Below are 56,716 nucleotides of genomic sequence, written 5' to 3' on the forward strand. Positions count from 1 at the left end.
TTCTTTTACAGTTAAATACTGCTGCATATTAAAGGATAAGATGCTTGCAAAAAATTTTAAACGTTGAAAATACATTTATTATTAGTTCCAAAAATATAACGATTGCGTAACAGAACTGTCCTGTTGCATCCTGCCTAAATATAATTATCAAAAATATTGAGATAAAAAAATCATATCAGCAAAAAAGGGAGAAACAAAATATATTAAACAAATAAAAGAAGCTAAAAAATTGAATTTAATGAGATTTGAAAACCAATAGGTAAGAAAATACATCCCGAAAGAAACGAATTTAACAAAATGTCTCTCAAAATATAAAAATTGAATATTCGAAAAGTAGTAATCAATTGAAATTTTTAAAATACTAATTCGTTAATTAGTATAATGGCGAAATCATTTTTTGAATTAAAAAACCTACACCAGTCAAAATTTAAAGCAAATAAAATTATTTAAAAAAACATAAAAAAAATATTTTTTTGTATCTTTTAAAGGTAAATTCTTGTTAATAGCTTCATGCAAATATAAATTCCGGAACAAATATCCTAAGAAGAAAAACAGCTCTTTTATAATTTATGCTACCAGTTATTCGATACTTTAAACCCCGACAGTCAACTAATTACAAAACACTGCGGAATCTGAACAATTTAAAAAGAGTTTGCTAAAATGTCTTTTAAAACACTTTTAGCAAACTCTTTTTAATTAAACTCTATTGTCAAAACAGTATATAAACTTATTTTAAATTTATTTTTACAATTTTTTCACTGTCTTTCCGAAAAAAAAAAGGCTAAAACACTTGTCTCCAGCCAACCTGAAGAAATTTTTACTTTTATACTCTTTTTCCAATGAATAATCTGCATTGTTGAATCTCCGATTAAATAAATTGTATCACCTTAGATTTAAAACTAATAGCGCGAAAAAAGCAATTGTCATTATTTTATAATTTAGGATTCCAACCATTCAACACTTTATCCAAATCATATTTTTTAAGATCGGATTTTTTCAATTGATGTGACCATGAAGCTCTTTTGGATATATCTTTTGCACCATCACCTTTACTACCATATTCCGCATAAAAAACAGTTTTTTCTTTATCCGGGAAATTTTTATCCCCTTTCCATGGATTCCATCCTTCGGAAACAATATGCGAACCTAATTCTGTATTAATGAAAACTGTTTGTGCATAAGGTCGCCATGGACGTCCCAGAAAAACTTTATCTACCGTATTGTCTTTCGTCGTTAGCTTACAATCGACAAATACAAACCCACACTTATCTTGTTGTGTAGTAGATGCAGCCGTCACATAAGAATTACTAAGGCTTTCGACAGTACAATTGTAAAAATAAGCAGTAGCCGCTCCGAAAATAAAATCTGTTGTACCATTAATATAACAGTTTTCGAAATAATTTCTGGTTCCTCCTTTGGCTAAGTACAAAGTGTCCTGATTTCCTAAAATTGAACAATTTTTAACAGCTACCCTGTCTCCTTCTGTATGCAACGCCACTGCCTGGCCGACTTTACCGGCTGTGTTTTCTACAGTCAAATTTTCTAAAGAGCAATCGTTTCCCTGAACCAATAAAGTATAAGAAGTATACGTACTGAATTTTGTATCTCCCGTAACATCAATCCCTCTGAAAGGTTTTCCCGAATAGTCATTATATGAAATAATCGTTTTCTCCTTGTCAATTCCTTTTAAAGTAATATTTCTTTTAAAAGCAGGAATCACTACTTTTTCGTTATAAATGCCAGACTTAATTGTAATGACAACTCGCTTTTCGGCATGATCTCTCACTTTATTGATGGCTTCCTGAATGGTTTTAAAATCGCCGGAGCCATCCTGAGCCACTGTCAGTTCAAATCGGTTATCGGTTGTTTGGGCAGATATTATTATAGAACTAAAAGTCAGAAATAAAGTTATAATGTATTTCATAAGTTATAGATGTAGTTAGATTATAAATTTTAGTTTTTCAGGATATTTATTTCCATCAGCCATTGCTCACAAAGATTTGTCCATAAATTTGTTGATCCGGGATTATTTCTTAGTGCAATGGCATGACCGCCCTCATTAAATATATGCAGGCTCGAAGGAATTTTATTTGACAGCAAAGCATCATAAAAAAGCAGACTGTTTTTTGGAGATACCGTTTTATCATTAAAAGCGTGTGCAATAAAAGTTGGCGGTGTATAATCACTTACCTGAAACTGCAAAGAATATTTTTTAATTAATTCTGCAGATGGATTTGGTCCAAGCAAATTTTCTAAACTTCCTTTATGTGTTTCTTTACCCATATCGATTACCGGAGAGATCAAAATCATGAAATTGGGTTTAAAAGAATAACCGTCATATTCATCGCCAATTATAGAAAAATCATCTTTGATTGTCCCCAGGCTTCCCGCTAAATGACCTCCGGCAGAACAGCCCATTACACCAATTTTATTGCTGTCAATTTTCCAATTGACAGCATTTTTACGAATAATCCTCATGGCTCTTTCCGCATCTTGCAAAGGTGCCTTTTCCCGTTCTTTGAGGTCCGGCGAAATCGGTAATCGATGTATTAATACAAAAGCATTAATTCCCATTGTATTGAACCATTTTGCCAATTGAAAACCACTAATATTATACGACAAATGATGGTAACCTCCACCCGGAATTATCAAAACAGCTGCTCCTTTGTTCTCTTGAATTGAAGTAAAAAAAGCGTGAATACCCGGCATTCCTACCTGCATTACACGCTCATTATTGATACTGTCTTTTACTATTAATCCTTTGGAATTTGGCATTTTGCCTTTTGTCCACAATGGTATAAAATCCTGTGCCTGACTCTTAATAATTGTCATAAGCAAGAGGATCATTATTATTTTTCTCATTTTAAAGTTAGATTTATAAAGTGAAGATTTAGTGCGACAGCCAAACAGACATTTCGCCTTTACCGTTATTTCCCCACGCAAAATAAGGAATTAATTTTACAGTAACTTCTTTATTATCTTTTGCAGAAATAGGTTTGTACAATTTTTTATCCCAGGAATTATCCGGAGTAATGGACGAACTGGCAGTTATACTCAACAATTCCCTGTTGTCTATTTTGATAAAATCAGTAGTGAATTTAGAATTCAAATCCAAAACAACATCATTTACTTTCACATTTGCAGGAAGTTCATTAGATTCCAGACAATATACAATCGGCCCTCTTTTTACAGCCACCTGATTTTTTACCTCTTCTACTAATGGATTGGCCTGCATCAATTCCACCGGCATTGGAATATTCAATTCGATGACATCTCCTTTTTTCCACTTTTGTGCTATTTTTTGGTACGATCCTGAAACAATTGCATCATTTATATTTTTACCATTAACTGAAATTGTTGTCCCCTGACTCCAACCCGGAATTCTCAATAAAAAAGCATATGCCTCTTTTGGAACTTTTACGATTTTTAAGGTTATTTTTCCATCCCAAGGATAGTTGGTTTGCTGTTCTATTTCAATTTTTTCTCCCGCAAGTGTTTTTGAATTCAGATTATTGCTTCCGTATAAATTCACATACAAACCTTCTTTGGAAAAATTATACGCGTAATTGCTTACCTCAGCAATGGTTCTGGTTACATTTGGCGCACAACAGTTCGACAGGGCAATATAACCTTCACGTTCTTTGCTCCATCTTTGTTTGAAAGGCAAATCTTTAGAAACATTCAGCGGATTATTATAGAAGAATTCCTTTCCTTCCAGACTGATTCCAGACAAAACACTATTGTACAAAGCAAGTTCTACAATATCAGCATATTTGGCATCTCCGGTAATCTGAAGCATTCTCCAGTTCCATAACACATTTCCAATATTCGCACAGGTTTCGGTATGGGCAGTTGCATTTGGCAATTGAAAAGGTCTTCCGTACGCCTGATGAATTTTTTGTACATCGGTTGGATTATAAGAAGTTCCATCAGGCGAAACACCATCGTACAAAGAACCACACGCCCCTGTAATGTACATTTTTCGGTACGTCACATCATCCCAGATAGATTCCAGATTATCGAGTAATTTCTTTTCTCCAGTTTCAGCATATAAGTCGGCAACTCCTGCATAAAGGTAATTGGCTCTTACAGCGTGACCCATTGCGGTGGTTTGTTGCCTAAACGGAATTCGATCCTGATTATCATCGGTTCCGTCATTGGTCGTTCCTCTGATATCAATTAGATTATTCGCCAATTCCAGGTATTTTGGATTTTTCGTTGTACGATACATTTCGACAATTCCCATATAATGTGAAGGACAAATGGCATTTCTTGCTAATTCTGGAGATGCTTTTTTATAGAAGTCATATAGAAAATCTGCTACGCCTTTCCCAATTTCCAGAAAATTGGTTTTTCCGGTTGCACGATAATGAATACAGGCAGCCGTCATCAAATGCCCCATATTGTATTTCTCGAAACCCAATTGTTTTTTTACCTCTTCAGGGCCTAAGGTTCCCCAACGTTCGTCTATCAAAACCGGAGTATGTAAGTAGCCATCTTTACGCTGTGCTTTCGCAAACAACGCAATCGCTTTATCCATTTCGGCATCCAGTTTCTTGTCTTTAGTTACCGCATAAGTCGCTGCCATTCCTTCAAAAATCTTATAAAAATCTCCATCATGAAATGAAGGTCCTTTAAAAGTTCCTTTGCTTTCTCCCGCAGCAATCTCAAAGTTTTTATAAGCGTGTGAAACTTCATCGTTATGATACAAATCCCACATATACGGCAGCGTATTTTTGGTTTCTACATCAAATTGTTCTTTCCAGAAACCGTTTGTCCATTTCACATCCTGCAATCCTACACTCTGCAATTTTGAATAAGGACTTTCAGAATTCGCTACCAAACCCTTATTTTGAGCAATTATCACTGTTGAAAAAAGTATAGCTGATAATAAAATGATATTCTTTTTCATTTTGATTTTTATTTAATTTTTAGAATCTGCTCAATCTGCAAAATCTACGTGAAAAATAATTAGCACGCAGATTTTGCAGATTCGGCAGATTTTTTTCTTTGCCACGAATTTTTATTATTTTTTTAATGAAATAGTGAAAAAATAATTCGTGAAAATTCGTGTAATTCGTGGCGAGCTTTTTTATTTAACAAAGAAATTTATCTGGCGGCTCATTGAATCTCCATCTTCATCTTTAACTGTAATTACAACAGAAGCAAATCCACTTTCTATAGCAGTAAACTGAATATCTTTTCCTTTCAAAATTATTTTACCGTTTTTAAGATCAGAGAAAGTATAAACTGGTTTTTTCTCATATCCTTTAAAGTAGTCAGCTGCCGAAAATTCTTTCTTTTCACCTGAATTTATGAAAAAATGAGGCTGTGCCATCCAGTCTAAATACTCATCCAATTGTGTAAAACCATTTTGATCTGTATCCAAATTCGTATCGGCAAAATCTCCCGCTTTAGAATTCTCATTTAATCCTCTTGCTGTTTCCCACCAATTTGGCAATCCATCATGATCGGTATCCCAATCTGCAGGACGTGTTTCGCTGGCATAATCGCCTAAGTCACCCAAATCTTTCTCAGAATCAATCATTCCACCTAATCCGCTTTTACTTCCTTTATAGGTAAAAGTACCTTTCAAAGTTTCATCAATGATTCGGTTATCATGCTTGTCAAAAAATGGCTCGCTTGCTCCAACATCCGAAAGTACATTTTTATAAGCTGCCTGAGCACTTTCTGTTTTCACATAAGATTCGAAGAATGGTTTATCAACAAAAGTTTCATATTCAACAATTTCTTTATTTGAAATCGTCATTTTTCTTCCTTTCTCCTGAGATTTCTCATCAAAATAGCCCGGCATTATATTTCCATTGAAATAATAACGCTGCATTCCTTTTCCAACTCCCTCATGCTGTGCATTTAATGCAACAAAAATATCTGTAGAAGCTCCCGGTTTATAATAATTGTTTACAAAATTTACTTCATTAGCGCCTCCGTCAGTCGTTCTTTTTCCCCAGTTGTAAACCACATTATTGGTAATATCTACTCTCCCCGTGTAATATCCATCTCCACTTAAACCTCCGCCAATACTCCAGTTTCTTCCGTAGTTATGTGCCAATAAATTATGATGAAAACTACCCACATCTCCGCCAATAGTAGCAGCAAATCCATGCATTTTACCCACTTCATATTTGTCATGTCCCGCAACATTCAACGCTTCAGAAATTAACGTGCGTTGCAAAGTAATGTTGTGTGCTCCACGCGAACTGAAAGATTCATCGATTGTCCAGCTGATTGAACAGTGGTCAATAATACTATGATTGGCTCCGGTTAAACCCATTCCGTCATACGTTTTCCCGCTTCCAATTCTCACTTTCAAAAATCGGATTATACCATCATTACCAGTCAATCCAACCGGAGCTTTGCTAATCGTAATTCCTTCTCCCGGAGCTGTTTGTCCGGCAATGGTGATATATGGATTATTTACTACTAAACGATCTTCTAATTTTATATTTCCCGAAACATTGAATACAATCGTTTTAGGACCAGTTCCTTCGTTTACGGCAGCTCTTAAACTTCCCGGACCGCTGTCATTTAAATTCATAACCTCAACGACTCTTCCTCCTCTTCCACCTACGGCAAAACGCCCGTATCCTTCAGCTCCCGGAAAAGCCAATTGTGCAGGTTTGAATGACCAAACAGTTCCTAAAGTTGTATTTCCTTTGGCATCAACTTCGTCAACACGCCAGTAGTATGTAGTCATACTGTACAAATCAGAAACTGCAAATTTAGTATCTGTTTGTTTTCCCTTAAACTCTGCTGATTTTTCGGTTGCAGCTGTAACTGCTTTTTTATCTGTTCCAAAGTATAATTTGTGCGCCACAGCATCTTTCGAAGCTTCCCAATTCAGCATAAATTTATCTTCTAAAACTACATGCTCATCTCCGTTTTCAGGTTTTGAAGTATGTGCTTGTTTCTTAAGATTTGGTGTATCAATTTCAAATCCGTTGATTACCATTTGCTGAATTGAATTGGCATCTTTCGAATCTGTTTCAAAACGAATAACCGTATTTTTTCCCTTTTGAGCATTAAATTCAATGTAAGCCGTTGCAGCTTCAATAGTCGAAGTTGCTCTGTTGCTCGAAGCTACCGTTTCAACCAATTTATTGTTTATATATATTTTTATCGGCGCAAAAGATTTTCCTTCAATCTTATCAAAAGTATTGTGAAAAGTAAGCAATGAATGTTGGCCTGCTTTTAATCCGTTTATCGTAAGTTCCAAACTTTTATCGGTTACTAAACCATCACTTGCTAATCGGCTGTAAAATGGTGCACTCATTCCGACTTTAAACCATTTCGACGAAAAATTTCCTTTTAATTTGAAAGTTACATTATTAAAAGATTTTTCTGCTTCGGTTTGTTCCGTTATTGGCCATGAATTATAATGAGGATCACTTACTTCTTCTACTCTTCGTCCCGAAAAATCGAAATCGACTTTCACAATTTGTTTTTCAGTTGTTTTCCCAACTGATTGTGCCTGCCCGTTTGCAGACAAAAGCATTGCCAAAATAGCAACACTTAAAAATTTCTTTATCATTTTGATTGGTAATAGTTAGTTTAATTTTTTCTTTTCTTCTATTGAAATCCCTAACAGATTTATAATGTCTTTTTCTCTTTCCTGAGGAATCACTTTAATGATTTTCGTGATTCCGTTTTCAAGTTCAGCTTCTATGATGGTATTTTGAGACGCATGCAATTTGAAATGCACATTCCAGTCTTTTGGCCAAGCCGGAAAAAGATATATTTTTCCGTTAGATTCCTGCAAAAGCATTTCCTGCATGCCAATCATTCCCGCTCCTCCCCAGTTGTGATCTGGAACCCAGTCATATCCCGGACCCCAAAATGCCGGAAATCTTCTTTCTGAATTGGCCATTTTCAACAGATTGTATTTTTTTGCTTCTTCTGTTAAACCTAATCGAGCAGAAAAAATATTATCTTGTTTCCATCCAATATGACTTCTGAATTTAATTGCATCGGTATCATATTTCCAAGTATTCAATGCCGTTTCCAAATCTGGTTTTCCAACACCATAAATTCTCCAAGGATAAACCGGATATAATTGTGGTACTTCAGAATTGTTAATGCGTTCCCACGATTTGGCAGGAGCCAATAATTTATGATTCTCTATTTCGTTAAAATTCAAAGGAGGAATACGCTTTTGAAAGGCTTTCAAATAGTCTTGCTCTTCTTTTGATAATTCTTTCCCCGAAAGGTTTAATAGATTTTCTGTAATTACTGTCAAGGCCGAAATTGTACTGTTAGCGTTATAGGTCATTTTGTACGTTTCTGTCGCTGAACCTGGAAAAAGAATCAAATGACCATTTCCGTCCAAAGCTTTCCTGCCTCTTTGTTTTGCCAGATATTGATAATGTTCATCAAAAAATCGCAAACAACTTATGATAAACGAATTGTATTTCTGAATATCTTCGCCTGCGTATTCTTTTTGCTGTAACATCATCTGGCAAAACTCAAAAACCGTGTCCCATTCGTATTCCAACCAAGCATTATATTCCATTCCTGCATCATAATCTGAGGGACGTTTCCACTCATATTCGGTAGGATTTGGCAAACCAAAGTTTTCCAGTTGTTCTGTAAATGAAGCACCGTTATGGTTCCAATATACCTTGCTCCTTAACTCGGCATTTTTCTGCAGGGTCAAATAATAATCCAATTGCGATTTCATCATATCAAAATCACCACTTTTTACCATCGGATGATAAACCAATCGCTGATTTTGCGCTGCCATTGTTCCTCCTCCCCAATTTCTGAAATCAGGTGTGAAATTCAAATCGGGGTTGGTAAAAACGGGGTCAACAGTAAAAAGTCCGCCGTTAAATTTTGTTGGATATTTTCCATATGCGTTACATCCAAGCATATAACGAAACAATTGATAATTCTGTCCGATTTGATAAACCGAATCCTTTTCAATCGATTGATTTTTCTGTGTATAAATAAAACTGCGGTTCCAGAAATTATTCCACCATTTTATTGTGCTTTTTTCAGCCTGTTTTGCTGTGTTTTTATTTGAAGTAATCAAACTTTTCAATCCGTTATTCCAAACAGAAAAATCAGATTGATTGGTGTTTAAATAAATTTCTAAAGACTGTTTTTTTGAAGGTTTTACGCTAGTTAAATTAAAACCTTTAAAATCAGTATCCTGATATTTTCCAAGATACGTTCCGTCAGATTTCAAATTATCACCGGTCATAAATCCTCCGAAAGTCAAATTTGCCAAGGGATTCAGCATTTGCTCTTTTACCGATTCCATTTTTTGCTGTTTTACGGTAACATCAAAAACTGTTTGTTCGCGATTTCTGTGATAAAACTGAACTCCATTGTTTTCAAATGAGATTGAATCCTTGAAGGTTACGATTTCACCTTGAGGCGCCCATTTATAAGAATTAGCATTATTGGCTTTTCCTTTTGAATCACGATTTTTATAACGCCAGCTTTCATAAGAAGCTGTCACTTTAAACGGATTTTTACTTTCTAAATCCACATGAATAATTGGCTTGAAAACATCAACCCAAAGTTTGATTTTCGTATCGTTTTGACCTACCAAAACATAACCGTCTTTCAGTTTTAGTTCCTGATGAAAACCTTCCTTTCCTGCAAAAGGATTTGGCGCTAAACTTACTTTTACACGACCTAATTTCAGTAACGTATTGTGTTCATCAAAAGTACCGCTTCGAGAAAAATAGAAATACAAATCTCCTTTCTCTACCCAGACATTCATACCAATATCTCCGCCTCCCAAAGGCATGGATTCCGATGCATTTGCGCTTTGCGTGGTCCAAACCTGATTGTAAGTATCGAGTACAGGAATTTGCGCCTTAATACAAAGCGTGGTGAAGAGAAGTATGTATTTTATATATTTCATTTTTATCTTTCTCTGCAAGGTTTTGGAAACCTTGCAAGTATTTAATTTTTATTTTTCTCATTTGTCATTGCAGACGAACTCCTAACTTATAATTCACAATTATAAATTACCATTCATCTGTCCTGAATGACGAAACTGGCAATCCTCCCGCACTAAACAATTCCGCTTTTGCAAAATCTTTCCATAAATAACGGACAGCAACTGGTTTTGCAACTTTATCGGAAGTCAAAACCACTGATTTTCTCCTAACTACCGTTTTGGCTGGATAGAAAACTTTGTCTTCTCCCGCCAATTCAAAGCCGGTAACTTCTTTGTCATAAGATGTTATTCCGTTTTCAACATTATCAAAAGAAACGGTAACTGAGCTATCTTTTATTTCCATTGATTTGTATTTCGGACTTTCAAATTCGAAGCCTTCGATTCCGTATGTTTTTGCCAAAGCCTGAAAAGCCAATCGGTTTCCGCCTTTTTCCTTGTCCATTGGGTGTATGTTATTTTCTTCCCCAACGTCCATTAAAACTGCCATTCCCGAATTTGGAATTTCCTTTGAAGCTTTGAACTGCGCCTCTCTCAAATAGGCAGAATTATATTTCTCCAAATAATCTTTTGGATGAAATGACGCATAATTAAACGGAGCGATCTGAGCGAAATAGAAAGGAAAATCTCCCTGATTCCACAAGCCTCTCCAACTACTTACCATTTTTTTCATCAGAGCGGTATACTCATTTGCTCTTTCGTAATTCGATTCTCCCTGATACCAAATACAGCCTTTAATTCCGTAACCAATCACAGGCGAAAGCATTCCGTTAAACAAAGTCGTCGGAACACGATTCGGGTCTTTTACTAATTCTTCTTTTGTAGTTGGAATTTTGGCACTTGCAAAATCTTTCAGCATTTCCTGATTCATCCAGGCTTCTATACTCGAACCGCCGTATGAAACATGAATCAATCCAACAGGAACCTGTAAAACTTCCTGCAAAAGCGATCCAAAATACCAAGCCGTTGCGCTAAAATTCGAAGTTGATTTTGGAGAAGCTTCTTCCCATTTTCCTTCAAAATCATCTTTTGGTTCTAAAACTGTCGCTCTTGGAATCGTTATCAAACGGATGTTTTTATTGGTTGATCTTACGATAATTTCATTTCCGTTTCTAACAGGCTGTCCTTGAAACCCTTTTAATGGCATTTCCATATTGGATTGTCCAGAACAAAGCCAAACTTCACCAATTAAAATGTTTTTGATGATTACTTTTTCAGTTCCTTCTGTTACTTCAATTGTAAAAGGTCCGCCTGCTGTTGGTGTTTGTAATGCTGTTTTCCATTTACCGGAAACATCGGCTTTTATTTTGTAGATTTTAGAATTCCACGATGTTTTGATGGTAACATTTGCATTTTTTTCTGCCCAGCCCCAAATCGGCACATTCGATTTTTGCTGAAGCATCATATTGTCCGAAAACAATGCTGGCAGTTTGATTTTCGCATTGATTTGGAAACTTGCTAAAAACACAAAAAGTGCAATAATTATTTTTTTCATTTCTTATTATTTTTCTTTTACAATCGTAATCGGCCCTAATAATCCGGCTTTCAACAATATTCCTTCCTGCAGTCTGAATGGCGCTGTTGTCCAGGTTAGCCTTTCTTCTTTTGGTAATTTTTCATCGCCAATCAATCGGTTTGTCCAAGTATTGGTTATTTTAATTTCTATAGTGTTTTTCCCTTTTTTCAAGGCTTCCGAAATATCTATTTTGTATGGAAAAGTCCAAAGCGTTCCACAATCTTTTCCGTTGATTGAAACTTCTGCGATATTGGCTATTTCACCTAAATCCAACCAGAATTTATCTTTAGATTTTCCTTTCCAATTGAATTCTTTTTTATAAACTGCTGTTCCGGAATAGTATTTTATCTGTTCATTTTCAGAAGTGCTCCAATCGAAAAGTTTGTTTGTTTTTACCACTTCTTTCGGCCCTTTAAATGCTGGATCAAACTGAAGTTCCCAATTTTCATCTAAAACCTGAACTTTTTCAAATTCAGCTATTTTTCCTTTAGCTAAAAAATCTTTGGTTTCTTCTTTGAAAATTACAAAACCAGATTCGTTAGCCTCTAAAGTCAATGAAACAATTGTTCTTCCATTTTCAATTTTCCAATTGACTAATGCCGAAGTTTTATCAGTAACCGGATTGTACCATTGTGGCACTTTTCCAGCTATTCTGAAAGAAGCATCAAAGGTTCTTTTTTGCTCTTTTTGATTCGAAAGAAAATATACTTCTTCGTTATCTGATTTTCTGTGCGCCCACGCAATTGTTTCTGAATCGGCTCTGTTTAAATTTGGAAAATAAACATCTTGTGTAATTCCGATGGAAGCAAAATCATTTCCTAGATAAGGTAATTTGACAACCGTTCCTTTTCCGATTTTCCATGAAGGGGAATTAGCATTATTCCAAATTTCATCAATTACTTTCTGCCATTTTTTTAATTCTTCATCTGAATGCAATCCAGGAAGCATATCGGGTTTTTCATCAACAAAAACAGTTCCACCTTGTTGAATTAACTGCAGTATTTTTTCGGCGGAAGCCAAAGAGAGTATTTTATTCGGCGCCATTTTGTGACTTCCCGGAAACAATAAAGCTCCATATTCAATTCCGCCCTCAAAAGTTACTTTTCCGTTTTGAACTTTGGCACGATTGATCAAAACATCTGCATTGAATGAATCGTATTGATAACCATTTAGCGGATTAATCCATTGTGATAAATCCGTAATATTTTTAGAATAAGTCACTTCTTTTGGCATTTTTGCAGTTGGCTGACCTTCATTTTCTAAACGGATTTTCTCGCTTTCCAATCTTTCTTTTCCAAACACATTCGGAATAAAAGGCACTAATCGATCTGGAACAAAAGAACGGGAAGGAAAATCTTCGCCGATGAAAACGGCTAAATCAATGACCGGTTTTCCTTTTTGTAATTGAAACTGTACTCTTTGACAATAATCAAACCAAGCTTTTCCAGGTTTCCACCACGTTTGGTCTCTTTGGAAAAACGTTCCGATATCATCTAAAGTCATTCCCGGTTTTCTATCCGTCCAAGGATTATGTACAAAAACGTGGTAGAATAAACGGTTGATTCCTAGAGCATAATTGCGGTCGGCAGTTGTTTTTAAATTTCCAGGATGTTCGTCCCAATCCATTCGCAAAGCCGTGAAAGATTCTGCCTGAATAATATCTTTCCCGTAAATATGTCCGCCCGAAATGGCATCAACCATATCAAACGGTTTGTCGTGTGTTGGACTTTTTAGCCAAAATTCACCGCCTGGATAATCCACATATTTATAATGCAACAAAGCATCACTCATCATCGTTGGTGCGACATTTTCTGAACTTAATTTAACGTTGTGTTCTTTGGCAATCTGAGCGACAGTTCCGTAGAAATTATCAGCCACTAAATCGGCAATTGTTTTTCTGACATCATATAAAACTTTCTCTGAAAAATCGGCGCTTTCTACTGGAATTCCAGCCATGACAGGCAGATATTCTACAATATCATAACCTCGTCTCTTTTTAAATTCCGTCTGAAAAACCGAAGACCAGTTTTGGCTTCCACATTCCCAACTGTCAAAATGCAGGATTTCCAACACTTTTGAAGTCAATTCAGGTCCGGCAGAACGAATCGCTTCTCCAAACCAATGATCGAGTTGAAAACGAATCAATTCAGGATTGAATTTATCGACTTCCAAACCTTTTCCGGCTCCGCCCGTGGCATTTTCATGTCCGGTAGAAGTATGTCCCATTCGGATAATTTTCCATTTTCCTTTTGGTGCTTTCCAATTCAGATTTCCTTCAGCATCAACAAATTTCGATATATTGATGACTTCAGATTTTTTGAATGCTTCAGAAATTGGAATTTGTTTTTCAGTTGTTTCTGGAGTCAAACGCCAGATCGCACCTGATTTCCCTTCGTAATTATTTATTAATGACTGATTCGAAAGTGTAATTTTACTGACTTTCAAATTTTGTTTCCATTTGGCGAAATCCAAATCTTCAGCACCTGGCTCTGTTCCAACAGGATCGTAAACAAATCTGAAATATTTTGCCGTAACAGGCGTAATGGTATGTGTGTTTGGAAAATCCATGTCCTGCCAGCCGTGACGAGGGGCAATCATTCTTTCGTGGAATTCAAAATGAACTCCGTCATTGCTTACCTCAACAATTAAACGCTGTGCCTGAAAATCCCTTCCTTTGGTTTCAATGACAATGGATTTGCAGGTAAACGGTTTTTCAAATTCATATTGAATCCATCCTTTTTCGGCAAACTTGAAATTTTCGTCTTTTTTACGATCAGCCAAAAACGAGGCATCTGTATTATTGGATGTTGTAACTTTTGGCAACTGAATTTGAGAACTGGTTTGAAATTCTTTTATTGGAATAGCAAAAGTCGCAATATCTTTATAATAGTCTTTGTAATGTTCGGGAACTGGCAATTTGGCAACAATTGTTTTGCCTCCGGCAATTTCCGTTGTTGACCAAACTACTTTTTGCATCGACTTCTCGGGTGTAATCCATGGACCTCCTGCAACAGCAAAACCGTCTGCTCCGTGAAAAGCCAGTTTCAAACCTAAACGATCTGCTTCTTTAAAAGCCCAATGAATCATGTCCCAAAATTCCGGCGTCAACTGCAAAACCGGCGGATCTATCAATGGCGGATTTGCCGGACCTTTAATTGTCATTAAATACGCACCTGCAATTCCGGCTTGTTTCATCGCTTCTAAATCGGCTGAGATTCCGGGTTTGGAATAGGCTGATTTCATCCAATACCAGTATACCCATGGTTTTGAGGATTCGATGGTGGGCTGAAACTCCGTTATTTCTTTTTTATGGACTTCTTGTGCGGAAACGAATCCCACAATGAGTAGTATAAAAAAGAGGTGTTTTTTTTGAAACATTATTATTGTTATTATCCGTTTGCTTTGTCATTCCGAAGGAATCTCACGTTAGTTGTTCCAGTTACAGAGATTCTTACGGAATGACAAACTGTACTTTTAAAAATCTAATACTTAAACCTTTTCAAGTTGCTTTCCAATTCATTTTTTGAACCCGAAAAAGGAACCAAATTAAAACTATATTGATAATCTCCCGACTTAATTTGATATTGTTCCAAAGGCTGTGCAACCAATGTCCAGCTGTCGTTTCCTCCCACTCCCATTTGGACTAAATCAATGTTAACTGTCAAAAATTCAGGATCTTTTAGGTCGTACGTATGTGAAGCACCGCTTAAATTTTCCTGTGTATACGGCCACGCACTCATACTTAAAACTTTATCATCATTTACAATTAAAAAACCTTTGTTTTTATGTGGTGTTGATAATGCCATCCATCTTACATCACATCTGTTTCCGTTTTCCTGAGGTTTTGGGTAATGTTCGATAAAGTCATTAATTGGAAGCGAATATTTACCAACAAACGAGCCAAAACTTCTGTCGTTGTAGTTTTCTAATTCTCCTTTTCCGTACCACGAAATTTGGTCGAATTTTCTTTGAACACCCATCTGCATTCCGATTTTTGGAATGTTTGGCAGTTTGTTCGACGCTTTTAAACTATAGTCTACTTTTATCACTCCATCAGGGCTAATGTTGTACACTACATTTACGCTCGCACTGTCTTTTATAATTTCGTAATCGCTTGTGATTTTGATTTCAGAAGCTGATTTGTCGATTTTCACGTTAACCAATTTTGGTTTTGCTTTATACCATTGTTTCAGCAACTTTTGCGATTTCCATCCGCGTTTGTCGTTGTCTGTAAGTGGTCTTGCGAAATTAGGAAGCAATGGCGCAAAAACTTGTTCTTCTCCATTGAAAATATAGGAACTCAAAGCTCCGTTTGCTTTATTAATTTTTATATCGAAAGCTTTTCCTTTGATGTTGAAATCAGAATCGGATTCAGAAACGTTTAAAGCTCCTTTTTTAGATTCTAAAACGACTTCTTTCTTTTTCAACAGAAATTGATCTTCTGCAACAGTGTAGCCTTTTGAAGCCCAAAGTTCATCTTTCGAAAGTTGAAATTCAATATTCAAAATGTATTCGGCATCTGCTTTCATTTTTGGAAGATACTGGCTCACATTTAATGTTGTCGATTGTCCTGCTTCTAAATTGAAAGGCTTTAACATTTGGGTTTTAATGACATTTCCGTTTTCCAATATTTTCAAAACCGGAATGTATTCGGCCAAAGATTTTACAGCACTGCGATTTTTTATTTCTAATATATTACCGTCTTTCAACGTTGAAGTCGCTGGCTGATACACCCATTTATTTTCAAATAGAGAACCTTTTGGTTTTCCGTTAGAATCAACTATTCCTTTGGTATTGAAATTTCCATCGTGGTATTTTTCGCCAAAATCCCCACCGTGAGCAAAATAATTTTGCCCCGTTCTTGAATCAAATTTCACCAATCCCTGATCTTTGAATTCCCAAATACAGCCTCCGATAACTCTTGGAAGCGAACGGAATTCATCCCACAATTCTTTTAAATTTCCAACTGAATTTCCCATGGCATGAGAATATTCAACAAAAATAATCGGACGAGTATCTTTCTTTTGATCTACTAAAAATTTAGGTGTGAAAACGCCTGGATAAAAACGGCTGACCATATCAACATACGAATCGTCTTGCGGGTTCTCGAATCGGTATGCGTGATCAATTGTTTTTGGATATCTTGGATCAAGCGGATCGATATAACCGTCTAATTTTGCATTTCCCTGCGCAGGCTCATAATGCACCGGACGCGTAATATCGAAATCGTGAACCCAACCCGACATTGCGGAATGGTTTGGACCTTTTCCGCCTTCGTTACCTAAACTCCACATTACTACCGATGGATGATTTTTGTCTCTTTCGACCATTCTGGTCATACGCTCCAAATAGGCGTTTGTCCATTTTGGATCATTGGCTAATTTTCCGCCAATACCGTGAGTTTCCTGATTGGCTTCGTCCATCACCATGATTCCGTATTGGTCGCATAATTCATAAAAATACGGATCGTTTGGATAATGGCTGGTGCGAATAAAGTTGAAATTAAACTTTTTAATCGTCGTAATATCTTGTTTGATGTCGTCTCTTGTCAAGGCTTTTCCACGGACAGGATTATGGTCGTGACGGTTCACGCCATACACATAAGTTTCTTTTCCGTTGATGAGCATTTTTCCATTCACTTTCGAAAATTCGATTGAACGGAAACCAACTTTACAGCTTTTGGCTTCGGTAACATTTCCGTTTTTATCTTTTATCGAAATGACCAAAGTGTATAAATTCGGCTCTTCTGAACTCCATTTTTTTGGATTTTTGATGTTTTCCTGAAAGAATCCGAAACGAACATTATCCAAACGAGGGTAACTTTCGTTGATTAAATCAATTACCGGTCTTTGCAGCGGTTCTTTGAACATCGCCACATTATTGGCATCGTACAACTGAACATTCATAGTGTAATCTTTGACTTTTTCTCCCGTAAGATTTTCTACTTTTGGACGTAATTTGAAAATGGCATCTTCGTATTTTTTATCTAATTTCGTCTGAACAAAGAAATCCTGAATGCGCAGTTTTGGCTCAGCCATGATAAAAACTTCACGCTGGATTCCGCTCACTCGCCAGTGATCCTGATCTTCCAAATATGAACCATCTGCCCAGCGAATCACGCGAACTGAAACCACATTTTCTCCTGCTTTTAAATACGGCGAAATATCAAATTCGGATGGCAGAAAACTATCTTCTCCGTATCCTAAAAATTCTCCGTTTAACCACACTTCAAAACCTGAACTTACGGCTCCGAAATGTAGAGTCACGGTCATATCTTTCCAGTTTTCAGGAACGGTAAAACTTCTTTGGTATGAGCCAACTCCGTTATAATCTTTGGGAATATAAGGCGGATTTATGGGTCTAAAAGGATAAACGGCGCTTTTGTAAATTGGATTGTCGTAACCTTTCATTTCCCAGTTGGATGGTACTTCGATTTTGTCCCATCCCGAGACTGTGTTTTTATAGAAATCTTTTGAAGCTTCTTTTAAATTTACGGCATATTTAAAATCCCAGTCGCCATTCAGCATTTTGATTCGGCTTTTGGTTCTGTCTCCTTTTAAAGCATCTTCAACAGTTGTGTACGAATACGCAGTTGCTCTCGACGGTTGTCGATTTATGCTTGTAACCGTTGGGTCTTCCCAAGGAGCGAACTCGTATTTTTTATGCAGTTCTGGAATTCCCGCAGGTTCTCCTGTAACGGATTGTGCATTCCCTAAAAAGGGAAGTATTAAGGCAAAAGTATTAAATAGTAAGACCGATGCACGCAGACGAGCTGAATTTGAAAACACTAATGATTTCCCACATTTTTCCTCAAAAAAACGCTGAACAAAATGAATTATATTTCTTTTACTTAATTTCAAAACTTACTATTTAAATCTTAATACTTGATTCTGTTTACTTAATTCTTCTTAACCTTCTCTGGCGGAGCCACAAAATTCATTTTACTTTTCCCTAAATCCTTCGAAGTTGCTACTGCAATTCCTCTTTGTTCTGCTTTATTCACTGCACAGTAAAAATGATAGACAACGCCGTCGTGTTTTACCACAAATGATTTGTGTGCAAACATATTGTCATAAGGCTCAGAAGATTTAATTAAATCATCGCCCTTCCAGTCGGTCCAGTTTACTAAATCATTTGAAACTGCAAAACGGTTAAACGCACCTTGATTCCAACCCGTCCAAAAAGCTCCAAAATAGAACATCACCCAAGTATCATTAATACGCTGAATATAGGCATCTCCCGAGATTCCTTTATGATGATTGATTAACGGTTTATTGCCATATCGCTTCCATTGTTTCATATCGTTGGATACTGCCATCGCAATACGCTCTGCGCCTTTAGCAGGATTTAAACTATCGCCACGGGCATTATAATACATGATAAAATTGTGCCCTGTTACTTTATCCTTATCACGAATCACACTGTTTTTGTACATCGTACTATTATCCCACCACTTAGCATCTTTATCTTTTGGTGTCAAAACTGGATTTTCCAATCTTTGAAATTCGTGTGGTTTTGTCGGTGCTTCTTTAGTATAAGCCATCCCAATTGATAAAACGCCTGCTTCGTAACCTTTACTATCTCCGCCAAAGTAACTCATCCAGTATTTATCATCGTATTTTTCCCATTCGTAACTTCCGCCCCAAGTCATGTCTTGCAGTGAAATATAGCCCGCTTTTTGGTTGACATCCCAGTGTTTTTCATTCTCTGAAAAAGACATCACTTTTCCTAAATATTTCCAGTCCAGTAAATTATCACTTTCTGCCAGCCAGGTTTCGTAACCTCTTCCGTCATAAATTAAATACGTCATATACCATTTGCCATCTTTTCGAAAAACGCTCGGACAATCCATTTTATAAGAGTTGTCCGTTGGCACCATCACCAAACCATATTTATAAGGCGTTTTGATTTCGTTGTAAATCTCCTGCATTACGGTTTCGTTGATTTCTCTTTTCTTGTATTTGGTTGCACAGCTTATAATTGACAAAGCTGTGATTCCAAGTACGATATATTTAATTGAATTTTTCATTTTGGTTTATAGTTCTCGCAAAGGCGCTAAGGCGCAAAGTTTCTTTTCTCTTTATTCTTTATTCTATTTTCTCAAATCTTATTTTAATTCTTTTAACCTCGATTCCATTACGTCTTTATTCAACTTCACTTTTATCATTCCTGTAGGGTGAAACCTTCTTTTCAAATCAATCGCATTATATACAATCGTGTAAACATCATTTCCTTCGGGAATCAAGCAAAGCGGAGTTCTCATGATATCCCACCATTTATCCACTTTGGTTTCTATTGGCAAATAATGCGCTTCTCCCCAATTAATTCCATCTTTTGAAAGTGTATATCCAATCATATTTGGCAAATGATGTCCCCAGCCTTCTGGGCCTCCATCAAAAACGGCAATATACAAACCGTTTGGCAACTGACTCACAATCGGATTTTCGACAAATTGCGGATGTATCGTTTTTATCGGTTCCAAACCTTTGTTTAATCTTGTCCAAGGTCCTTCTAAACTTTTGGATTCGGCTAAAGCCACAAACCAGCCTTTTCCGGATTTCTTAGGATAATCTGCCCAAGATTCAAATGGGTAAGCTCCGCTGTAAAAACCGAAATATTTATCCCCAACTTTATACGGAAAAAAAGAAGCCACTCCCTGACGGCCTTCCCAAGGCTGAGAATCCAATCCTGGTTCCATAATAATGCCCATATCTTTGTATGGACCGCCAATTCCGTTGATTCCTTCAACAGTCGATTCACAACGCCAGATTCTACCAAAAGAATGATTCGGCTGAATTTCTTTATGAACCGTATATGCTAAATAATAACCGTACCATTTGTTTACTTTTTCGTTAAAAACCGGCATATACGACCAAATAGCACCACGACGATCGTTCATTGGATTATCATCTTCGGTAATCGCATAAGTTCCGCTGGCCTGGTAAATCGTCGATTCTCTTTTCCAGTGAATCGCGTCTTTACTCGTCCAGTGACCAATTTTGGTTTTTACACGATCATAATACATTTCCACTCCTTTTTCTCCTGCTCTTTCGGTTGGAAACATATGATAGGTATCACCAATTTTTACAACTCGTCCACCTTCAAAACCTCCCTGAATACCTTCTGTCCCAGACATTCCTTCATCGATAACAGGTTTGTTTTCTCCTCCGATGATTTCAAAAAGCGGCTTCTCATCTGAAACCCCTTCAATGATATAGGTTGGATTCCAAAGTTTTCCGTCTAATAACTGGGCATTTCTTGTTGTCAGTTGCTGACTGTTTTTTACCACCCCTAAAATGGCAAACAATCCTTTTGCATTTGGCAGAATGGTGTGCGTTCCTTTTGCAAAAGCAATAGCATATACATTTACAGGAGCTAAACCTGTGATTGTTGCTCCATTTTCAATAATCAATTTGCCATTCTCTATCGCATTCGGCTGAAGATATTCCTTGTTATTTGTTTCCTGAAAAACACCAACCAAAACCTGAACCGGTTCCTTAAATTTTAACTGTAAAGGCGTGTTTGTGTCTTTTTTATATTTATCCAAAGGAAGTTCAATACCTGTTAATCCTTGTAATTCCGGAGCCAAACCAACTATATTGTGTTTACTTCCTGAAAAAACGTGAGCGTACTGAATCGCTTTGAAAGTTTTGTAATTGGATTTTACAATTTCAAAAGTTGCTGGCTTCCATGCTGTGTTTTGGGCTTCTGCAAACTGAATGCAGATTGAAAACAACACCAGAAAAGCTGTTTTTAATTTGAAATTGTATTTTGTGTTTTTTGAAAACATTGTTTTTTGTTTTTTTGATTTTTTTGTCATTTCGATCGAAGAGAGAAATAACACTAGGAATTCCTCAACAATAGTCGACAATCTTGTCGTTACGAGTGTGATTTACTTCGTCTGTCGCTATCGCTCGAGTCTCGTTCCCGAAATGACAAACTGGAGGTCACTAACTAAACTAATCGCTAAGAACTAATTACTAGGGACTAATCACTAATAACTCAAATCGCTTTATAACTTACTTTATACTCCACATTCGGTTTTACAATCAATTGGTATTTATTTTTTGCCAATTCCGTAATCACTCCTGAACTCGCTTTTGGTTTGCTTGAACTTTCAAAAACCAATTTTCCTTCGCCTTCAGATGTTTTTACTTTAATCTCAGATTTACTCACATACAAAGCCACTTCTCCGTTCGGCGTTGGCACTTTTCCTTCCATCCATTGTAAACCACCCAAATTTGGTTTGATTTCATATTCTGCATAACCTGGAGCAGTTGGTTTTACACCTAAATAATATTTTCCCAGCAAATAAATTGGGCTGGAACCCCAGGCGTGACAAAGACTTTTTCCATAAGGGCGTCCATACATCGCTAAATGTTCTGTTCCTTTTTTGTTTGGATTGTATTCTTCCCAAAAAGAAGTAGCTCCCTCTTTTAGCATACCGCCCCAATAGTCTTTCATTTCTTTCAGCACATAATCTTGTTCGCCCATAGCGCACAAGGCTTCCAACTCGTAAAAACGCATGTAGGGTGTTGTAATTTTCAGCACTTTATCATTAAGCAACACCTTATTTTTTATACTTTGTTTTTGTTCTTCATTAAAATAATTGAAAAAAATACCGAACATATTAGCATATCTGGTTACAATATCCTGCATTTTACCATCGATACGCTGATGCTTCATCACGTTTTCTTTCTTGTCCCAAAACACATCAAATAATTTTGTTTTTAAATCATCTGATAATTTTTGATACTGTTTTTGATCTTCGTTTTCACCTGCAATTTTAGCACTAACTGCCATGGCTTCTAAACTTCTCGCTAAAAGCATTTGCTCAAAACTCACTTCACCGGTTTTTGGTAATCCATTCGCCCAATCAATAAAAACCCAATCCCCTTCTAATGGTTCCAAAAATCCGTTTTTGTTTCTTCTTTCCAAGCAGAATTCCATCAATGATTTCATTCGTGGATAAAAAGTTTTGATAAATTTCGTGTCGCCTGTGTGCAAATAGTAATCATAAACACCCACAAACCAATAGAGCGAATAGTCCATTATGATATTGACATGAGCCGTCACAGGATCTTTACCACGAAGAGCCAACAGGGTTCGTTCTACAGAAGCCGAATCAAAGAACAAATAATAATTCATTAAATAACTTTGATAAGCGTCGCCCGACCAAACCCAACGGTCGCGTTTGATTCCGTCTATAAAAAATTCGCGGGACGTTAAATGCATCGTGTAAGCAGACACATCCCAAATTTTATTCAATTGCTCGTCAGAAGATTTGAATGCACCACGATAATCTAATGGCAAATATTCATAAAGCATCGAAATAGAATCATATTTTACTCCTGCATCTGTCTGCACCTGAACATAACGGAATGCTTTGGATCCATTATGGGTGTAGATTTCAGGCTGGTTTCCATCAAAAGATAAATGGTCTAATGTTTCGCATTTGGCAGAATCAAGGGCTTCCTCACGAGATTCACCATAATAAAGTGCTACTTTACCTTTTCCTTTTAAACCGTGAATTTTAATGTAACCAAAAGTTTCTTTACCAAAATCGACTAACTGACCTGACCCTATTTTCTCTGTTTTTTTCGCACTCAAAGGTTTGGTTGTCAGTTTAAATCCGGAAGGTTTATTCTCAGGTGAATTAAAATTCCAAGAACCAACAGGCACCCATGGTGTACCAGATTGTTGTGCTTTTCCATTTTCATCAATCCAAAGTTTATCTTCATTGGTCACTTTCCAAGATGCATCAGATTTCACATACTTACCAGCAATATAAATAGCCGGCAACACTTCTTGATTGTAAACTTTAAAGGAAATTTTGTGTTTTCCTGCAGGAATTTTTATTGATTTTGGTTGTCCGTAAATTTGGACACCATCTAAAAGTAATTGAAAAGACCCTTCTGAGTAAATTTTTGCCTCGTCTGGTACTGGAATATCTACTTCTGTTTGAAAAGTCACCAAAGCATAAGGACTGTAATATTGCCAAAGCGGTGGAAATACTGCTTCGCGTTCTGTACGTCTTACCTGCATTTTATTACTTAACCAAACTTCAAAATCTCCAGGATAATAAATCCATGTTTGAGCCGAAGCCATTTCGGATAAAAATAATAATGCGATAACACAAGCAGTCGTTTTAAAACGTTGACCTAAAGAAATAAATATGACCATATTAATTGAAATTAAAAATGAGGTATAAACTCAAAATGGTTAGTCCCAATAAAGCAAACAAAATCTTCACTCGTTTACTGGTTTTAGGAACATCGGTTTCACTAACAAAATTAGTTTCCGGATTTTTATCTGCTAATGAAATAATAATCGCCGCAACCAATAAAACAGCAAAAATGTAAAATGATATTAATAAAAAGTGAGGCCAAATTTTATAAACATCCGCAGGGAAAATCCATAAATATAAAACTCCAACGAATAAACTAAAGGCCGAACCCCAAGATAAAATTCCATTCACGGCTTTCTTGGTAGTACGTTTCCAGAAAATACTCAATAAAAACACCACTGATAATGATGGTGCCAAAAATCCTAGTACCGCCTGAAAAATATTAAATAAATTTTGTCCCTTGATATTATCGATAGCCACAGCGATAAGAATGGCAAATACACACCCTGCTGCAACAGTAATACGTCCAATTTTAATTTGTTGCTGGATTGATGCCGTTGGATTGATTTTTTTTACATAAATATCATTGGTGTAAACCGTACTCAAGGCATTCAACGATGATCCAATTGTTGCCACCAATACAGCAATCATCACGCAAATCACTAAACCGTTCATTCCGCTTGGGAATAAATTAGTCACCATTGTCATATAAGCCAAATCTGAATTTTCACCTAACTCTGGATACAAAACAGAACACAGAATTCCCGGCAAAATAAACAATGGCAATGCCATCACTTTTAGCCATCCTATAAAATTAACCCCCAATTGTCCCTGTTCCAAATTTTTTGCTCCCAAAACACTTTGCACCATCGATTGATCGGTGCAAAAGAAAGCTACTGCAGACACAGGATATCCCAATAAAATAGCAGGCCAAGGATAATGTGCATCATCTGCCGGCTGTACTAAATTCCAGAAATTAGAAGGCGTTTTTGCAATCAAAGCTTCGATTCCGCCTACTTTCTGTAAACCTAAATAAGAAAGTGTAAGTGAAACGACAATTAACAAAATCATCTGAAAAACATTCACTTTGGCAATGGCTTTCAAGCCTCCGGCAAAAGTAAAAATCCCTGAAAAAATCACCAAAACAGTCACACTCTGCCACATTGGAATCCCTAAAATCTGGCGTACCAAAATACCCCCACTAAACAATCCCAACGACAACCAGCTTACTAAAATTTTCACCATAGCGTACCAAGCCAAAATGGTCTGAGTACTGTCGCCATAGCGTTTCCCCATATATTCGGGCATAGTGCTGACTTTACTGGCAATATATTTAGGTGCAAAAACAATGGCTAGCAATAATAAAAACACAAAAGCGTACCATTCGAAATTTCCTGCTACAATTCCGGTTGCGTAACCAATACTGGCAAAAGCCAATAATGATGAAGGACCAACGTTTGTTCCCCACATATTGAAGCCGATGTTGTACCAGTTCAGCGAATTTCCCGCCATAAAAAGCGTTTCATTCTTCTTGCTTTGCTTCACGCTCACCACATAACCAATGACCAATAAGATCACCAAATAAACAGCAACTATTATAAAATCTAAGGCCGTTAACTTATCGTAGATGCTGTTCATAATCCGTATTTAATTTTTAAATTAATTTTTAAGAATCTTTCTTAAAAAGTAAAGAACCATTCTCAATACAAATATTAAATTTACTTTATATCAAGAGTGCTTTTTCCCAACATTCTTTTATTATTTCTTTATACAAAAGAGCTTGCTGCCAACGATCACCTTCTTCTTGTTGTCCTTTGTTTTCTGTCTTAATGGTTCTGGCATAAAAAATATCAGATTTTAATAATTCGACGGTAAAACAAATATAATCCCCTGGTTGAGCGGTTTTTAAAAAACCAACAAAACATTTAGTCCACATTTCTTTAAAATGTTCGACATAACTTGAGTTTTCTTCGTCATTAATATCAACCTGAATACTTCCTGGATTTCCAATTCGTCCGTGAATAAATCGAACTCTATCAAAAACTGGGGCTATAAACTCCCATTTATTTTCGATACCTCCATAAACCATTTCTTGTCCCGTGTACCAATGCGAAAAATCTCCATTGAATCGAATTTCAGGAAATCGTTTCACCATTTCGACGGTTCGAAACATGTCTTGGGTTATTGTTGCGCGATGCGTTTCGATATAAATAGGTAAATCATATTCAAGAGAACTCTCCTGAATATAATTCACCAAATCGTCCATTTCTTCGTCTGATTCCATTCCCCAGCCCAAATGTACCGTAGCACAATTGTAATTCAAACTTTTCCAAACAGGCAATAAATCTTTTAAATCCCCCACTTTATTCACACGAGCGTGAGCTGTCATTTGAAGATTGAATTCTTTACACAATTCAGGATTTCCATCTTGAATTCCTCCAAAACCGGCTTTGGCAATAGCTTCGTGTTTTTCTCTATCATCTCCTTTTGGACCAATAGAAAAATCCGGAAGCTCTTCACAGGTTCCGTAATTTATATCAATTCGCAATGACGGCAAATTTGTACTCCCGTCATTTGTGTTTTTTACAATCATATTTTATTATTTCTAACCTGAGTTCGATTATTAATTTTTAGGAGCAGAAACATTTGGTATATCATCAACAGTTGTCCCGCTATCCGTTACAAACTTATATGCCGAACACCGGCATATAAGGTTTTTCACTTCTATCGGGGCTAAGAGACAAACTTTTCTGCCTTTTTGCTATTATCCCAAAAAAGCAAACCGATAATAATCGAACTCCCGTTTCTAATGTTTACTATTTTCAAAACAAAAGAATTAAACCGTATAAGCACTCACATTTTCACCACCTTCAACAAACGGTTCAGCCCAATACAATGGCGCGCCATCTTTCTTCAAAATAGGCTCTGCAGAATATTGCAATAGTAAAACTCTTCTGGATTTATCCGTTTTATTAGAACCGCTTCTGTGGAAACAAGTACTTGAAAACACAGCTACATCACCTGCCTCTAAAACTGCTGGAATTCCTGGATTATCTCCAAAATAACCAATTTTATCATTCGTTCCTTCTTGTAATACGTGGTCAATTCTATCTTGAGTTCCAGCGTCTTTGTATGGCAAAAGATAAACCGTTCCATTTTCTTCAGTAACAGCATCTAATGGACACCAAATAGACAAATAAGGTTTGTGTTTGAAATCCAAATAACCGGAATCTTGATGCCAAGAGAATGTCATCCCTTTATCAGCCGCTTTTACAACAAATTGTTCCAAAAATAAATACACGTTTTCACCCAATATTTTTCTGGTAATTTCTTCCATTTCTTTACCAAAAATAAGATCCTGCATCGTCTTGCTGTCTTTGTAACGCAAGGCGATAAAATATCTTTTTCCCTTGTGGTTGATTTCATCCACCTCTACTCCTTTGCGATCCATTTCATCATCTTTCTCTTTGATAAATCGCTGACATTCGTCTTTTAATCTTTCAATAAGTTCTTTTGGAATTACATTTTTTACAATACAAAATCCTTCTTCTTGAAATTGGTTCATTTGTTGGTCGGTCAAAACTGCGTTCATTTTTTTAAGTTTTTAAATTATTATTTTTTTTACTTTTTTATATAAAATTCAAATGCTTCCAAATTCCTTTGAAATTAGCATCTATTGTAATCGATATTGTTTTCTGTAAATCCATTTCATCCGTACAATTTACCGCTTCTGGATACATTGGAATTAAAGCTCCTTTTTTAACCCAAACTGGCATTTCTTCCATAACCGCTTCAAAATTATTTAACCAGCAACCTCCTTGTATTATTTCTCCTGTAAAGAAATTAACCCAAATTCCTTCGGGTAAATAAACATCTCTGGTGTTTTCAGAATTCATAATAGGTGCAACCAAGAAATCATCACCAAAATAATATTGATCGTCAATATGCCAACACATTTTATCTGCTGGATGATGCAGCAGCAACGCTCTCAAAACAGGATAACCTGTAGTGGTTGTTAATTCACTTTGCTCTAAAATATAAGGCAATAAGGCATAGCGAAGTTTCCACCATTTTCTAACGATATCTGAGATATTTGGGTAATGATAAGGCTCTCGTTTTGAAGTTCCGTGGTACCTAATGTGCGAAGTAAATACTCCAAACTGTGTCCAACGAACATACAAATCATCTGGTACAACAGAGTTCATAAAATTAGGCACTCCGTGAAAACCGGGTACATCGTGACTCCAAAAACCAAATCCAGACAAACCCAAATGCAGTCCACCTTTCAACGAACCAGCCATTCCGTCCCAAGAAGCAGCCGCATCCCCGCCCCAATGAATCGGGTAACGCTGACATCCAGCCCAACCGGCTCTTGCCCAAACCACACCATCGCCAGCAACTTCTTTGGTTACTTCAAAAGCGGCCTTTTGATACAACAGCGCATATAAATTATTCAATAATTCAGGAGCCATATTGTGGTATTTGGCGTCCAAATGAATTTCTTCGCCAAAATCGGTTTTAATACAAACCACTCCCATTTCTAAAAGTTCCCGCAATAAATTTTTATACCATTCTACCGCTTTTGGATACGTAAAATCGATAGTTCCAGCATAATCCAAATTACTGAAGTTAGAACCTCCCTGTTCTTTTTTTGAATCAAGGATACTCATGTATTTATTAGCTTTAGCCTCCTCAAATTGTTCTGCATCGGCAGCGATATAAGGCATTTGCCAAAGACTTACCCTATATCCATTATCTTTTAAACGAGAAACAAATCGTTTTGGATCTGGGAATCGCTCTGGATTAAATTTCCATTCACAAAGCCAATCCGTTTTAAACCAGCCTGTATCCAAATGAATGACATCGCAGGGAAAATCTTCGGCACGCATTCTATCACAAATTTCGTTTACCTCGTCTTCTGAAAAATAAGTCATGCGACTCATCCAGACTCCATAACTCCAAAGCGGAGGAACAGTTGGAAAACCAGTAAGCTGTTTGTAACGAAACATTATTTTTTCTGGATTTTCTTCTCCAATTAAAAAGATATCCAAAATCGGTTCTTCAACTAATAATTGAACCGAACGGGTTGAAAAATCGGCCATTGAAAACTTGCAATATGCCGAGGTATGCAAGAACATTCCATACATTTCACTCGAAAGATAAAACGGAATATTTTTATAGGTTCTCTTATTATTTACCCCTTGTCCGTCTTGGTTTTTTAGCTGAAAAGTATGTCCCGCCAAATCCATTTTACAAAAACGTTCCCCTGTTCCCACAAATTTCTCATCAGGTTTAGCGTGAAAAGAGATAGAAACTTTGGCTGGTTCATTATATCTTTCGATAAATGAAAGACACATCGCATCCATCCTATTTGGAAAAAACTGATCGTATGCACTTACCTTAATTTCCTTTTTTCCGTCAGGAAGAAAAATAGCCTGCATTGATTCTTCTGGTGCGGTTAACAAATCACTCCAATGGTCAATTTCGGGATTGGATAAATCGAAAATAGCACGAATAATTCCCTTTTCATCTTTAACTTCCCATTGTTCTTCTTTTATTTCAAAACTTAATTTTATTTCTTGAAGCTCGGCAGCAATTTCTAACATTGGCGAAACTTCCATAATTTCTTTTTCAAAACCAATGCTTACTCTTAGTATTTTATCTCCAAAAGCACGTAAATACAATTGAAAATCTTTTCGTAAAATAGATTTATCGGGAGCAAATTCATTTGATAAAAGCTGGCATTGAAATGGTACAGTCAAGACTACCCCCAGTCCATTTTGGGCAATGGCGGTAGGTTTGCAGGCTTTCCATACTCTAGAAACTCCTTCTTCTAAAGATAAATCGGTATTAAAATCTAAAAAGTCAAAAAATTGATGATTGGTTTGCTTCATAGAGCGGTTAAATATATGGTTTCAAAAAAGTTATTGGTTAATTCAATTTATTCATAAATATCCAAGTTTCGCCCGGTTTTGTCCCTTCGATTCCAGTTTGATATTTTTTCATCAGATTATTCCAATCATCGACACGGGGATTATTTTCGGTTGTTTTTGGATTCAGTTTATCCAAATTTTCTCCTTTCGGAATACTGATAATCAGCATTAATTGTCTTCCGTTTTTGAAAACCTGCAATTGCTGAAAATCGGCATTACAGAAACCTTTTGCAATTTCCGGCCACTTTTCGAATTGGGTAGTGTGGTAATCAACGTATTCTTTTTGCAGTTTTTCATCTTGCACCAAATTCGCAGTCAGAACAATATTTTCCCATTCGGATGCAACTTTAACATCTTTGCATCTTTCGAAATTTTGAAAATCATAAACTGGGTTTTCGTAGATTTTAATTTCCAATGCTGGAAAAGCCAAAGCCAATTTTCTTTTCGTTCTTTCCGGCTGATTCATCAAACCGTAAATTACCAAATGGTTTTCCCATTGGTACAATTCTTCGCCTACGATTCGAAAGCCTTTTATCGTCGATCTGATTTTTTCCACATCCAAATCCTTCCCGATTAATTCAATGGCAACAGCTTTTGGCATTTCTTGCAGTCCCCAAGCTTCATCAACAACAACTTCTTTTGTTAAATCACCATATGGAGCTCGAATACCTGCTTTTTCCTTGATTTTAGGATTTACAAAAGCATAATTGTCCTGCCAAACATTTCCGGCTGGACCGTTGTGGTTTTTCAATGTTTTTTGAATCGGAATCCAGTTGTTTTTTATGGTAAAGCCCTGCGTGCCTTCATCGGTGTACAAATACAACCACAAAAACGGATCGTGCGCATACGGACTATTGTAAACTTTATCAATATAGTTCTCTTCTATCCTGCTGTCAGGTTGCGATGAAAGTGTGTAAATACCAGCCACATCATGTAAATGCTTTGCATAATGATGAATTTTGTTGCCAATTATTTTGTTGTTTCGCATCACGTTTTCGGTGTGTGTCCAACCCCATCCCATTGAAATTCCGCTGTAGGCCACATCCGAAATTTCATTGTGTTCGATAGTAAGATTCTTTATAAAACCAGCAGCAATTCCCAAACATCCCCAATCTTCGTTGGCAACATTGGTAATTAAATTATCCGCAATCAATTCGTCCGAACAAACTATTCTTTCGTCTTTTACCGTATAAGGCAAATGTGCCTCGAAAGATTCTTCAGAGAAAACACCTAGATTGATTCCGTTGCCACCAATATCTTTAAATAAATTTCCTTTGACAGTATTATGATTCGTTCCTCTATGAAAATCCAATCCTGTAGAAGATAAATGCTCAAAACTGCAACCTTCGAATTGGGTATTGTTGGCATAATTTACCTCAACGGCTGCTCTCGGTCTGCCAACCCAACCTTGATTTTCCAAACTCGCCTGATTAGGAGTTCCGGGAGTTTTTAATTTATAGGCATCCAATAAATACATTCCCGCCTGTAATGGAACGTGTCCTTGCTGCGAAGGACGAAGCCAGTTGCTGTACTGAAACGAAATTCCCTTAAATTTAAAATAACTAACCGGTGAATCTATTGTTCCTTTTATCTCTACCAAATTTTCTAAAACAGGTGCTATGACTTTGGCTGAATTCATATCCTCACCCTTTCTTGGAATGTAATAGATTTTGGCATTTTTTCTATCCAAATACCATTCTCCTGCCTCATTTAACATTGACATTCCGTTGTTTAAATAGAATGCAGAATTTCCGTTATTTTTAGAAATCCATGGAGCTGGCCACGGATGTTCGCTTTGAATACGGCTTTCTGGTTGTTCAAACGAAAGTCTGGCACTGTCTTTTTGAATTTCGATATTTTTGATTCTCAGATTGGCAATAGCCCACCATTGTACAATGAACATTTCCATACCAGGCTCGAACTTAACCGATTTATCCTTTAAAGGAATCCAACAGGTTTCCGTAGCAGCATCCCAAGACAAAATTCTGTCCATCTGATTTCCAGCTGTGCTTTTGGCTCTAACAGCTTTTTTTCCGTTAACCCACAATTGTCGGTAATTGATAATTTCACCAGCTTGTTGAGGAGCATCGGCTTCCCAAACGATTCCTTTTTTTCCGTTTATGGCAATTACAGATTTTTTCCAATTTTTAATTTCGATTCCACCGCTTAATATTGGTTTAGCGTTGGCAGCCGCTTCAATAGTTGTTGGACTGTCTGCCGTTCCGGAATCTTCAGGTCTTACAAACAAAGGTTCGTTTAAATAATAGGTTCCGTTCATTATGATAATACGGATTCCGTCTTTTATGGAGACATCTTTCAAACGGCGTAATTCTCTGGCTTTTCTAACCGCCATTTGTACAGTCGCCAAAGGACTTTCTTTAGTCCCTGGATTAGCATCACTGCCCTGGGGTGAAACCCATATTTCGGCAGCACTGCCTGAAAAGAGAGTGAACATCATCAGAAAAACTACAAGTAATTTTTTAAAAGTATATAAACGCATTATTTTATTTTTAACTTTTTCGATCATTAAAAATTATCAGGGATTCAGCATAAAGTACTAAAAATTTTACATCCTGAATAATTTTAACATTTCTATTAAATATTATGGCACAAATTAATGTAACTGCAAAATAAAAGTGTCCTGTACCCTCCTGTATTCCTATTATCACCTTAGGTTTTGAACTACTGCCCTTTAATAGAGTTTTAAAAGAATTTATAAGTAAAAATGATTATAAAATGACAGATTGAGTTTCGACCTTTAAATATTTTGGGAAATATTTTTAATAAATTTGTGCAATCGATTACATTATTGTATTTTCGTTTAAAAAGGGACTTATTTCCAAATCAATAAAAAACAACAACCAATATAAACATTCTCTCATTATTTTGGTATTTGAAAAATTCAATTTTAATAAAATTCAATAGAATGAAAACTATCACAACTAACCTTTTTCGTATTCTTTTGGCAGTTTTAATAACGTGCTGTTCAGAAAATATGGCCGCTCAAAAATCTAAATCCAATGAAACTTACCAAAACATTGAATTTAAAATGGACAAGGTCAAAGAGCCATTAATTCCAAAAAATACTGTAAACATAAAAGATTTTGGTGCTGTCAATGGAGGATATGTTTTAAATACCAAAGCTTTTGCAGATGCAATTGATGCAGTTTCAAAAAAAGGGGGCGGAAAAGTGGTTATTCCTCCGGGGATTTGGCTTACTGGTCCAATCATTTTAAAAAGTAATCTTGAACTACATGCGGAAACAGGAGCATTAATCAAATTTTCTACTGATAAAAGTTTATACCCACTTGTCGAAACCAGTTTTGAGGGTTTAAATACCTGGCGTTGTATTTCTCCTATTTATGGTAAAAACTTAGAAAACATTGCCTTCACCGGAAAAGGTGTCTGGGATGGTTCCGGTGAAGTATGGAGACAGGTTAAAAAAAGCAAACTAACGGAAAGCCAATGGAAAAAATTTGTTGCTTCAGGCGGAGTTCTTAATGAAAAGAAAGAAAGCTGGTATCCATCAGAAACATTTATGAAAGCCTCAGTAGGTGCGGATCAGAATGTACGTTTGGATTTAAAAACCAAAGAAGAATTTGAAGCTATTCATGATTTTCTTCGTCCAGTATTGGTCAGTATTCAAAACAGCAAAAGAGTGATGTTTGACGGACCTGTATTTCAAAATTCTCCTGCCTGGAATATTCATCCTTTAATGATAGAAGATTTAATTGTTCGTAATGTAACGGTTCGTAACCCTTGGTTTTCTCAAAATGGTGATGGTCTTGATGTGGAATCCTGTAAAAATGTTATCGTTGAAAATTCCAGTTTTGATGTAGGTGACGATGCTATCTGTATTAAATCCGGAAAAGACAAAGACGGTCGTGATCGCGGTATTCCTTGTGAAAACATTATTGTAAAAAACAATATCGTTTATCATGGGCATGGCGGTGTAACTGTAGGAAGCGAAATGTCGGGCGGTGTAAAGAATTTGCACGTCTCTAATTGTTCTTTTATGGGAACTGATGTCGGATTGCGTTTCAAAAGTAACCGTGGACGCGGAGGTGTTGTCGAAAATATCTTTATCTCGGATATTTACATGACAGATATTCCATCACAGGCTATTTCTTTTGATCTTTATTATGGTGGAAAATCTATTGCAGAAACTTTGGCCGAAGGTGGAAATACAGTTAGCTCGAAAAAAGTTCCTGTTGATGAAAAAACACCTCAGTTTAAAAATATCTCAATAAAAAATGTAACGATTGCCGGGGCTCAACAAGCTGTTTTCCTTCAGGGTTTACCTGAAATGAACTTAGAAAATATCGAAATCACTAATTTAATTGCCAAAGCAGAAAAAGGTTTTTCGATTATTGATGCTAACGGAATCAAAATCACTAATGCTAAACTGGATATAGCAACACCAAATGTAATTGACATTTATAATGGTAAAAACATATCGTTAAAAAATATTGAATTTAATTCGGCATCGTCTAAAGCTGTTACCATTAATGGAGAAGCTACTGAAAATGTTGAATTAGTTTCTTCTGCAAATTTAGATTTTTCCAAAAAAACTACCATTGGGGAAACTGTTCCTAAATCGGCAGTAAAATTATAATTGATTAAACCATTTAGCTCCTGTTATGTCTAAGTTTTAGCAAAATAAATCACATAACAGAAGCTCAACAAAAAAATTACAATGAAAATATTCCAAAGACTGACCAAAAAGAAAAGCTTATCTTTCGTTATTATACTAACCTTCTTTTCATTTTTTTATTCTACTGCCCAATCAGACAAAGAAAGCAAGGTGGCAATCAGTACAAAACCATTTAGTGATGGTGTTAATCATTGGTATTTTATTAATGACAAAACTAATATCGTAAATGCGGTTCCTAATCAACCCAAATACGATGAATCTGAATACACTAAAATAGCCGATAACATTTTGTATTTTCAGCGTGATAATGGTGGATGGCCAAAAAATTATGACATGAGAGCTATTTTAACCCCGGAGCAAATAAATGATGTGGTTAAGACAAAATCTGTTCTTCACACTACTTTCGACAATTCGACTACTTATACCCATATTTATTATTTAGCACAGGTTTACACACAGACTAAAATCGAAAAATACAAGGACGCTTGTCTTAAAGGAATTGATTTTATTCTGGAAGCACAATATCCTAATGGAGGCTGGCCACAATACTTTCCTTTAGAAAAAGGGTATAGCCGCCATATAACTTTCAATGACGGAGCTTATATGGGGATTATGAATTTGTTAGGGAAAATAGTGCAGAATGATCCTAATCTTAGTTTTGTAGATTCTGAAACAAAAAACAAAGTGAGTATTTCTTATGAAAAAGGAATTGACTGCATCTTAAAAACACAAATTTCAGATCATGGAAAACTTACTGCCTGGTGCCAGCAGCATGATGAAATAACTTTATTACCTACATGGGCCCGAAAGTTCGAACCGCCAAGTGTCAGTAATGCCGAGAGTGTTGATATCGTTTTATTTTTGATGAAAATAGAAAATCCAAGTGAACAGATTATCAGATCTGTACAAGGTGCCATTAAATGGTTTTCGGATTCTAAAATCTACAACACCAGAGTAGAAACTTTTCAGGCTCCGGAATTTGACTCAAAATACAAAAAAGTTACCGATGACCGCAGAGTTGTTATTGACTCTACCGCTCCTCCAATCTGGACACGCTATTATGAATTGGGAACAGGAAGACCTTTGTTTTGTGACAGGGACAGTGTCTACTTATATTCCTTGGCCGAAGTTAGCCGGGAACGCAGAAGCGGATATGCATGGTATACGTATAATCCTGAAAAAGCCTTGAAAAAATATCCCGAATGGCAAAAAAAATGGACTCCTGAAACTGATATTTTAAAACAATAAAAAAACAAAAAAAGCGTGAATCTAAACTTTCACGCTTTTTTTATATATTGAAAATACTTATATATTTAGATTTATGTAATATTCCAATTGTCAGTTCGAGCCCTTCGACAAAAGAACAAATAGACCATTATTATATGTCTAATTGGTGTTATTTCTTAATCATTCAGTTTATAAAATGATTTTGCATTTTCATACCAAATTTTATTCTGATCTTCAATTGAAAACAAAGTAATATAATCTTCTAAGGTTTTCACAACTTCTGTATAATCCGAAGCCACATTACAAACCGGCCAGTCAGATCCGAACATTAATTTATCAGCAGAAAAATTCTCAAAAATGACATCCAGATAAGGTTTCAAATCTGATGATTTCCATGAATTCCAATCTGCTTCAGTAACCATTCCGCTAATTTTACAACTTACATTTTTGAATTTTGCAATCTCTTCCATTCCTTTTTTCCAGGATTCGATATCTCTCAATTTTATATCCGGTTTAGCAATATGATCGATAACAAAAACCTGTTCCGGGAAAGACTTTACCAAATCAATTGCAGCAGACAACTGACGATGAAAAATCAGGATATCATATGTAAAATTAAACTCTTTTAAAGCTGCAATTCCGTTTCGAAAATCTTTTCTGAACATAAAATCATCAGGTTCTCCCTGCACAACATGCCTGAAACCTTTTAATTTTTCATATTTAGAAAAGTGATTCAGTCGTTCAGCAATATTTTCAGCCCTTAAATCTACCCAGCCTACGACTCCTTTTATGAAATCATTCTTTAAAGCCAGATCTAATAAAAAATTAGTTTCTTCTTCAGATTGACTTGCCTGAACTGCCACACTGCCTGCAAATTTATTTTCAGAAAGCAATGGCAATAAATCTTCGGGTAAAAAATCTCTTTGAATTTGTCGCATTGAATCATCAATCCAACTATCCCTAATCGGATCAAATTTCCAAAAATGCTGATGTGAGTCAATTCGGTTATTCATAAAACTAATTTACATCACTGATTAAAGCACGATCTAAGTGAACATAACCTCCATCAACAAAAACAAATTGTCCTGTTGTGTGAGAAGAACGATCAGAAATAATAAAAAGTGCCGTATCTGCTATTTCTACTGTTTTTGTCATTCTGGACTCAAACGGAATACTTTTATTGATTTTTTTCAAAACTGCTTCGCCATCCGGTACCGTTTTAATCCAGTCTTCGTAGGCCGGAGTATAACTTTCTGCAATAATAATCGCATTAGAACGAATTCCGTACTGAATCAAATCTACTGCCCATTCTCTGGTAAGTCCAAGTACTCCTCCTTTTGCAGCAGCATAGCCTGAAGTTCCTCCTTGCCCTGTTAAAGCCACTTTGGAACCAATATTCAGAATATTTCCTTTTGCTTCTTTTAGATACGGAAGTGCATATTTGACCAATAAAAAATAGCTTACTACATTCAGTTTCAAAGAATCCATAAATTCTTCATAACTGGAATCTAATCCGGCACCATCATTGACCCCCACATTATTGATAACAGCATCTATCCTACCATATTTTTCTACAATTTTCGCAACTGCATTTTCCATCTGAACAGGATCGGTTACATCGGTTTCTACAAATAAAGAATCGATTCCTTTTTTTTGCAATGCTTCAGCATAACCAAAACCTCTGCTATTTCTATCAATCAGAACCGGAATAGCTCCTTCATCTGCCAAGCGGTTGATGATCGTTTCACCAATACTTCCCTCTTTACCCGCTGAACCAGATACAGCTACTATTTTTCCTTTTAAATTTAAATCCATAATTGTTATTTTTTCAGAATTAATTTAATTCTATAATTGCTTTGATGGTATTGTTTTTCGGATCAATCCATTTTTCAAATTCAGTAATCATATCCGAAAAGTCAGCTCTGTGTGTAATGTATTTTTTTGGATCGATTTTACCCGCTTTCAAACATTGCATTACATATTCAAAATCTTCAATAATCGCATTTCGGCTACTCATTAAAGTGGATTCTCTTTTATGAAAGTCAGGGTGGCTGAAACTTAATTCTCCTTTTTGAAGTCCTACTAAAACAAATCTCCCGCCATGAGAAATATAATTGAATGCACTGTTCATCACTTTTTGATTTCCGGTAGCATCAATCACCACATTGGCCATGTCTCCATTGGTCAACTCTGCCAATCGTATTGCTACATCATCATGCAAAGGGTTTATCGTTTCATCTGCCTGAAGTGCTTCTTTGCAAAAATTAAGACGATACTCATTGATATCCATAACAATAACTTTGGCACCGGCAATTTTTGCAAACTGGATCAATCCTAATCCAATAGGACCGGCACCCATTACCAAAACTGTATCGGTAGCTTTTACTCCTGCTCTGCGTACACCGTGAGCAGCAATAGCAAGCGGTTCTACCAAAGCCAGTTCATCATAATCCAAACCTTGTCCGTGCAGCAAATATTGTTCAGGAACAGTTACATACTCTGCCATTCCGCCATCAATATGTACTCCAAAAACTTTGATATTCGCACAGCAATTGGTCAATCCATTTCGACAGGCTACACATTTTCCGCAACTGAAGTAAGGAATAAAAGTTACTTTATCTCCCGGTTCAAAACCTTTTGCATTTCCTTTAATATATTCGGCTGCCAGTTCATGCCCCAAAATTCTTGGATATTCAAAATAAGGCTGAGTTCCTCCAAATGCATGAATATCGGTTCCGCAGACGCCTATTCTCTTAATTTTCAAAAGTACTTCTCCTTCTTTTGGTTCCGGCATTGGTTTCTCTTTCAATAGAAACTCCTGCGGCTTTTCACAAACAATATATTTCATTTTATGAGTCTCTTTTTTATATTTTATTATCAGAAAAGTCTAATTTTAATCCTTTGAGTTTGATTTTTAACACATAGAAACATAGATTTTGAAAACTAAAAATAGGCGTTTCACTATTTAAAATACACATAGCAGACTATGTGAAAGAAATGTATTTCTTTTCGTATTTTTTTTTAAATAAAATCTATGTTTCTATGTGTTAAAGCAAACTTTTATGAATTACACCCACAAAAGGTTAATTTTAATTATTTACTGTAGGCTTTTGCTACTTGTTTGCTGGAACCTAATCCGTCCATGCCTAATTCAATAATATCACCCGGTTTAATGTAAATTGGATCCGGTTTAATTCCCAAACCAACTCCCGGAGGCGTTCCTGTACTGATAATATCCCCAGGAAGCAAAGTCATGAACTGGCTTAGGTAATGCACCAAAAATGGAATTTTGAAAACTAAATTTGAAGTGTTACTATTTTGGAATTTCTTTCCGTTAACCGTTAACCACATTGGTAAATTATTCACATCTGCAATTTCATCCTGAGTAGCCAAAAATGGTCCAAGCGGCGCGAAGGTATCACAACCTTTACCTTTTGCCCATTGCCCGCCCATTTCGATTTGAAAAGCTCTTTCACTGTAATCATTTAATAAAGCATATCCGGCCACATAATCTAAAGCTTCTGCTTCTTCTACGTAACTTGCTTTTTTACCAACCACAAATGCCAACTCGATTTCCCAGTCTGTTTTTTCACTGTTTTTCGGTATAATCAAATCATCATTCGGGCCACATAAAGAAGTCGTTGATTTGAAAAAGATAATAGGTTCTGCCGGAATTGGAGCACCAGTCTCATGACAATGATCTACATAATTCAATCCGATACAGATTATTTTTGAAGGTCTTGCGACCGGTGAACCTAAGCGTACATCTGCACTAACTTCAGGCAAAACAGGATTGCTTTCTAATGCTTTTTTTAACTTTTCCAAACCATTATCTTCAAAAAAAGCTTCATTAAAATCAGTTACAATTGAAGAAACATCATATCTTTTTTCTCCAATTAAAACTCCCGGTTTTTCTTTTCCAACCGCTCCAAAACGTATTAATTTCATTTCTTTATTTTTTTAAGTTACTAAGTTGCTAAGGTTCTGAAGTTCTAAGTCTAAAAAATCTTAACGGCTTAGTAACTTAGAACCTTAGTATCTTTATTTAATTATTTAATTTGATAAAACCTCCGTCAATAGGATAATCACTACCGGTAATAAATCCGGCTTCGTCACTGCATAAGTACAATGCCAGAGTTGCAATTTCATCCGGTTTTCCCATTCGGCCTATTGGTTGTGACTGAGATAATTTTTCGAACATTTCTTCTTCTTTTCCTGCATAGTTTTTCGAAATAAAACCATCAACAAAAGGTGTATGAACCCTTGCAGGTGAAATTGAATTACAACGGATATTCTCTTTGATATAATCTTTGGCAACAGATAAAGTCATGGCCATAACGGCACCTTTAGCTGTTGAGTAAGCAAACCTGTCCGGAATACCAACCCAGGCGGCAATCGAAGCCATGTTCAAAATCACACCTCCGTTTGACAATCTGAATTTTGGTATTGCTGCAAATAAACAGTTGTAAACTCCTTTTACATTCACATCCATCACACGGTCAAAATCAGTCTCTGATGTAGTGTCTACTTTACCAACATTTGCAATCCCTGCATTATTGATAAGAATATGGATGTTACCAATTTTTTCAAATGTTTCCGTTACTTCTTTCTGACTGGAGACATTACAGGCATAAGAAAATACTTTTCCACCCGCATTTTTTATTTCATCAACAGCATCCTTAGCGCTTTCGATTGTTAAATCAACAATGTGTACTTCAGCCCCTTGTTTAGCGAACAAAGTCGCAATTGCTCTTCCTATTCCACTTCCTCCACCGGTTATTACGGCTTTTTTATTTTGTAATGAAAACATATTTATTAGTTCTTTTATTATTCTTAATATTATCGATTTAATTCTAGAGCTGCAAAAATAAAAGGACTGGTTGCTTTAGGTGTTATCTTTTTTCTTTCGTTATTCATATGAATCATCTCTGTAAGGATTTCCTCTAAGTCCGGCAACAGCACACGCATTGGTAATATAAAATTTACCCGTCAACATCTGTTTAAATTATTCTTTATTTTTTCTTCAAAATCTTAATAAATGTAAAACCCACAATTACAAAAGTAATTTTAAATATTAATATTAAAAAAAGAACATCCAAAAATAACCATACTTTAATAAATTATCACATTTTTTAACCAGTTTGTAAAAAACATTCAAATAAAATATTAATTATCTTAAAAAACGCATTTATTAACCATAGGCAGGATTGTTCATTCCAATCTTATTTTTACATTTGTAATTGTACTTTTTACATTTATTATTTAAAAAATATAATCTATAATTATAAAAAAATGACAAAACTAAAAGGCATAACATGGAATCACACAAGAGGTTTATTGCCAATGGTTGCTACTGCTCAGCGTTTTACCGAATTAAATCCGGGAATAGAAATTAGCTGGGAGAAAAGAAGTTTACAGGAATTTGCTGATGCTTCGATAGAAGATCTGGCCAAAAGGTTTGATTTACTGGTAATTGATCACCCATGGACAGGTTTCGGCGCACACACCAATGCCATTCTTCCTTTATCAGATTATCTTTCATCAGAATATATAAATGATCAGGAAATTAATACCGTAGGACGTTCTTACGGAAGTTATGTTTTTAGCGATAAATTATGGGCATTACCAATAGATGCTGCAACTCCGGTTGCTGCTGCCCGATTGGATATTTTAGAAAAACAAGGTTTAAAAGTTCCTCAGACTTATGATGATCTATTGGCTTTAGCAAAAAAAGGACTGGTTGCGTTTGCAGGAATTCCGGTGGATGTATTGATGAGTTTTTATATGTATTGCTGTAGTTTGGGTGAAGTTCCGTTTCAATCTGAAGAGAAAGTGATTTCTCTGGAAACAGGAAAAAAAGCTTTGCAGTTATTCAGAGAATTGGCACAATTAATCGATCCTGCCAATTTCAACAGAAATCCAATCCAGGTTTACGAAGCGATGGTCAATTCAGATGAAATTGCCTACTGCCCTTTTGCTTACGGATATTCTAATTATTCCCGAATTGGTTACAGCAAAAATTTACTTCATTTTTATGATTTGGTAAAATTGAATAGTCAACCAATGATTAGTTCATTAGGCGGAACAGGATTAGCGGTATCTTCTTTTAGCCAACACATTCCCGAAGCCATTAAATATGCAGAATTTGCAGGATCATCACAAGTACAGCAAAATATATTTGCCGATAATGGTGGACAGCCCGGACATTTGCAAGCCTGGAAAAGTGACCGAATTAACGGAATAACTCATGATTATTTCAAAAATACCTTGCCTGCCTTAGAGCGTGCTTTCCTTCGCCCAAGATACTCCGGACATATGTATTTCCAGGATCATGCCGGAGATGTAGTTCGTGATTATTTGATGAATGGCGGCAACGAAGAATCTGTTTTATCAGCAATGAACTCACTTTACGCGAAGTCCTTAAACTTAAAAACGGCATGAAACCATTAGAAGGATTAGTCGTTTTAGAATTTTGCCAGTTTTTGGCAGGACCATCTGCGGGATTAAAATTAGCCGATTTAGGAGCAAGAGTCATCAAAATTGAACGTCCTGTAAAAGGAGAAGCCTGTCGTCAATTAAACATCAAAGATCTTTTTGTTGATGACAGCAGTTTGCTTTTTCATACCATTAACAGAAATAAAGAATCGTTTGCAGCGGATTTAAAAAACCCGGAAGATTTAATTTTAGTAAAAAAACTGATTGCCAAAGCTGATATTATGACACATAATTTCAGACCGGGGGTGATGGATAAAATCGGGCTCACTTTTGCGGATGCATTAGCTATTAATTCCAAAATAATTTACGGAACCATTACGGGTTACGGAGACAAAGGTCCGTGGGCCAATAAACCCGGACAGGATTTGTTACTACAATCACTTTCCGGATTAAGCTGGTTAAGCGGTCGAAAAAGTCAGGAGCCGGTTCCATTTGGTTTGGCTGTTGCCGATTTAATGTGTGGCAATCATTTTGTTCAGGGAATTTTAGCAGCATTATTAAAAAGAGCCAAAACTGGGAAAGGCGTTTTGGTAGAAGTAAGTTTATTGGAATCTGTTTTGGATGTTCAATTCGAAGCAATTACTTCTTACTTGAATGATGGAGGACAACAACCGGAACGTGGAAATGTAAAAGGAAGTGCACACGCTTTTTTGAGTGCCCCATATGGTGTTTATCAAACTCAGGATAGTTATATTTCCCTGGCTATGGGAGATTTGCTTTTTATTGGAAATGTTTTAGGAATTGATTTAAATAAATATGCTGACAAACATCTTTGGTTTTCTCAAAGAGATGAAATAAGAAATATTTTAAGCGAAAAACTGCTCACTCAAACAGCTGATTATTGGTTGAATTTACTTCAAAAAGAAGGGATTTGGTGTGGCAAAGTTCTGAATTATGAAGAATTAGACAATCAATCTTTCGTGAAGGAATTACAGCTAAAACAAACCGTAAAAAATTCAGATGGAGAAACATTAATTACTACAAGAAGCCCTATTCAATTAGACGGAGAAATTTTAGTAAGTCCAAAAGCTGCTCCTAAAGTGGGTGAAGACAATTTACAAATACACGAACAATTTTTAAACACATGAAACCACTAGAAGATTATTTAATAATAGATTTTAGCCAGTTTCTTTCGGGTCCATCGGCGAGTTTGCGATTGGCGGATTTAGGTGCTCGTGTGATAAAAATTGAGAAACCGGGAACAGGAGATATCTGCCGAACCCTATATACTTCTGATTTGATAATGAACGGTGAATCTTCTGTTTTTCATACCATCAACAGAAACAAAGAATCATTTGCTATTGATTTCAAACAGTCTTCAGAACTCGAAAAATTAAAAAAATTATTGGCTAAAGCCGATGTGGTGATGCATAATTTCAGACCCGGAGTAATGGAGCGAGTGGGTTTGAGTTATGATAACGTAAAAAAAATAAATCCCAATATAGTCTATGCCGAAATTTCCGGCTATGGCACCAAATCCGAATTAAAAGATTTACCGGGGCAGGATTTATTATTGCAATCATTGACTGCCTTGACCTGGTTGAGTGGCAATCAGGAAGATGGTCCGGTACCAATGGGATTATCGATTGTGGATATGTTGGCGGGAGCACATTTGGCACAAGGAATTCTCGCTGCTTTGTACAGAAAAGCAACTCACAATATGGGTGCAAAAGTTCAGGTAAGCATGTTGGAATCGGCTTTTGATTTTCAGTTTGAAACCATTACCACTTATTTTAACGATGGTGGTGAATTGCCTGTTCGAACAAAATCCAACAATGCACATGCTTATTTGGGTGCTCCGTATGGAATTTACAAAACCAATGACGGCTATTTAGCATTGGCGATGGGGTCAATTCCGGTTTTGGCTTCGCTGTTACAGTGTGATGAATTGCTGCAGTTTCCTGAAAATAAATTTGAATTGAGAGATGAAATCAAGAACATTCTGGCTTCTCATTTAAAAACTCAGGACACTCAATTTTGGCTGGATATTTTAGAACCTGCTGATATTTGGTGTGCCAAAGTATTGAATTATAAACAACTTTTTGCTGAAGAAGGTTTTAAAATTTTAGATTTTACACAACAAGTCGAAATGCAGGATGGCTATTCGTATAAAACAACACGATGTCCGATTAAAATAGACGGAGAATATTTTACATCAACTAAAGGTTCTCCAAAATTAGGTCAGGACAATGCGCGAATTATTAAAGAATTTATTGGGTAATAATGGATAAATTAAGAATCGCTATTAGAAAATTCGATCCTTTTGAAACTACACTTCAAAAGCTATGGGATTTGTTTTGCCTAAAAAACAATATCACAATTGAAGCTGAAATGATTCCTTTTGAATTGCACGATCTTTATGAGGAAACTATCACAAAAGAAGGTTTAAAAAATGGGACTTGGGACATCGCACACATCAATACCGATTGGATTTTTGATGCTGCAAATGAAAAAGCGGTTCTGGATTTAAACCCATTGATTGCTGAAAATATGCCTCAAAATTATCCCGAAGGCTGGCATCAATCTTTATTGCATTTACAGCAAATCAACAACGGAACTTACGGACTTCCTTTTCACGATGGTCCCGAATGTTTGATCTTTAGAAAAGATTTATTTGACGATTTAACCGAAAAAGAAAACTTCAAAAAGCAGTTTGGCTACGAATTGAACCCTCCAAAAACCTGGAAACAATTCACTCAAATAGCTGAATTTTTTAATCGCCCGGAAGACAATCTTTACGGCTGTGTTTTTGCCAATTATCCTGACGGACACAATATGGTTTTTGATTTTTGCCTGCAATTATGGACCAGAGGCGGTTCTTTATTAAATACTCAAAACCAAATCAACATCAATCATACTGCAGCGATTGAAGCTTTGGATTTTTACAGAACAATCGTCAATAATAAAAATGCTGTTCATCCAAAGTCGAAAGATTTTGGTTCCGTTGAAGCAGGAATGGCTTTCGCCGAAGGTCAGGCTGCAATGGCCATCAATTGGTTTGGATTCGCCTCAATGTGCGAAGTAATCGAAGAATCAAAAGTAAAAGGTAAAGTAGATATTACGAAATTGCCACACGACGAAAATCATAAAACGGCTTCTCTGAATGTATATTGGCTGTACACCATTGGCACAGGAAGCAAGTACCAAAAACTGGCTTACGATTTTCTACGATTTGCCACCACGCCCGAAAGTGATAAATTGTTAACCAATGAAGGCGGAATTGGCTGTCGCAAATCAACCTGGAACGATCCCGAAATCAACAAAACCATTCCCTTTTATCACAAGCTGGAAATGCTTCATGAAAATGCTTTGACTTTACCTCAAACTCCCGTGTGGCCTAAAGTAGCTGAGTTGATTGACCAAATGATTTTAAAAGCTATAGAAAGTGACATTTCATCCGAAAAATTATTAGAAGAAACTCAGAATGCTATTCAAAAAATTATATAGTTATGAATATTCCATATAAACCATTATTGCCCGAAACAACACAGCCGATTATTATTATTGGCGCGAGTGGCATTGTAAAAGATGCGCATTTACCGGCTTATAAAATGGCGGGTTTTACTGTTTTTGGTATTACAAACAGAACAATTTCCAAGGCACACGATATGGCGAAACAATTCGGTATTCCGAATGTTTTTGAAAATGTAGCTGATGCCGTAAAAAATGCTCCGTCAAATGCTGTTTATGATATTACTGTCCTGCCTGATCAATACATCGAAATCTTAGAACAATTGCCTGACGGTGCCGCTGTACTTATTCAGAAACCGATGGGTAATGATTTAGCACAAGCGAAAGAAATTGTAGCAGTTTGCGAAAGAAAAAAATTAGTAGCTGCTATTAATTTTCAATTGCGTTTTGCTTCTTTTGTAAGTGCAGCGCGATACATAATCAATCAGGGAATTATTGGTGATTTGTACGATTTAGAAGTTAAAGTGACAGTGAATACACCTTGGGAATTGTTTCCTCTTATTAAAGAACATCCAAGGTTGGAAATCCTATTTCACAGTGTGCATTATATTGATTGTATTCGTTCTTTTTTAGGAAATCCAAAAGGTGTTTATGCTAAAACTACCAATCACCCTTTGAAGAAATTATCATCTTGCCGTTCTTCAATTATTTTGAACTATGGGGATTCGATGCGTGTGGTTATCAATACCAATCATGATCATCATTTTGGTCCGAAACACGAAGAAAGTTACATCAAATGGGAAGGAACTAAAGGAGCAATTAAAGCCAAAATGGGCTTATTGATGAATTATCCTGATGGTTTGCCTGATGAATTTGAGTATAATGTGCCAGCTCCAACAGATGAAGCCTGCGAATGGAAAAAAATTGAATTGGAAGGCTCCTGGTTTCCTGAAGCTTTTATAGGCACAATGTCTAATTTGATGCGTTTTAAAGAAGGTTCAGATACTGTTTTACACACGAGCGTGCAAGATGTTTTAGACACTATGAAAGTGGTGGAAGCCTGCTACATTAGCAACAAAAATGGTGGAATTTCATTAGACGAATTATAAAAAAATAAAACATATAAGTCATATAAGTTCATTTAACCTTTCGTGTAAGCAAACTTTTTAAACTTATATCACTTATATGGTGAACAAAAAAAACAACTATGTATTTTAAATCAACTTTTTTCGAAGACTATCAACTTAATGATAAAAGAGTTACATTAGGCAGAACTATTACAGAAACCGATTTTGTAGTTCATGCGGGACATACTGGCGATTTTTTCCCACATCATATGGATGAAGAATGGTGCAAAACACAGCCTTTCGGTCAAAGAATTGCTCACGGAACGATGGTTTTCAGCATTGGCATAGGTTTGACCGCATCTGAAATAAATCCGGAAGCTTTTTCGAAAGGTTACGACAGAATGCGATTTGTAAAACCCGTTCACATTGGCGACACCATCCATTCTGAAATTACCATTTCTGAAAAAGGAGAAGCCAAAAAACCGGATATGGGAACCGTAACAGAGCATGTTGAAATCATTAACCAAAGAGGCGAAGTGGTATTGGTATGCGACCATTTATTATTAGTAAAAAAGAAATAACCTTAAAACCACAATACAGCTATGCAAGTAACCAACCAGACTGGTGATCAACATGAAGTCCCAACAGAACAAGGAACAGGAAATAAATATTTGTTGCCTTTTATCTTAATTACCAGCTTATTTTTCCTTTGGGGAATGGCTCATAATCTGGATTCTATTTTAATCCCGCACTTGAAAAAGGCTTGTGAATTAAACAATCGTCAATCGACATTGATTGATACCTCTGTCTTTTTTGCTTATTTTATTATGGCAATTCCTGCCGGAATGCTCATCAAACGATTTGGTTACAAGAACAGTATTATAATTGGACTATTGGTTTTTGCAACCGGTGCATTTCTATTTGTACCCGCCGCAAACACCAGAACATATGAACTATTCTTATTTGCATTGTTTGTAATTGGTTGTGGCTTGACTATTTTAGAAACCAGTGCCAATCCATATGCAGCTATTTTAGGACCTGCAGAATCTTCATCTAAAAGATTGAATTTGGCAGCTTCCTTTAATGGATTAGCCGCAATGGTAGCTCCAATTGTTGGTTCATTATTTATCTTATCCGGTAAAACCAATACACCCGAGCAAATGGCAGCTATGCCAGCTGCAACAAAAGCAGCCTATTTATTAGAAGAAGCTTCGGCTGTAAAAGTACCATATATCATTTTGGGGAGTGTATTAGTCCTGGTTGCTATATTATTCTATTTTATGCATCTTCCTTCGATGAAACCACAACATACAGAAGCAGAAATTAAACCTGGTTTTTTCTCTGTTTTGAAATTTTCTCATCTGAGTTGGGCTGTAGTTGCTCAATTCTTTTATGTAGGAGCGCAGGTTTGTATCACTAGTTTTTTTATCAGAATTGCACAACAAGGTGCCGGATTAGACGAAAAAACAGCCGGATATTACCTCGGAATTTATGGTTTCCTCTTTATGGCAGGTCGTTTTATTGGAACCTTCTTTTTAAAATTTGTTAAAGATTATGTTTTACTTTCTATCTACTGTATCATTAGCGTTTTTCTTTGCTTAGTGGCTATTTATGGATCAGGGATTTATGTTATTTATGCACTGGGTGGTATTGGATTTTTTATGTCTATCATGTTTCCTACCATTTTCTCTTTGGGATTAGTAGGCTTAAAATCGAATACAGAAACTGGTTCTTCCTGGTTAGTAATGTCTATCGTAGGTGGAGCGATACTTCCTTATGGCATGGGGACATTAATCGATATGAAACATGATGATATTCAGGCAGGATATATTATTCCTTTAGTGTGCTTTGTGATTATTCTTTATTTCGGAGTATTTGGGCATAAAGTAAAAAACATCATTTCTTAGTTAAACTTCAATTATTTTTATAAATTTCCAAGATGTTCAGTTATAATACCTAACATCTTGGAAATTTTATTTTAAACTCATTTATATTCAAAACTTATAATGAAAAAAACTTTTCTGACCTTTTATCTCTGTTTATTTGTTTTTAACAGTGCTTTATACGCTCAAAAAGACAAAGATCAGTACGATATTATTGTAGCTGCAGACGGAAGTGGAACTTTCACAAAAGTACAGGAAGCATTTGATGCTGTTCCTGAAAATAACTCAAAACGAATTATCATTTTTGTAAAACCGGGTATTTATAAGGAAAAATTAAAACTGTCATCCAAAAAGAAAAAAGTAACCTTACTAGGCGAATCATATAAAACTACTGTCCTTACTTTTGATGATTATGCTGAAATTGCAGGTGGGACCAGTAAATCTTTTAGCGTATTGATTCAAGCTGATGATTTTACAGCCGAAAATATTACTTTCGAAAATACCATTGACAGTCAATTACCTCAATATAAAAAAGGCGGGCAGGCAGTAGCCTTGATGGTTAACGGAGACAGGGCCATTTTCCATCTTTGTAAAATAACCGGTTTTCAGGATACTTTCTACCTTAAAAGCAATACCAGAACTTATATAAAAGATTGTATTATTGAAGGAACGACCGATTTTATTTTTGGCTCAGGAATTTCTTTGTTTGAAAATTGCTTTATCAACAGTATAAAAGGTTCTCATATTACTGCCAGCAACCAGGATGCAGGAAAAAACAAATACGGCTTCGTGTTTAAAGATTGTGTCTTTTTAAATTATAATGGTAATAATACAATTACGACAACATTAGGAAGACCCTGGGGTGCCGGTGCCAATGTAGTTGTTTTAAATTCCTACGAAGGCTCGCACATTATAGCTGATGGCTGGGCTATTTGGTCAAAAGACCCTGAACATAAAGCTTTCAAAAATTGGGAAACGACTTATTATGCAGAATACAATTGTTTTGGTCCGGGTTATAACCCAAAAAACCGTTTATCCTGGACTCATCAACTGAGTAAAAAAGAAGCTTCAGAATACACAAAAGAGAAAATATTTGCTGCCAATACCACAACCGCTGCAAATCTGGAGGGAGATTGGAATCCTGAAACAGAAAATGATAAATGCCGTGAAATTTTGCCTTCAAAGAATGCTAAAAATGCTGATGGTGTTTTTCAAAAAGGCTTCAATTAATACTAAGAGCGCTCTTTTAAATAATGAGCGCTCTTTTTTTAAGAAATCAAAAACATTTTAATAATTAAATTAAACCATTTCCTCGGGTTTAACCCATACATCAAAATCTTCAGGCGTTACATACCCTAAACGAACAGCTTCTTCTTTTAGAGTCGTTCCGTTTTTATGAGCGGTTTGTGCAATTTCAGCAGCTTTATAATAGCCAATTTTAGTATTTAAGGCCGTAACTAACATCAATGAATTGTCTACTAATTCTTTGATTCTTTTATAATTTGGTTCAATGCCCTGAGCACAATGTTCATCAAATGAAATACAGGCATCTCCTAATAATCTTGCCGATTGAAGGAAATTAGCAGCCATAACGGGTTTAAAAACATTCAATTCATAATGTCCCTGCATACCGCCAACTGCAATGGCCACATCATTTCCGATAACCTGGGCACAAACCATAGTTAAAGCTTCGCATTGTGTCGGGTTTACTTTCCCGGGCATGATGGAAGATCCCGGCTCATTTTCCGGAATGTGAATTTCGCCAATTCCTGAACGTGGTCCTGAAGCCAGCATTCTGATATCATTTGCAATTTTATTTAAAGAAACAGCCAATTGTTTTAATGCTCCGTGCGTTTCAACAATAGCATCATGTGCTGCCAAAGCCTCAAATTTATTCTCCGCAGTTACAAAAGGATGATTAGTGAATTTTGCAATGTATTCGGCAACTTTTACGTCATACCCTTTTGGAGTATTAAGCCCAGTTCCTACAGCAGTTCCTCCTAAAGCAATTTCAGATAAATGTGCCAGGGTATTTTTTAATGCTTTTAATCCGTAAGTTAATTGGGCAGCGTAGCCTGAAATTTCCTGTCCTAATGTAAGTGGCGTTGCATCCATAAGGTGTGTACGACCAATTTTTACGACATCTTTATATGCTATGGCTTTTGCATGAAGTGTATCTCTTAATTTTTCGACGCCCGGAATTGTAGTTTCTACAACCATTTTATAAGCTGCAATATGCATTCCGGTTGGAAAAGTGTCATTTGATGATTGTGATTTATTGACATCATCATTTGCTTTTATGAATTGTTCTCCTTCGCCAATTTCAAAGCCTTTAAGAACTTGTGCGCGGTTGGCAATTACTTCGTTTACATTCATATTGCTTTGCGTCCCCGAACCTGTCTGCCAGATTACCAACGGAAACTGATCATCTAATTTTCCTGCTAAGATTTCATCACAAACTGCTGCAATTGCATCTCTTTTCTCGATTGGCAAAACACCTAAATCATAATTGGCATAAGCAGCTGCTTTTTTTAAATAGGCAAAACCTTCTATAATTTCTTTTGGCATTGATGCGGATGGTCCTATTTTGAAATTGTTTCTTGAACGTTCTGTTTGTGCACCCCAATATTTATCTGCCGGGACCTGAACTTCTCCCATGGTGTCTTTTTCTATTCTGTATTTCATTTTGTTCTTTGTAAGGTGTTGTTTTATATATGTTAAATAAATTTCTATTGAAAAAGGATTTTTAGCCCCGATAGAAGTGGAAATCCTTTTGCTTTTTCTTTAAAAAGTAAAAGATTGTAGCGGATAGCGGGAAATAGCTCCTAAAAAATATTCATTTCATTCAGTTTGAGAAGATTTAATAAAAATGAATCATGTTAGACAAAATCGTTATTTAAAATGAGTTTAAATATACGGATTATTGTGATTTTATAAAAATTGATTTCGTTTTTATTGCTAAGGAAAAATATAAAACATACATTTGTCCTTACATTCAAAAATTCCGGAAAACATGTTTGAATTTTCACAGTACTTAGGTTTTTTACTTTTCTTGACCATACTAACTATAGGGTTTTGGTTGATGTTTTTCTTAGTTGGTTTCGTATCTTATTGGGTTACGGGCGCTAGCTGGGAAATGTTCAAAGAGAAAAGAGCAAAGAAAAAGCAACAAGAACAATCGATTTAATTTTAAATTGATTTCATAAAAAAAGGACCCGTTTTTCGAGTCCTTTTTTTTATGCTGTTTGATGATTATCCCGGAAATTCTCCGCCACCATCATTTCCTTCATTTTTAGGAGCGGTATTCTTTTCTCTTTCACTTTTAGCTTTGTTAAAACGATAGGTAAACGACAAATTAAACTGACGTTTACGAAATTGCATTTCACCGTAAGATGTCTGGTTTTCAAGATTAGTATACGATCTCATGATTCTTGAGTTGAAAACATCACTTATATTGAAAGCTATCGTTCCTTTGTCTTTTAAAATATCTTTGCTTAAAGCAGTATTCATACTAAACTGACCCAGGTTTTTACCCTGTGCCGTTTTTTGTTCACCATTGTACATAGTACTTAATTGCCAGTCAATTTTGTATGGCAGAGTGACTTTTGAGCTAATTCTGGCAAACCAGGAATTGGCTTGATTGTCAAGATTCTGAACTACAACTTCGCCAGTTGTAAAATCAGTATAACTGTTTTCGCCGGTTGTTTTTACATTATAAAAATTAAAATTACTGTTCAATCTCCACCATTTAAACGGTGAATAATTTAGAGTAAATTCAAAGCCAAACTTTTGTTCTTTTCCTAAGTTAATCGGCCGGCTCAAAATAACCGGAACTCCATTTACTTCTTCACCTGTAGGAGACCTTACAAAACTGAAAACATTTTTGGTATCTTCAAAATAAGCAGAAGTATTAAAAGTCACTTTATCCCAGCGTTTAATATATCCGATATCGTATTTATCAGTTAAAGATGGATTTAAATCCGGATTTCCCTGAAAGATATTTATATTACTGGAATAATTGGTTGCCGGGTTCATGAAACGCCCTCTTGGTCTTGTTAGACGTTTACTGTAACTTACAGTGAAATTACTTTGGTCTGAGATTTCATAACTCACAAAAGCACTTGGAAATAAGTTATTGTATTTTTTAGTATTGAAATCACTATTGTCCAGTAAATTAACCTGAATATTGGTGTCTTCCCAACGCAAACCAAATAAGTATGAAAATTTATTTACTTTAAAACCATATTGTGAATAAAATGCATTTATGTTTTCTTTATATTCTAAAGTATTTGATAAATTTTCATCTTTTACACCTGCACCATCAGTAACATAATATTCATTGTTCAAATTTCCAAAACTTCCTTTATATCCTGCTTCGAACTGACTTCCTTCACCTAATGGGAGAACATAATCAGCCTGTAACTGAACTTGCCTCTGAACCTGATTGTTTAATGTATTGTTAGAATTAGGTGATGATGCTGTGATAACGCTATTGCTATCATCATTATCTTCTGAAATTGATAAATCTGCAGTAAGCTTGTGACCTTTATCGTTGAAGTTTTTGATTAAATTTGAAGTAAATTCAACGTCTTCACTTCCCGTATCTCCATTATTTAATCGGAATGAAGATCCTGTAAAAGCATGCGCTGCATCATAATTATTGTAATTGATTAAATCTCTGGTACTGCCTGAACTCTTTTGATAATTGATAGCATTTGTCCAGAAAGTCGTTGGAGTTATCGCCCATTCTACGCCGGCTCTTCCATTAAATCCATCTGAAGTTCTTTTTGTATCACGGTCTTCATCTAAAAAGCTTTTAGTTGTACCGTCTTCATTAAAATACTCAGAATTAGTTTTACCGCCGCCTTCATTGGTTCTGTAATTATATCCGGCAGTAGTGAAGTAATTTAATTTTGCTGTTTTATAATTCAAATTTGCACTTAAACCATATGTTTCAGGGATTCCGGTTGAAGCAATAAAAGTTCCGTTGAAGCCTTGATTTTTACCTTTTTTAAGAATGATATTAATTAATCCTGATCCTCCTTCTGCATCATAACGGGCAGATGGATTAGTAATAACTTCTACTTTATCAATAGCATCGGCCGGAAGCTGGCGTAAAGCTTCTGCAACGTTTATAGCATTTGAAGGTCTTCCATCAATTAAAATTCGAATGTTATCACTGCCTCTTAAACTTACATTTCCTTCAGTATCAACAGAAACAGATGGAACGTTATCCAGAACGTCACTTACAGTTCCTCCTTTTACCATCATATCCTGTCCAACATTGTATACTTTTTTATCCAGTTTTATTTCTACTGTTGATTTTTCGGCACGAACAACAACTTCATTCAATTGTGCAGCATCTTCAGATAAATTTATTACTCCCAGATTAGTGTCAGCCGAAATATTTTTTCCTTTGATTTCAGTTGCTTTAAATGAAATAAATTCAACTTTGATATCATAAGTTCCAAGAGGAACAGATAAATCAAATTCCCCTTTTGGATTTGTAATTCCTCCGGCAATTATTTTGGTTTCGTTAGGTGCTGTAATAGATATAGTAGCATACTCCAATGGTTGCTTAGTCACTTTTTCTAAGACTCTTCCTGTAACTTTTACTTTATTTTGATTTGAAGGTGCTTGTTGTGCATAATTGTGTAATCCTGTAAACAGGAATATAATTAATACAGCAAATTTGAATTTTTTCATTATTTTTTTGGTTTCTTTTTCCTTTTAGACCACAAATGTAGCTTTTGGTTTAAAGGAGAAAATCACAAAAAAATGTTAATCCAACACTTTATAATGATTCTAAAAAAGAAGCCACTTTATCAACGTCACGTCCAATAATTGCTTTTCCGTCTTTAATTACAATCGGCCTTTCAATTAAAATTGGATTATCAACCATTGCCTGAATGATTTGAGAATCACTCATGTTTTTTTCTTTATAATTTTCGATCCAAATTTTCTCTTTAACCCTTACTAATTCAATAGGCTGTAAATTTAATTTTTCAAGCAATTCTTTCAATTCATCAAATGTTGGTGTTTCTGTAAGATAAGGGATGATTTCATACTCCTGATCTGATTCGTTTAAAAAAGCCAGACAATTTCTTGATTTTCCGCAACGTGGATTATGGTAAATTTGTATCATTTTAATTTTTTAAATAGCTATAAAATAATTGAACTAAAAAAAAGTATTTTAGCAATACCAAAAATAAGATTTACTTATTAAACTGAATTCTAATTTTAAAATTTTTAATACATGTTTTTAGAACAAGGAATTAAACCCGAAAATAAATTTTGGAAATACCTGTTAGGGTCTCTCTTAATCTTTGTTGCTTCTTTTGTTGGTCAAATTCCACTTTCGGCAGTTGTTTTATTTGAAACTTTTTTTAATAAAAAACCTTATCCGAAAAACGACGAGATCCTAATGAAAATGTTTGAGCCAAATTTGACTTTATTTTTGATTATGATTTCATTTGTTTTTGCTCTTACCGGAGTTTATTATGTTGTGACTAAATTACATAATCAAAGTTTTTTATCAGTTACAACATCCAGAAAAAAAATAGATGTAAAACGTATTTTGTTTTCTTTTTTATTATGGGCAGGGGTTTCAATACTGAGTTTTTTGTATGTTTATTTTAAATCTCCTGAAAATTTCATTTGGAATTTCAAGCTAATTCCCTTTTTGATTTTAGTACTTATCGGAACAATATTAATTCCAATACAAACCAGTACAGAAGAATATGTTTTCAGAGGTTATTTAATGCAGGGATTTGCTAATTTGGCTAAAAATAAATGGTTTCCGCTGTTAATGACTTCACTTATTTTTGGTTCAATGCATTGGTTTAACCCCGAAGTTACTAAAATGGGCAATATTATTATGATTTATTATATTGGCACTGGCCTGTTTTTAGGAATTATAACATTAATGGATGAGGGAATCGAATTAGCGCTTGGCTTTCATGCTGCCAATAACCTCGTTGGTGCTTTATTAATAACATCAGATTGGTCCGTTTTTCAAACCCATTCCCTTTTTATAGATAAGTCCGAACCCTCTGCAGGTTTTGATGTTATTTTACCTGTTGTAATAATCTATCCTATCCTGCTTTTTATTTTTAGCAAAAAATACAATTGGAACAATTGGAAAGCAAAATTAACAGGTGATATAAATATCGTAGAAGGTCCTAAATTAATATAGTCATGATTAAGTTGACGCATAAAAATGTTCACAATTATTTTAAAATAAATGGTTATCATTTAAATAATGATGATTTGTGCCGTTTGGCATATAGCTATATTAAAGAAGGTGATGCTAATGAACAAATCATTGGTGAGTTTCTTTTAGATTGGTTTGACAATAAAGAATATATCGAAATGATGACTTCCGGAACTACCGGGCTGCCTAAAGTTGTTCGATTGCAAAAACAAGCCATGATTCAATCCGCATTAGCTACAGGAGATTTTTTTAGTTTAAAACCTGGTAACAAGGCTTTACTTTGCTTGCCCGTAAAATTTATAGCGGGTAAAATGATGTTGGTCCGAAGTTTAATTTTAGGTCTGGATTTAGATATTGTCGAGCCAAGTATAGAACCATTAGCATTAAACACGACTCAATATGATTTTGTAGCTATGGTACCCCTGCAGGTTCAAAACTCTATTGAGGATTTAAAAAATGTCAAAAAATTAATTATTGGTGGAGCCAAAATGGATTCTTCCCTTGAGGAGAAACTCTTACCATTAAAAACCGAAATTTATGAAACTTATGGCATGACCGAAACCATTACGCACATTGCTGCAAAAAAGGTTGGGGAAAACTTTTTCTCGGTTTTACCAAATGTAAAAATCAATACAGATAATAGAGGTTGCCTGGCAATTACGGTTCCAACAATTTCTGAAAAACCTATTATTACCAATGACATCGTCCAGGTAATAACAGAAAACCAATTTACCTTTTTAGGAAGAATTGACAATGTCATCAATAGCGGCGGCGTAAAATTAATTCCGGAGCAAATTGAATCCAAGCTGGTTGAAAAAATAAGCAGTCGTTTTTTTGTTACAGGAATTCCGGATTCTATTTTAGGAGAAAAATTAATTTTGGTTATTGAAGGAGAAAAAAGAGATTTTCCTATTGATTTTTTTAATGTTTTAGACAAATATGAAAAGCCAAAAGAAATTGTTTTTGTTCCGAAATTCAAAGAAAATGAAAACGGAAAGTTATTAAGAAAACCTAGTATAGGATTGTGACCTTAAATGAATATCATATCCAAAAAATTGATCCGTTTTCAGATTGATTCTTTAAAATGAAGCGGTTTTTAGGCTAACAAAAATATTTATGCATAATTTTTATCACTCCGCAGGTTTTAGTATTGATCCTGACTTGGCACGTTTCCGTAAACTGGGACAAAACTTTTCAAAACGAAAAAACCCTTCATCTGTTGATGAAGGGTTTTTAAAAAGAAAGGCGACGACATACTC

Annotated in this window: 36 protein-coding genes; 12 read left to right on the plus strand and 24 right to left on the minus strand. The window is 35.7% G+C overall.

The annotated features are described in order from the left end of the window. Window positions 1-931: 931 nt before the first annotated feature. The 16 genes from PMI10_RS15335 to PMI10_RS15410 form a co-directional block, all read right to left on the minus strand. Complete coding sequence (locus PMI10_RS15335; protein WP_007809615.1) at window positions 932-1,924, minus strand: pectinesterase family protein; 993 nt, start codon at window positions 1,922-1,924, stop codon at window positions 932-934. Between the two features lie 29 nt (window positions 1,925-1,953). Further along, a complete protein-coding gene (locus PMI10_RS15340; RefSeq protein ID WP_007809617.1) occupies window positions 1,954-2,862 on the minus strand; it encodes an alpha/beta hydrolase in 909 nt (302 codons plus the stop codon). Window positions 2,863-2,890: 28 nt separating this feature from the next. Further along, window positions 2,891-4,912: an aceric acid hydrolase gene (locus tag PMI10_RS15345; RefSeq protein ID WP_007809619.1), complete on the minus strand. Its 2,022-nt coding sequence runs from the start codon at window positions 4,910-4,912 to the stop codon at window positions 2,891-2,893. Between the two features lie 180 nt (window positions 4,913-5,092). After that, entirely contained in the window at window positions 5,093-7,552 is a 2,460-nt protein-coding gene (locus PMI10_RS15350) for a pectate lyase family protein (RefSeq protein ID WP_007809621.1), read from the minus strand. Window positions 7,553-7,567: 15 nt separating this feature from the next. Beyond that, entirely contained in the window at window positions 7,568-9,895 is a 2,328-nt protein-coding gene (locus PMI10_RS15355; protein ID WP_007809623.1) for a DUF5703 domain-containing protein, read from the minus strand. Between the two features lie 106 nt (window positions 9,896-10,001). Then, window positions 10,002-11,426: a sialate O-acetylesterase gene (locus PMI10_RS15360; RefSeq protein ID WP_007809624.1), complete on the minus strand. Its 1,425-nt coding sequence runs from the start codon at window positions 11,424-11,426 to the stop codon at window positions 10,002-10,004. 6 nt (window positions 11,427-11,432) lie between these two features. Continuing rightward, on the minus strand, window positions 11,433-14,786 hold the full coding sequence (locus PMI10_RS15365; RefSeq protein WP_238539475.1) for a glycosyl hydrolase: 3,354 nt from the start codon (window positions 14,784-14,786) through the stop codon (window positions 11,433-11,435). Window positions 14,787-14,929: 143 nt separating this feature from the next. Further along, a complete protein-coding gene (locus tag PMI10_RS15370; RefSeq protein ID WP_007809626.1) occupies window positions 14,930-18,307 on the minus strand; it encodes a glycoside hydrolase family 2 TIM barrel-domain containing protein in 3,378 nt (1,125 codons plus the stop codon). Window positions 18,308-18,345: 38 nt separating this feature from the next. Then, the gene (locus PMI10_RS15375; protein ID WP_007809627.1) at window positions 18,346-19,476 is read right to left on the minus strand and encodes a glycosylase; all 1,131 of its coding nucleotides are present in this window, start codon (window positions 19,474-19,476) and stop codon (window positions 18,346-18,348) included. A gap of 78 nt (window positions 19,477-19,554) precedes the next feature. Further along, a complete protein-coding gene (locus tag PMI10_RS15380; RefSeq protein ID WP_007809628.1) occupies window positions 19,555-21,237 on the minus strand; it encodes a hypothetical protein in 1,683 nt (560 codons plus the stop codon). A 212-nt stretch (window positions 21,238-21,449) separates the two neighbouring features. Beyond that, entirely contained in the window at window positions 21,450-23,630 is a 2,181-nt protein-coding gene (locus tag PMI10_RS15385) for an alpha-L-rhamnosidase-related protein (RefSeq protein ID WP_007809629.1), read from the minus strand. 1 nt (window position 23,631) lies between these two features. Next, a complete protein-coding gene (locus PMI10_RS15390) occupies window positions 23,632-25,212 on the minus strand; it encodes a sodium:solute symporter (protein ID WP_007809630.1) in 1,581 nt (526 codons plus the stop codon). Between the two features lie 85 nt (window positions 25,213-25,297). Continuing rightward, the gene (locus tag PMI10_RS15395; RefSeq protein ID WP_007809631.1) at window positions 25,298-26,167 is read right to left on the minus strand and encodes a hypothetical protein; all 870 of its coding nucleotides are present in this window, start codon (window positions 26,165-26,167) and stop codon (window positions 25,298-25,300) included. Between the two features lie 243 nt (window positions 26,168-26,410). After that, window positions 26,411-27,166, minus strand: coding sequence for a phytanoyl-CoA dioxygenase family protein (locus PMI10_RS15400; protein WP_007809632.1), 756 nt, complete (start codon window positions 27,164-27,166; stop codon window positions 26,411-26,413). A gap of 37 nt (window positions 27,167-27,203) precedes the next feature. Further along, window positions 27,204-29,468: a glycoside hydrolase family 31 protein gene (locus PMI10_RS15405; RefSeq protein ID WP_007809633.1), complete on the minus strand. Its 2,265-nt coding sequence runs from the start codon at window positions 29,466-29,468 to the stop codon at window positions 27,204-27,206. Window positions 29,469-29,505: 37 nt separating this feature from the next. After that, window positions 29,506-32,007, minus strand: a complete 2,502-nt coding sequence (locus tag PMI10_RS15410; RefSeq protein WP_007809634.1) for an L-rhamnose mutarotase — start codon at window positions 32,005-32,007, stop codon at window positions 29,506-29,508. 426 nt (window positions 32,008-32,433) lie between these two features. Here PMI10_RS15410 and PMI10_RS15415 point away from each other — a divergent pair, with 426 nt between their 5' ends. Together PMI10_RS15415 and pelA are read left to right on the plus strand one after the other, a co-directional pair. Continuing rightward, window positions 32,434-34,122, plus strand: a complete 1,689-nt coding sequence (locus tag PMI10_RS15415) for a glycoside hydrolase family 28 protein (RefSeq protein WP_007809636.1) — start codon at window positions 32,434-32,436, stop codon at window positions 34,120-34,122. Between the two features lie 81 nt (window positions 34,123-34,203). Next, a complete protein-coding gene (gene pelA / locus PMI10_RS15420; protein WP_007809638.1) occupies window positions 34,204-35,409 on the plus strand; it encodes a pectate lyase in 1,206 nt (401 codons plus the stop codon). 155 nt (window positions 35,410-35,564) lie between these two features. Here the strand turns inward: pelA and PMI10_RS15425 are convergent, their stop codons facing one another. The 5 genes from PMI10_RS15425 to PMI10_RS15445 form a co-directional block, all read right to left on the minus strand. Continuing rightward, window positions 35,565-36,401 (minus strand): amidohydrolase family protein, encoded by an 837-nt coding sequence (locus PMI10_RS15425; protein WP_007809640.1) that lies wholly within the window; start codon window positions 36,399-36,401, stop codon window positions 35,565-35,567. A 4-nt stretch (window positions 36,402-36,405) separates the two neighbouring features. Then, on the minus strand, window positions 36,406-37,203 hold the full coding sequence (locus PMI10_RS15430; protein WP_007809642.1) for an SDR family oxidoreductase: 798 nt from the start codon (window positions 37,201-37,203) through the stop codon (window positions 36,406-36,408). A 19-nt stretch (window positions 37,204-37,222) separates the two neighbouring features. Then, on the minus strand, window positions 37,223-38,236 hold the full coding sequence (locus PMI10_RS15435; RefSeq protein WP_007809644.1) for a zinc-binding alcohol dehydrogenase family protein: 1,014 nt from the start codon (window positions 38,234-38,236) through the stop codon (window positions 37,223-37,225). 245 nt (window positions 38,237-38,481) lie between these two features. Next, window positions 38,482-39,336, minus strand: a complete 855-nt coding sequence (locus PMI10_RS15440; protein WP_007809645.1) for a fumarylacetoacetate hydrolase family protein — start codon at window positions 39,334-39,336, stop codon at window positions 38,482-38,484. A 97-nt stretch (window positions 39,337-39,433) separates the two neighbouring features. Beyond that, entirely contained in the window at window positions 39,434-40,198 is a 765-nt protein-coding gene (locus PMI10_RS15445) for an SDR family NAD(P)-dependent oxidoreductase (RefSeq protein ID WP_007809647.1), read from the minus strand. A 482-nt stretch (window positions 40,199-40,680) separates the two neighbouring features. Here PMI10_RS15445 and PMI10_RS15450 point away from each other — a divergent pair, with 482 nt between their 5' ends. From PMI10_RS15450 to PMI10_RS15485, 8 genes are all read left to right on the plus strand, one after another. After that, a complete protein-coding gene (locus PMI10_RS15450) occupies window positions 40,681-41,829 on the plus strand; it encodes an ABC transporter substrate-binding protein (protein ID WP_007809649.1) in 1,149 nt (382 codons plus the stop codon). Further along, a complete protein-coding gene (locus PMI10_RS15455) occupies window positions 41,826-42,971 on the plus strand; it encodes a CaiB/BaiF CoA transferase family protein (RefSeq protein ID WP_007809650.1) in 1,146 nt (381 codons plus the stop codon). The genes PMI10_RS15450 and PMI10_RS15455 overlap by 4 nt, the downstream gene beginning before the upstream one ends. Continuing rightward, window positions 42,968-44,104 (plus strand): CaiB/BaiF CoA transferase family protein, encoded by a 1,137-nt coding sequence (locus tag PMI10_RS15460; protein WP_007809652.1) that lies wholly within the window; start codon window positions 42,968-42,970, stop codon window positions 44,102-44,104. The genes PMI10_RS15455 and PMI10_RS15460 overlap by 4 nt, the downstream gene beginning before the upstream one ends. Window positions 44,105-44,106: 2 nt before the next feature. Further along, complete coding sequence (locus PMI10_RS15465; RefSeq protein WP_007809655.1) at window positions 44,107-45,330, plus strand: ABC transporter substrate-binding protein; 1,224 nt, start codon at window positions 44,107-44,109, stop codon at window positions 45,328-45,330. A gap of 2 nt (window positions 45,331-45,332) precedes the next feature. Next, the gene (locus tag PMI10_RS15470) at window positions 45,333-46,403 is read left to right on the plus strand and encodes a Gfo/Idh/MocA family oxidoreductase (protein WP_007809656.1); all 1,071 of its coding nucleotides are present in this window, start codon (window positions 45,333-45,335) and stop codon (window positions 46,401-46,403) included. 98 nt (window positions 46,404-46,501) lie between these two features. Beyond that, window positions 46,502-46,942, plus strand: a complete 441-nt coding sequence (locus PMI10_RS15475; RefSeq protein ID WP_007809657.1) for a MaoC/PaaZ C-terminal domain-containing protein — start codon at window positions 46,502-46,504, stop codon at window positions 46,940-46,942. Window positions 46,943-46,963: 21 nt separating this feature from the next. Then, window positions 46,964-48,268 (plus strand): L-fucose:H+ symporter permease, encoded by a 1,305-nt coding sequence (fucP, locus tag PMI10_RS15480; RefSeq protein WP_007809658.1) that lies wholly within the window; start codon window positions 46,964-46,966, stop codon window positions 48,266-48,268. A gap of 99 nt (window positions 48,269-48,367) precedes the next feature. Continuing rightward, window positions 48,368-49,474 (plus strand): pectinesterase family protein, encoded by a 1,107-nt coding sequence (locus tag PMI10_RS15485; RefSeq protein ID WP_007809659.1) that lies wholly within the window; start codon window positions 48,368-48,370, stop codon window positions 49,472-49,474. Window positions 49,475-49,543: 69 nt separating this feature from the next. On the opposite strand, the gene fumC is transcribed toward PMI10_RS15485, so the two are convergent. The 3 genes from fumC to arsC form a co-directional block, all read right to left on the minus strand. Beyond that, complete coding sequence (gene fumC / locus PMI10_RS15490; RefSeq protein ID WP_007809660.1) at window positions 49,544-50,929, minus strand: class II fumarate hydratase; 1,386 nt, start codon at window positions 50,927-50,929, stop codon at window positions 49,544-49,546. 567 nt (window positions 50,930-51,496) lie between these two features. Beyond that, the gene (locus tag PMI10_RS15500) at window positions 51,497-53,950 is read right to left on the minus strand and encodes an outer membrane beta-barrel family protein (protein WP_007809661.1); all 2,454 of its coding nucleotides are present in this window, start codon (window positions 53,948-53,950) and stop codon (window positions 51,497-51,499) included. A gap of 88 nt (window positions 53,951-54,038) precedes the next feature. Continuing rightward, the gene (gene arsC / locus PMI10_RS15505) at window positions 54,039-54,389 is read right to left on the minus strand and encodes an arsenate reductase (glutaredoxin) (RefSeq protein ID WP_007809662.1); all 351 of its coding nucleotides are present in this window, start codon (window positions 54,387-54,389) and stop codon (window positions 54,039-54,041) included. A 111-nt stretch (window positions 54,390-54,500) separates the two neighbouring features. On the opposite strand from arsC, the gene PMI10_RS15510 reads away from it, so the two are divergent. Together PMI10_RS15510 and PMI10_RS15515 are read left to right on the plus strand one after the other, a co-directional pair. Continuing rightward, the gene (locus PMI10_RS15510; RefSeq protein WP_007809663.1) at window positions 54,501-55,439 is read left to right on the plus strand and encodes a CPBP family intramembrane glutamic endopeptidase; all 939 of its coding nucleotides are present in this window, start codon (window positions 54,501-54,503) and stop codon (window positions 55,437-55,439) included. 2 nt (window positions 55,440-55,441) lie between these two features. Next, a complete protein-coding gene (locus PMI10_RS15515; RefSeq protein WP_007809664.1) occupies window positions 55,442-56,485 on the plus strand; it encodes an AMP-binding protein in 1,044 nt (347 codons plus the stop codon). Window positions 56,486-56,716: the final 231 nt, after the last annotated feature.

Source organism: Flavobacterium sp. CF136, assembly GCF_000282055.1.
Lineage (GTDB): Bacteria > Bacteroidota > Bacteroidia > Flavobacteriales > Flavobacteriaceae > Flavobacterium.

Coding starts and splice junctions, on each gene's coding strand:
- arsC (WP_007809662.1), bottom strand. CDS start 54,389: ATGATACAAATTTACCATAATCCACGTTGCGGAAAATCAAGAAATTGT.
- PMI10_RS15390 (WP_007809630.1), bottom strand. CDS start 25,212: ATGAACAGCATCTACGATAAGTTAACGGCCTTAGATTTTATAATAGTT.
- PMI10_RS15410 (WP_007809634.1), bottom strand. CDS start 32,007: ATGCGTTTATATACTTTTAAAAAATTACTTGTAGTTTTTCTGATGATG.
- PMI10_RS15375 (WP_007809627.1), bottom strand. CDS start 19,476: ATGAAAAATTCAATTAAATATATCGTACTTGGAATCACAGCTTTGTCA.
- PMI10_RS15475 (WP_007809657.1), top strand. CDS start 46,502: ATGTATTTTAAATCAACTTTTTTCGAAGACTATCAACTTAATGATAAA.
- PMI10_RS15400 (WP_007809632.1), bottom strand. CDS start 27,166: ATGAACGCAGTTTTGACCGACCAACAAATGAACCAATTTCAAGAAGAA.
- PMI10_RS15335 (WP_007809615.1), bottom strand. CDS start 1,924: ATGAAATACATTATAACTTTATTTCTGACTTTTAGTTCTATAATAATA.
- PMI10_RS15415 (WP_007809636.1), top strand. CDS start 32,434: ATGAAAACTATCACAACTAACCTTTTTCGTATTCTTTTGGCAGTTTTA.
- PMI10_RS15470 (WP_007809656.1), top strand. CDS start 45,333: ATGAATATTCCATATAAACCATTATTGCCCGAAACAACACAGCCGATT.
- PMI10_RS15465 (WP_007809655.1), top strand. CDS start 44,107: ATGGATAAATTAAGAATCGCTATTAGAAAATTCGATCCTTTTGAAACT.
- PMI10_RS15430 (WP_007809642.1), bottom strand. CDS start 37,203: ATGGATTTAAATTTAAAAGGAAAAATAGTAGCTGTATCTGGTTCAGCG.
- PMI10_RS15395 (WP_007809631.1), bottom strand. CDS start 26,167: ATGATTGTAAAAAACACAAATGACGGGAGTACAAATTTGCCGTCATTG.
- PMI10_RS15460 (WP_007809652.1), top strand. CDS start 42,968: ATGAAACCACTAGAAGATTATTTAATAATAGATTTTAGCCAGTTTCTT.
- PMI10_RS15350 (WP_007809621.1), bottom strand. CDS start 7,552: ATGATAAAGAAATTTTTAAGTGTTGCTATTTTGGCAATGCTTTTGTCT.
- PMI10_RS15450 (WP_007809649.1), top strand. CDS start 40,681: ATGACAAAACTAAAAGGCATAACATGGAATCACACAAGAGGTTTATTG.
- PMI10_RS15360 (WP_007809624.1), bottom strand. CDS start 11,426: ATGAAAAAAATAATTATTGCACTTTTTGTGTTTTTAGCAAGTTTCCAA.
- fucP (WP_007809658.1), top strand. CDS start 46,964: ATGCAAGTAACCAACCAGACTGGTGATCAACATGAAGTCCCAACAGAA.
- pelA (WP_007809638.1), top strand. CDS start 34,204: ATGAAAATATTCCAAAGACTGACCAAAAAGAAAAGCTTATCTTTCGTT.
- PMI10_RS15500 (WP_007809661.1), bottom strand. CDS start 53,950: ATGAAAAAATTCAAATTTGCTGTATTAATTATATTCCTGTTTACAGGA.
- fumC (WP_007809660.1), bottom strand. CDS start 50,929: ATGAAATACAGAATAGAAAAAGACACCATGGGAGAAGTTCAGGTCCCG.
- PMI10_RS15340 (WP_007809617.1), bottom strand. CDS start 2,862: ATGAGAAAAATAATAATGATCCTCTTGCTTATGACAATTATTAAGAGT.
- PMI10_RS15440 (WP_007809645.1), bottom strand. CDS start 39,336: ATGAAATTAATACGTTTTGGAGCGGTTGGAAAAGAAAAACCGGGAGTT.
- PMI10_RS15345 (WP_007809619.1), bottom strand. CDS start 4,912: ATGAAAAAGAATATCATTTTATTATCAGCTATACTTTTTTCAACAGTG.
- PMI10_RS15435 (WP_007809644.1), bottom strand. CDS start 38,236: ATGAAATATATTGTTTGTGAAAAGCCGCAGGAGTTTCTATTGAAAGAG.
- PMI10_RS15485 (WP_007809659.1), top strand. CDS start 48,368: ATGAAAAAAACTTTTCTGACCTTTTATCTCTGTTTATTTGTTTTTAAC.
- PMI10_RS15425 (WP_007809640.1), bottom strand. CDS start 36,401: ATGAATAACCGAATTGACTCACATCAGCATTTTTGGAAATTTGATCCG.
- PMI10_RS15380 (WP_007809628.1), bottom strand. CDS start 21,237: ATGTTTTCAAAAAACACAAAATACAATTTCAAATTAAAAACAGCTTTT.
- PMI10_RS15405 (WP_007809633.1), bottom strand. CDS start 29,468: ATGAAGCAAACCAATCATCAATTTTTTGACTTTTTAGATTTTAATACC.
- PMI10_RS15385 (WP_007809629.1), bottom strand. CDS start 23,630: ATGGTCATATTTATTTCTTTAGGTCAACGTTTTAAAACGACTGCTTGT.
- PMI10_RS15455 (WP_007809650.1), top strand. CDS start 41,826: ATGAAACCATTAGAAGGATTAGTCGTTTTAGAATTTTGCCAGTTTTTG.
- PMI10_RS15445 (WP_007809647.1), bottom strand. CDS start 40,198: ATGTTTTCATTACAAAATAAAAAAGCCGTAATAACCGGTGGAGGAAGT.
- PMI10_RS15510 (WP_007809663.1), top strand. CDS start 54,501: ATGTTTTTAGAACAAGGAATTAAACCCGAAAATAAATTTTGGAAATAC.
- PMI10_RS15515 (WP_007809664.1), top strand. CDS start 55,442: ATGATTAAGTTGACGCATAAAAATGTTCACAATTATTTTAAAATAAAT.
- PMI10_RS15355 (WP_007809623.1), bottom strand. CDS start 9,895: ATGAAATATATAAAATACATACTTCTCTTCACCACGCTTTGTATTAAG.